General features: G+C 46.5%; 47 protein-coding genes and 1 rRNA gene (1 of these 48 running past the window's edge). 37 read left to right on the forward strand and 11 right to left on the reverse strand.

Annotated features, from left to right (window positions below; all coding sequences use genetic code 11):
• The 7 genes from rrf to OA79_RS12645 form a co-directional block, all read left to right on the forward strand.
• Positions 1 to 100: ribosomal RNA gene (gene rrf / locus OA79_RS12615) — 5S ribosomal RNA — on the forward strand; the annotation flags it as partial.
• A gap of 653 nt (positions 101 to 753) precedes the next feature.
• Positions 754 to 1,803 (forward strand): LacI family DNA-binding transcriptional regulator, encoded by a 1,050-nt coding sequence (locus OA79_RS12620; RefSeq protein WP_063333594.1) that lies wholly within the window; start codon positions 754 to 756, stop codon positions 1,801 to 1,803.
• A 111-nt stretch (positions 1,804 to 1,914) separates the two neighbouring features.
• Positions 1,915 to 3,186, forward strand: a complete 1,272-nt coding sequence (locus OA79_RS12625) for an extracellular solute-binding protein (protein ID WP_063333595.1) — start codon at positions 1,915 to 1,917, stop codon at positions 3,184 to 3,186.
• A gap of 98 nt (positions 3,187 to 3,284) precedes the next feature.
• A complete protein-coding gene (locus OA79_RS12630) occupies positions 3,285 to 4,364 on the forward strand; it encodes a carbohydrate ABC transporter permease (protein WP_063333596.1) in 1,080 nt (359 codons plus the stop codon).
• Positions 4,364 to 5,242 (forward strand): carbohydrate ABC transporter permease, encoded by an 879-nt coding sequence (locus tag OA79_RS12635; protein ID WP_063333597.1) that lies wholly within the window; start codon positions 4,364 to 4,366, stop codon positions 5,240 to 5,242. The genes OA79_RS12630 and OA79_RS12635 overlap by 1 nt, the downstream gene beginning before the upstream one ends.
• A 22-nt stretch (positions 5,243 to 5,264) precedes the next feature.
• Positions 5,265 to 6,254: a levansucrase gene (locus OA79_RS12640; RefSeq protein ID WP_063333598.1), complete on the forward strand. Its 990-nt coding sequence runs from the start codon at positions 5,265 to 5,267 to the stop codon at positions 6,252 to 6,254.
• Between the two features lie 2 nt (positions 6,255 to 6,256).
• Entirely contained in the window at positions 6,257 to 7,318 is a 1,062-nt protein-coding gene (locus OA79_RS12645; protein ID WP_063333599.1) for an ABC transporter ATP-binding protein, read from the forward strand.
• A 102-nt stretch (positions 7,319 to 7,420) separates the two neighbouring features.
• On the opposite strand, the gene OA79_RS12650 is transcribed toward OA79_RS12645, so the two are convergent.
• Positions 7,421 to 8,380 (reverse strand): class 1 fructose-bisphosphatase, encoded by a 960-nt coding sequence (locus tag OA79_RS12650; RefSeq protein WP_063333600.1) that lies wholly within the window; start codon positions 8,378 to 8,380, stop codon positions 7,421 to 7,423.
• A gap of 148 nt (positions 8,381 to 8,528) precedes the next feature.
• Between OA79_RS12650 and OA79_RS12655 the strand changes: the two genes are divergently transcribed.
• On the forward strand, positions 8,529 to 9,497 hold the full coding sequence (locus tag OA79_RS12655) for a zinc transporter ZntB (RefSeq protein WP_063333601.1): 969 nt from the start codon (positions 8,529 to 8,531) through the stop codon (positions 9,495 to 9,497).
• A 55-nt stretch (positions 9,498 to 9,552) separates the two neighbouring features.
• On the opposite strand, the gene rpiA is transcribed toward OA79_RS12655, so the two are convergent.
• The gene (gene rpiA / locus OA79_RS12660; RefSeq protein WP_063333602.1) at positions 9,553 to 10,227 is read right to left on the reverse strand and encodes a ribose-5-phosphate isomerase RpiA; all 675 of its coding nucleotides are present in this window, start codon (positions 10,225 to 10,227) and stop codon (positions 9,553 to 9,555) included.
• 280 nt (positions 10,228 to 10,507) lie between these two features.
• Here rpiA and ilvA point away from each other — a divergent pair, with 280 nt between their 5' ends.
• The 4 genes from ilvA (at position 10,508) to OA79_RS12680 (ending at position 15,939) form a co-directional block, all read left to right on the forward strand.
• Entirely contained in the window at positions 10,508 to 12,013 is a 1,506-nt protein-coding gene (gene ilvA / locus OA79_RS12665; RefSeq protein WP_063333603.1) for a threonine ammonia-lyase, biosynthetic, read from the forward strand.
• Positions 12,014 to 12,142: 129 nt separating this feature from the next.
• Positions 12,143 to 13,876: an arginine--tRNA ligase gene (argS, locus tag OA79_RS12670; RefSeq protein ID WP_063333604.1), complete on the forward strand. Its 1,734-nt coding sequence runs from the start codon at positions 12,143 to 12,145 to the stop codon at positions 13,874 to 13,876.
• A 128-nt stretch (positions 13,877 to 14,004) separates the two neighbouring features.
• A complete protein-coding gene (locus OA79_RS12675; protein ID WP_063333605.1) occupies positions 14,005 to 14,970 on the forward strand; it encodes an asparaginase domain-containing protein in 966 nt (321 codons plus the stop codon).
• Positions 14,971 to 15,078: 108 nt separating this feature from the next.
• A complete protein-coding gene (locus OA79_RS12680) occupies positions 15,079 to 15,939 on the forward strand; it encodes a DMT family transporter (RefSeq protein ID WP_063333606.1) in 861 nt (286 codons plus the stop codon).
• On the opposite strand, the gene OA79_RS12685 is transcribed toward OA79_RS12680, so the two are convergent.
• The 6 genes from OA79_RS12685 to OA79_RS12710 all read right to left on the reverse strand — a co-directional run bounded on the left by OA79_RS12685 (position 15,936) and on the right by OA79_RS12710 (position 21,992).
• Positions 15,936 to 16,559, reverse strand: a complete 624-nt coding sequence (locus OA79_RS12685; protein WP_063333607.1) for a ubiquinone biosynthesis accessory factor UbiJ — start codon at positions 16,557 to 16,559, stop codon at positions 15,936 to 15,938. The two genes, OA79_RS12680 and OA79_RS12685, sit on opposite strands and share 4 nt — an antisense overlap.
• A 30-nt stretch (positions 16,560 to 16,589) precedes the next feature.
• Positions 16,590 to 16,967, reverse strand: a complete 378-nt coding sequence (locus tag OA79_RS12690; RefSeq protein ID WP_063333608.1) for a gamma-butyrobetaine hydroxylase-like domain-containing protein — start codon at positions 16,965 to 16,967, stop codon at positions 16,590 to 16,592.
• 79 nt (positions 16,968 to 17,046) lie between these two features.
• Positions 17,047 to 18,372, reverse strand: coding sequence for an ATP-dependent protease ATPase subunit HslU (gene hslU / locus OA79_RS12695; protein WP_063333732.1), 1,326 nt, complete (start codon positions 18,370 to 18,372; stop codon positions 17,047 to 17,049).
• Positions 18,373 to 18,416: 44 nt separating this feature from the next.
• The gene (hslV, locus tag OA79_RS12700) at positions 18,417 to 18,968 is read right to left on the reverse strand and encodes an ATP-dependent protease subunit HslV (protein ID WP_063333609.1); all 552 of its coding nucleotides are present in this window, start codon (positions 18,966 to 18,968) and stop codon (positions 18,417 to 18,419) included.
• 108 nt (positions 18,969 to 19,076) lie between these two features.
• Entirely contained in the window at positions 19,077 to 19,700 is a 624-nt protein-coding gene (locus tag OA79_RS12705; protein WP_063333610.1) for an SPOR domain-containing protein, read from the reverse strand.
• Positions 19,701 to 19,760: 60 nt separating this feature from the next.
• Entirely contained in the window at positions 19,761 to 21,992 is a 2,232-nt protein-coding gene (locus tag OA79_RS12710) for a primosomal protein N' (protein ID WP_063333611.1), read from the reverse strand.
• A gap of 268 nt (positions 21,993 to 22,260) precedes the next feature.
• Here OA79_RS12710 and rpmE point away from each other — a divergent pair, with 268 nt between their 5' ends.
• The 4 genes from rpmE (at position 22,261) to OA79_RS12730 (ending at position 25,401) form a co-directional block, all read left to right on the forward strand.
• Positions 22,261 to 22,476, forward strand: coding sequence for a 50S ribosomal protein L31 (gene rpmE / locus OA79_RS12715; protein WP_063333612.1), 216 nt, complete (start codon positions 22,261 to 22,263; stop codon positions 22,474 to 22,476).
• Positions 22,477 to 22,484: 8 nt separating this feature from the next.
• Positions 22,485 to 23,267, forward strand: coding sequence for a thermonuclease family protein (locus OA79_RS12720; protein WP_063333613.1), 783 nt, complete (start codon positions 22,485 to 22,487; stop codon positions 23,265 to 23,267).
• A 177-nt stretch (positions 23,268 to 23,444) separates the two neighbouring features.
• The gene (locus tag OA79_RS12725) at positions 23,445 to 24,713 is read left to right on the forward strand and encodes a malic enzyme-like NAD(P)-binding protein (protein ID WP_063333614.1); all 1,269 of its coding nucleotides are present in this window, start codon (positions 23,445 to 23,447) and stop codon (positions 24,711 to 24,713) included.
• Between the two features lie 118 nt (positions 24,714 to 24,831).
• On the forward strand, positions 24,832 to 25,401 hold the full coding sequence (locus tag OA79_RS12730; RefSeq protein ID WP_063333615.1) for a TIGR00730 family Rossman fold protein: 570 nt from the start codon (positions 24,832 to 24,834) through the stop codon (positions 25,399 to 25,401).
• A gap of 107 nt (positions 25,402 to 25,508) precedes the next feature.
• Here OA79_RS12730 and OA79_RS12735 read toward each other — a convergent pair whose 3' ends face one another.
• Positions 25,509 to 27,968 carry a penicillin-binding protein 1A gene (locus tag OA79_RS12735; RefSeq protein WP_063333616.1) on the reverse strand — a complete coding sequence of 820 codons (2,460 nt, stop codon included), beginning with the start codon at positions 27,966 to 27,968 and terminating at the stop codon, positions 25,509 to 25,511.
• Between the two features lie 158 nt (positions 27,969 to 28,126).
• Here OA79_RS12735 and OA79_RS12740 point away from each other — a divergent pair, with 158 nt between their 5' ends.
• The 9 genes from OA79_RS12740 (at position 28,127) to OA79_RS18240 (ending at position 40,947) form a co-directional block, all read left to right on the forward strand.
• A complete protein-coding gene (locus tag OA79_RS12740) occupies positions 28,127 to 29,083 on the forward strand; it encodes a hypothetical protein (RefSeq protein ID WP_063333617.1) in 957 nt (318 codons plus the stop codon).
• Positions 29,055 to 29,789 (forward strand): hypothetical protein, encoded by a 735-nt coding sequence (locus OA79_RS12745; RefSeq protein WP_063333618.1) that lies wholly within the window; start codon positions 29,055 to 29,057, stop codon positions 29,787 to 29,789. The genes OA79_RS12740 and OA79_RS12745 overlap by 29 nt, the downstream gene beginning before the upstream one ends.
• Positions 29,758 to 30,936 (forward strand): type II and III secretion system protein, encoded by a 1,179-nt coding sequence (locus tag OA79_RS12750; protein ID WP_063333619.1) that lies wholly within the window; start codon positions 29,758 to 29,760, stop codon positions 30,934 to 30,936. Before OA79_RS12745 ends, OA79_RS12750 begins: the two co-directional genes overlap by 32 nt.
• Before the next feature lie 42 nt (positions 30,937 to 30,978).
• On the forward strand, positions 30,979 to 31,527 hold the full coding sequence (locus OA79_RS12755; RefSeq protein WP_063333620.1) for a shikimate kinase: 549 nt from the start codon (positions 30,979 to 30,981) through the stop codon (positions 31,525 to 31,527).
• Positions 31,527 to 32,633, forward strand: coding sequence for a 3-dehydroquinate synthase (gene aroB, locus OA79_RS12760; RefSeq protein WP_063333621.1), 1,107 nt, complete (start codon positions 31,527 to 31,529; stop codon positions 32,631 to 32,633). Before OA79_RS12755 ends, aroB begins: the two co-directional genes overlap by 1 nt.
• Before the next feature lie 31 nt (positions 32,634 to 32,664).
• Positions 32,665 to 34,209 carry an SPOR domain-containing protein gene (locus OA79_RS12765; RefSeq protein WP_063333622.1) on the forward strand — a complete coding sequence of 515 codons (1,545 nt, stop codon included), beginning with the start codon at positions 32,665 to 32,667 and terminating at the stop codon, positions 34,207 to 34,209.
• A gap of 426 nt (positions 34,210 to 34,635) precedes the next feature.
• The gene (gene gltB / locus OA79_RS12770; RefSeq protein WP_063333623.1) at positions 34,636 to 39,087 is read left to right on the forward strand and encodes a glutamate synthase large subunit; all 4,452 of its coding nucleotides are present in this window, start codon (positions 34,636 to 34,638) and stop codon (positions 39,085 to 39,087) included.
• Positions 39,088 to 39,200: 113 nt separating this feature from the next.
• Positions 39,201 to 40,622, forward strand: coding sequence for an FAD-dependent oxidoreductase (locus OA79_RS12775; protein WP_063333624.1), 1,422 nt, complete (start codon positions 39,201 to 39,203; stop codon positions 40,620 to 40,622).
• 151 nt (positions 40,623 to 40,773) lie between these two features.
• Complete coding sequence (locus OA79_RS18240) at positions 40,774 to 40,947, forward strand: DUF6435 family protein (protein ID WP_156486267.1); 174 nt, start codon at positions 40,774 to 40,776, stop codon at positions 40,945 to 40,947.
• A 22-nt stretch (positions 40,948 to 40,969) separates the two neighbouring features.
• Here the strand turns inward: OA79_RS18240 and OA79_RS12780 are convergent, their stop codons facing one another.
• Positions 40,970 to 42,568 carry a cation:proton antiporter family protein gene (locus OA79_RS12780; RefSeq protein ID WP_063333625.1) on the reverse strand — a complete coding sequence of 533 codons (1,599 nt, stop codon included), beginning with the start codon at positions 42,566 to 42,568 and terminating at the stop codon, positions 40,970 to 40,972.
• 285 nt (positions 42,569 to 42,853) lie between these two features.
• Here OA79_RS12780 and chvE point away from each other — a divergent pair, with 285 nt between their 5' ends.
• From chvE to OA79_RS12815, 7 genes are all read left to right on the forward strand, one after another.
• Positions 42,854 to 43,915 (forward strand): multiple monosaccharide ABC transporter substrate-binding protein, encoded by a 1,062-nt coding sequence (chvE, locus tag OA79_RS12785; RefSeq protein WP_063333626.1) that lies wholly within the window; start codon positions 42,854 to 42,856, stop codon positions 43,913 to 43,915.
• Between the two features lie 191 nt (positions 43,916 to 44,106).
• The gene (gene mmsA, locus OA79_RS12790) at positions 44,107 to 45,645 is read left to right on the forward strand and encodes a multiple monosaccharide ABC transporter ATP-binding protein (RefSeq protein ID WP_063333627.1); all 1,539 of its coding nucleotides are present in this window, start codon (positions 44,107 to 44,109) and stop codon (positions 45,643 to 45,645) included.
• Positions 45,646 to 45,659: 14 nt separating this feature from the next.
• Positions 45,660 to 46,859, forward strand: a complete 1,200-nt coding sequence (mmsB, locus tag OA79_RS12795) for a multiple monosaccharide ABC transporter permease (protein WP_063333628.1) — start codon at positions 45,660 to 45,662, stop codon at positions 46,857 to 46,859.
• Positions 46,860 to 46,869: 10 nt separating this feature from the next.
• Entirely contained in the window at positions 46,870 to 47,838 is a 969-nt protein-coding gene (araD1, locus tag OA79_RS12800; protein ID WP_082825465.1) for an AraD1 family protein, read from the forward strand.
• Complete coding sequence (locus OA79_RS12805) at positions 47,835 to 48,605, forward strand: SDR family NAD(P)-dependent oxidoreductase (protein ID WP_063333629.1); 771 nt, start codon at positions 47,835 to 47,837, stop codon at positions 48,603 to 48,605. Before araD1 ends, OA79_RS12805 begins: the two co-directional genes overlap by 4 nt.
• Positions 48,602 to 50,362 carry an L-arabinonate dehydratase gene (gene araD, locus OA79_RS12810; protein WP_063333630.1) on the forward strand — a complete coding sequence of 587 codons (1,761 nt, stop codon included), beginning with the start codon at positions 48,602 to 48,604 and terminating at the stop codon, positions 50,360 to 50,362. The genes OA79_RS12805 and araD overlap by 4 nt, the downstream gene beginning before the upstream one ends.
• 43 nt (positions 50,363 to 50,405) lie before the next feature.
• Positions 50,406 to 51,923 carry an aldehyde dehydrogenase (NADP(+)) gene (locus tag OA79_RS12815; protein ID WP_063333631.1) on the forward strand — a complete coding sequence of 506 codons (1,518 nt, stop codon included), beginning with the start codon at positions 50,406 to 50,408 and terminating at the stop codon, positions 51,921 to 51,923.
• 26 nt (positions 51,924 to 51,949) lie between these two features.
• Here OA79_RS12815 and OA79_RS12820 read toward each other — a convergent pair whose 3' ends face one another.
• Positions 51,950 to 52,894, reverse strand: a complete 945-nt coding sequence (locus tag OA79_RS12820) for a LysR family transcriptional regulator (RefSeq protein WP_063333632.1) — start codon at positions 52,892 to 52,894, stop codon at positions 51,950 to 51,952.
• 174 nt (positions 52,895 to 53,068) lie between these two features.
• On the opposite strand from OA79_RS12820, the gene OA79_RS12825 reads away from it, so the two are divergent.
• The 5 genes from OA79_RS12825 to OA79_RS12845 form a co-directional block, all read left to right on the forward strand.
• The gene (locus tag OA79_RS12825; protein WP_063333633.1) at positions 53,069 to 54,280 is read left to right on the forward strand and encodes a multidrug effflux MFS transporter; all 1,212 of its coding nucleotides are present in this window, start codon (positions 53,069 to 53,071) and stop codon (positions 54,278 to 54,280) included.
• 173 nt (positions 54,281 to 54,453) lie between these two features.
• Complete coding sequence (locus OA79_RS12830; RefSeq protein ID WP_063333634.1) at positions 54,454 to 55,779, forward strand: MATE family efflux transporter; 1,326 nt, start codon at positions 54,454 to 54,456, stop codon at positions 55,777 to 55,779.
• Between the two features lie 107 nt (positions 55,780 to 55,886).
• A complete protein-coding gene (locus OA79_RS12835; protein ID WP_063333635.1) occupies positions 55,887 to 56,714 on the forward strand; it encodes an AraC family transcriptional regulator in 828 nt (275 codons plus the stop codon).
• 66 nt (positions 56,715 to 56,780) lie between these two features.
• Positions 56,781 to 57,362 (forward strand): LysE family translocator, encoded by a 582-nt coding sequence (locus OA79_RS12840; protein WP_063333636.1) that lies wholly within the window; start codon positions 56,781 to 56,783, stop codon positions 57,360 to 57,362.
• A gap of 283 nt (positions 57,363 to 57,645) precedes the next feature.
• On the forward strand, positions 57,646 to 57,671 hold the beginning of the coding sequence (locus OA79_RS12845) for a RebB family R body protein (protein WP_063333637.1). Its footprint extends 181 nt past the window's final position; only the first 26 of its 207 coding nucleotides appear in the window; its start codon is at positions 57,646 to 57,648; the stop codon falls past the right edge of the window.

Here is a 57,671-nt window from a genome sequence, read left to right on the forward strand (position 1 = left end):
GGCGTTGAACCACCTGATCCCATCCCGAACTCAGCAGTGAAAAGCGCCATCGCCGATGGTAGTGTGGGGGATCCCATGTGAGAGTAGGTCGTCGTCAAGCTTTAAATTAAGAAGCCCTGATAGGTTACCCTGTCAGGGCTTTTTTACGTCTGAAATAAGTAAGGCAAAGCACAAATCCTCCTATGAGAAGTCGTTTCTTGTGCTTCCATTTGCTTGCGCCTGTCTCGCCAGCTCGACGCGTCAGCAGCTCTCTAAAAAGATACGGTAAAACAAGAACCTCTTGTATCAAGTGTGCAGGGGCAGACCCCTTCAAAAGTCGCACAGCGTACAACCAACCACACCACTTGATGTTTAAGCCTTGCGACGTTGTGTTTTGTCACCAAACCAAGTCTCTTGTTCCTTCCCCTTATGTCTTCAAGGGGAAGGTGAGGATGGGGTTAGTTCAGCAACCTCAAAGCATTCACATTAGCTGCAAGACTCGGTTATTTTGTTAATATCGCTTGTTTTGTCCTTTTACCCGATCAAATACTGTACTAGTATCAAACAGATAGAAAATTCGTTACCGAAATAACGTGCAATGCGAAAATTACAAACGTGCACGCTCGCCTTTTCGGGAAGAATGAAAAACCTAAACCACTTCAATGTGTTACAGCGTTTCGAGTAATATCCCATAATTTAAACTTTCAATTGAATTCTTAATCAGATATAGTTTGTGACTTAAATGACACCGATGTCATAATGAGAAAAATAACGATGACGACCATTTATGATGTAGCTTCAGCCGCTGGAGTTTCACCCAAAACCGTTTCGAGAGTATTAAACAACGACGCTGCGGTTGGTGAAAAAACCCGTTTAAAAGTAGAAGCCTCAATTGAACAATTAGGTTATGTCCCTAGTACGGCCGCACGCTCAATGCGATCTAATAAGTCGGGATTAATTGGTTTGGTAACTGGTGCTATATCGGATTTTTCTGATGTGCTAAATGCGCCTACGGGTTTGCCAGATTTGTTTATTGTTCAGGGCATTCAGAAAGTCATGCAAGCCTCAGGAAAAACGCTCTTAATTGCTGATACAGGTGGATCTCCTGAATCGGTGTCACACCTGGTTCGAACCTTCCAAGAGCATCGAGTTGAAGGCCTTATTTATGTAGCAAATCACCATAAACAGGTCGATTTACCTAGGGTCAGTCAAAACATTCATACGGTCCTAGCGAACTGCTTTGATGCAAACCAGACCACATCGGTGGTGCCAAATGACAAAATGGGCCAATACTCTCTTGTTGATAGAATTATTCGTGATGGGCATTCTAAAATTGCTTACTTAACACTTGATCCTTCTATGGTTGCGACCGATCAGCGATTGGAAGGCTATAAACAAGCCTTGCAAGACAGTGGGATAAATTACGATGCTAAGTTAGTCGTGTGTGCCGATACACTGGATCTTGTTGATAATGAAGCGTTAATTATCGATGCCATTGATCAGTTGCTCGCACTTGACTCGCCACCCACTGCGATTTGTTGCGGCAATGATAAAATGGCACTTAAGCTGTATGGCATTCTAAGAGTGAGGGGGATTCGTATTCCTGAGCAGATTTCCATTGCTGGCTACGATAATTATCTGGCGATTACGGAAGGCTTGTATCCTCCATTAACGACAGTACAGCTGCCTTATCAAGAAATAGGGCAGGAAGCGGCACGTCAGCTTTTAACGCTCATTGATCATCAGCAACAAGATCATTCTCGGATGGAAAAGACCGAGATTGATAGTCCGGTTATTTGGCGACAATCTATCTTAAAAGTGTAGTCATAAGGTGTTTGTTAAATGACGCATCAGACAGTGTGGTGCGTTTTTTTGGTGAAGAAATGACATCGGTGTCATTGGTGTTAAATTAGATCGTATTTATGGGAGAAACTAATGAAAATAACAAAAAAGCTAACATTTGGTATCTTGTCCGCAGCCGCTTTAGGTGTGTGTGCCTCTTCTGCTTACGCCAAAACAGATCTTTCACTTTGGTATCATGGCGCAGGCAATGGGGTTGAAGCGAAGATAATCAACCAAATTGTGAGTGATTTTAATAACAGTCAAGATGACTGGAATGTGAGTTTAGAATCCTTTCCTCAAGGTTCTTATAACGATTCTGTGACTGCGGCTGCATTGGCGAATAATTTACCAGACATTTTAGATGTAGACGGTCCCGTCATGCCCAATTGGGCATGGGCTGGTTATTTACAGCCGCTGATGTTGGATGAAGCAATGCTTACCGACTTTTTACCTGGTGTGAAAGGTTATTGGGATGGGCAACTGTATTCGGTTGGTTTGTGGGATGCCGCCGTGGCTATGGTGACTCGACGCTCAACCTTAGATGACATTGGTGCACGAGTCCCAACTTTAGAGGCACCTTGGTCGGCACAAGAGTTCAATGACATTCTTGCCAAACTGAAAGCGACAGGTAAATACGATTACCCACTGGATTTAGGCATGGCGTGGAAAGGTGAGTGGTTTCCCTATGCTTTTAGTCCATTTTTGCAAAGCTTTGGTGGCGATCTAGTTGATCGCTCTACTTACGCAACGGCAGAGGGAAAGCTTAATGGCGATGCTGCCATTGCTTTTGGAGAATGGTGGCAAGGTTTATTTAGCCAAGGTTATGCACCAGGCAATTCACAGGATCCGGCTGATCGTGATACGGGGCTGTTAGAGGGTAAATACGCCATGCAATGGAATGGTAATTGGGCCGCACTTAATACGCTAAATAAGTTTGGTGACGATACCTTGTTTTTACCAGCACCTGATTTTGGCAATGGATCCACCATCGGGGCAGCAAGCTGGCAATTTGGTGTATCAGCCGCGTCTAAACATCCTCAAGGCGCTTCTGCTTTTATAGAGTTTGCCCTACAAGACAAATACCTAGCCGCGTTCTCGGATGGTATTGGTGTGATTCCAGCGAAGTACTCGGCGGCGGCATTGACTGAAAACTATAAAGAAGGTGGTGCCATGGCCGTTTTCTACGAACTGTCGAAAGCGCAAGCTTTAGTTCGTCCTGTTACGCCTGGTTACATCGTTGAGGCTAAAGTGTTTGAAAAAGCGCTAGCGGATATCGCAGACGGTGCGGATGTAGCGGATACGTTGGATAGTGCTGTGGATGAAATCGATTCAGACATTCAGAAGAACCGCCGCTACGGCCATTAATACAGACTAATAAAGACAGTTAGGCCAAGACGTTTTATTTTTTGACCTAGCTGTTCTTTAGCTGAGCCTAGTTGGGGTCAGCGAGATGGGTACTTTTTATGAAAAAAAACACAATGTTAACCCAGCATAACAGTACCGGGTGGCTTTTTGCTGCGCCTGGATTTGGTTTGATGCTTCTCTTTATCGTGGTGCCGTTTATTCTGGCGATAGTTTTTTCTTTGACCAATCAGCGATTGATGTCGCCTAATGCGGCGGAATATGTCGGTCTAGAGAATTACACCAATATGTTAGATCTTGGTGTATTGGTGGTTGATCCAGTGATGGATGCTGATGGTGCGATTTTGCTTGATAAAAATGGCGACAATCAATATCCAAGGTTGAGAAAGTTTACCCGTAACAATCCAGGCTACCCAGACGTTAAAGGGATGAAAGAATGGTTTTCTTTTTCGTGGGGTGAACAAAAAGTCGCGATCATGGCGAGTGATTTGGTGTTTATGAAAGCCTTGGTGAATACCTTTACCTTTGTGGCTTTTGTGGCACCGATTCAAGGTGCTTTAGCGTTAGTTTTGGCATTACTGATAAACCAACCTTTACGTGGGATTCATATTTTTCGATCCATCTATTTCATGCCTGTGGTGGTCTCGATCGTTGTGGTGTCTCTACTTTGGCGTTTTATTTATGACGGCCAAAATGGTTTGTTAAACAGCGCACTGAGTACGCTCACCTTAGGTTATTTTGAGCCAGTGAATTGGCTTGGAAACCCCGATACCGCCCTCGGTTCTATTATGGCGATGTCTATTTGGCAGGCGGTAGGTTTCCACATGATTATTTGGTTGTCTGGTTTACAGACCATTTCGCCAACACTTTACGAAGCCGCCAAAATTGAAGGTGCCAGTCCTTGGCAGACCTTTCGCTATGTCACTTGGCCGGGCTTGCGTAATACCGCTGTGTTGGTGGTGATCGTGATCACCATGCAAGCCTTCTCGCTGTTTGCTCAAATTGATGTAATGACCAGTGGTGGGCCTTTAGACAGTACGCAAACCATTGTTTATCAAGCGGTAGAGCGAGGTTATGGCAAACAAGATATTTCTGGTGGTTCCGCTATGTCGGTCGTGCTTTTCCTCATTGTTTTGAGTATTTCATTGTTACAGCGCTATTTAACACGGGAGAAGAACTGATGTTGCGTCTTGATGCTGATAACCCAAGGTTGCGAATGACGGTGCGTTATCTCGTACTCACATTGATTGCGTTGATGTTTGTTACGCCGCTGGTTTTTATGATGATGTCATCACTGAAACCTGATCAACAACTGTTGGCTGATACCTCTTCAATGAGAGCGTTTTTACCGGTAGGTGACATCAGTTTTGACAACTATAAAGCCGCTTTTGAGCGAGCTCCGATCGGCTTGTTCATGCTGAATTCTCTGTTCGTGACAGGGATCACTGTGGCACTCGGCCTGTTTGTTTGCTCTATGGCTGGGTTCTCTTTTGTGTTCCTTAATTGGCGTGGCAAAAGTATCGCTTTTTCCATCATCCTAGCGACCTTAATTGTGCCTTTTGAAACCATCGCCATTCCAATGCTGTTAATGGTTTCTAAATTACCTTGGCTTGGTTTAGACGGTTTCAGTTGGGGATGGCTAAACAGCTATCGAGTGCAAATTGTGCCCTTTGTTGCCGATGGCCTGACTATATTTCTGTTTGCTCAATATTTTAAAGATCTACCAAAGGAGCTTATTGAAGCGGCGCGTGTGGAAGGCTGTAGTTGGTGGCAGGTGTATTGGCGAGTGGTGATGCCTTTGTCAGGCCCGATTCTTGCGACGGCAGCCATTCTCAAATTTTTGGCCATGTACAACCAATACTTATGGCCAATTATGGTGACCCAGCAAGAGCAATACCGACCGGTTTTAGTCGGCTTACAATACTTTTTTCAATTGAATACTGCATGGGGTGAGGTAATGGCGTATCTAACCATTATCACTCTGCCGGTATTAGTTTTTTATCTCGCTTTACAGCGTGCTTTTATCGCCTCTATCGCATCGACTGGTGTCAAGGGATAGGCTTTTTCTGGAGTAGTAAACAATGACAATAGCATTAGAAAAAAAATGGATCTGGGACAGCTGGTATCACAAAGAAGGCGACCTTTGGCATGGTTATTTCCTGCAAGCAAACAAGTCGTTGATCGATCCAGAGTTACGCCATATGAATGTCACGCAAGCCCATGCGACTTCTAAAGACTTGGTTCACTGGGAGCATCTAGGCACTTGTTTTGAACCTGCAGCCGCCCCTGCATGGGACGATTCCACCACCTGGACAGGCAGTGTGGTAAAAGACGATGACGGCTTGTATCACCTTTTTTACACAGGCACTTGCTTAGCAGAAAAAAGTCTTTATCAACGCGTCGGTCATGCAACCAGCAAAGACCTACATAACTGGCAACGGGTAGATGATGGCCTGTGTTTAGACATCGTTGGTGACAATGCTCAGTACTATGAAGATCAGCATCAAGTCGGCCATTGGCATGATCGAGCCATGCGTGACCCTTGGGTAATGAAAAATCCCAATGGTAAAGGCTGGTTGATGTATTTCACCGCACGAGCGCCAGGTATTGAAGAGCCTAATGGCGGCGGCGCGATTGGCTTTGCGACTTCGGATGATTTGTATCATTGGGAACTGCAAAAACCGGTGTTTGTGGGTGGTTTTGGTCAACTTGAAGTGCCACAAGTGTTTGAACTTGAAGGCCGCTGGTATTGCTTATTTTGTACTTCGTCTCTTCATTGGTCTGAGGCTTTTGTAAAAGCTCAGGCAGGCCAGCCTGTGACAGGGAATCATTACTTGATGGCAGACAGCCCATTGGGACCATGGCATTTACCGGACGCGGAATTTCTGGATGGGGAAGAGCCTTGTCATCGATACGCGGCGCGGATTTTAGACACGGATAACGGTCCTGTCATCATCGGATTTAATGATCAAGGTCCAAATGGTTTTGTGGGTGAAATATTAGATCCTGTGGCCATCAAAGTGGACGCGAACGGGGTTTTAAGCACAGACGATAATAATAAAGGACAGTAAATATGGCCGATTTACAGTTAAAATCGATTAAAAAGAGTTACGGCTCAACTCAGGTCATCAATGGCGTCGATATTGACATTAAAGATGGTGAGTTTGTTGTTTTTGTTGGCCCTTCTGGCTGCGGTAAATCGACATTATTGCGAATGATTGCTGGCTTAGAAGATATTACTGGGGGTGAGTTAACGATTGATGGTGACGTCGTTAATAACTTGCAACCAAAGGAACGTGGTATTGCCATGGTCTTCCAGTCTTATGCCATTTTTCCTCACATGACGGTACGAGAAAACGTTGGCTTTGGTTTAACGGTTTCTGGTGTACCTAAAAGTGAAAAAGTACGTCGTGTCAATGAAGCGGCGCAGGTTCTACAAATGGAGCATTTGTTAGAGCGTCGCCCTAGCCAATTGTCTGGTGGTCAAAGGCAACGCGTGGCGATTGGTCGAGCGATTGTACGTGACCCCAAAGTGTTCTTGTTTGATGAGCCTTTGTCGAATTTAGACGCGGCATTGCGAATGGACATGCGAATGGAAATCTCCAAGCTGCATAAAAAGCTTGGCGCGACGATGATTTATGTGACTCATGACCAAGTCGAAGCGATGACCTTAGCAGACAAAATTGTGGTCTTAAAAGACGGTGAAGTACAGCAAATAGGTTCGCCTATGGAATTGTTTCATAACCCTGCCAATCGATTCGTGGCTGGCTTTCTTGGTTCACCGTCGATGAATTTTGTGTCGACGGAAGTCATTTCATATGATGACACGAGCATTACGGTCGGTTCTGAGGTTCTGGATGCGGTAACGTTACCGAGAAATGGTCGCGATGTGGTTGTTGGGGACACATTAGAGTTGGGCATCCGACCTCAATATCTAGAACCACACCATGGCGATGTTAAAGGTGCGTTACATGGCAGCGTGTCTTTGTCAGAGCGTCTAGGGACAGAGACGGTATTGGATGTGGCATTGCTGGATGGTAACAAGGTCATTGCTTCAATTAGCCAAGATCAACAATTTGAGGTAGGGGATAAGATCAGCCTATATTTTGATGTCAACAGAGTGCATATTTTCTAGAGACGTCGAGCATAAGGTGGGTTTCTTGTATTAATCTACAGGCCCTCATCGTTACGATGAAGGCCTGTTTTTATGCACAGAGATTACATTTCAAATTGGATGTTAATAACTTAGGCACTTATCCACTTCATTTGCCGCGCCAAGAATCACCGCCACTCTCTGATGAATGCCTTCAGGCTGGATGTCTAAAATGCGTTGACTGTGCGTATGCGCTTTACCACCTGATTGTTCAATTAACATGGCCATTGGGTTGGCTTCATACATTAAACGCAATTTACCTGCTCGATTTGGAGACTTGCTGTCCCAAGGGTAAATAAAGATACCACCTCGGCATAGAATACGATGGACATCTCCAACCATTGCAGCAACCCAGCGCATATTGAAGTCTTTTTCGCGGGTGCCAGTGGTGCCAGCAATTAAATCACTGACATAATTTTGCATGGCAGCAGACCAAAAACGCTGATTGGATAAGTTAATGGCAAACTCTTGGGTTTCTGCTGCAACGCTGACTTGATCTTGGGTTAGAACAAAGTCATTGTTTTCTGGGTCAAGCGTGAACATCTGGACGCCATCACCTGTTGTTAGTACCAACATGCAAGAAGGTCCATACAACACATAACCTGCAGCCACTTGCTCAGAACCGGGTTTTAAGAAGCTTTGTTCGGTTGCTGGCTGACTACCAGTGTCATGGTAGATAGAGAAAATGGTGCCTACCATGGCGTTGATGTCTATGTTAGATGAGCCATCTAGTGGGTCGAAGGCGATTAGGTATTCACCCGCAGTATTCGCGGGGACAATGTCATCTTCTTCTTCTGATGCGACTGCTCGAACAGCAGGGCAGGCCAACAATGCCGTTTTAAGCATGTCGTTAGAGATGATATCGAGTTTCTTTTGCTCCTCTCCTTGCACGTTTTCGTTTCCAGCCACTCCAAGAATACCTGCAAGAGAGCCTTTGTGAAGCGCCTTGCAAATATCAATACAAGTGTTGGTCGTAACGCTTAAAACAGTTTGAAGTGATGTGGGTGTCGAGCTGGATGCCAAAACGTGTGCTAGGTTTTGCATGATCAAGCTTTTCCTTATTATTTTGAGGGTGATGAAATTATGCCACTCTCAGCAGAGAGTGTCAGCTGGGCTAGGTCGTTGAAGTGAAAATAAATAGGGACGCGGGACGTTTTCCGTTAATCTACAAGCCATTAATGGAGGGGCGGTTATGTCTAAATTTGTTGTGCATCACGTGGCGTTAGATGGTCAAGGCGGCGCAGATCATTTGTCCGAGACGGATTTGCCAAAGAAGATTCCAGAGGCAGGGTGTCGCTGGGTTCATGTAGACGCTGGGGAAGACGCGAGTCGCGACTGGTTGGCCAGTGTTGAAGGAGTTGCTGATGAGGTTGTCGAGGCGTTATTCGCTGAAGAAACACGCCCTCGGATGGTTAAAATGGGTCGTGGTACCTTAGTGATTCTTCGTGGTGTGAATTTAAACCCAGGTTCTGATCCATCGGATATGGTGTCATTACGTTTATGGGTAACACCACACTTTATCGTATCCAGTCGCCGTCGAAAATTGCTATCCGTTGAGGATGTAGTAAACAGCTTGGCACAAGGCGAAGGACCTACAGATAGCGCCGATATTTTGGCCATCTTGACCGTCACATTAACGGGACGAATGTCGAGTGTCATCGTTGATTTAGAAGAAGAGTTGTCTGATTTAGAGGAACGCATTGGCGAAGGTATCGAGCAAGGGCAAAGAGAGTTATTGGTTCAACGTCGACTCGAAACCATTCGTCTACGTCGCTTTCTGGTGCCTCAAAAAGAAGCTGTTCAAGCTTTGTCTCAAGATACGTCTAGTTGGATGACGAGTCGGCAAATCACACAGGTCCAAGAAGCCGTGAACGATATTGTTCGTTATGTTGAGGGGCTTGAGTCATTAAGGGAGCGTTGCCAGTTAATGCAGGAAGAGTTTGTCAATTTACAAGCTGAAAAAATGAATGCTCGCATGTATGTGTTGTCTATTTTGTCTGGGATCTTCTTGCCCTTGGGGTTTTTAACCGGGTTGTTCGGTATCAATATCGCGGGGATGCCTGGAACCGACAATCATCAAGCTTTCTGGTTATTTTGTGGGGTCTTACTTGTGATGGGGGTTGGACAGTTTTGGTTGATGCGAAAAAGTCGCTGGTTTTAAGAGAAAGATGAGCCACTTTAAGAATAGTGGCTTTAGATGGCTCATCTGAGGTTCTTTAGTCGTTTTTCAGTGTTTTCACACCGTCTTGTGTTGCCAGTAATAACACGTCAGCAGATCGATTAGCGAACAGTCCGTTGGTGACGACGCCAACAATCGCATTAATCTGAGCTTCAAGCTTAATGGGGTCAATAATCTTAAGATTGTAGACGTCTAGAATATGGTTGCCATTATCTGTTACAACCCCTTCTCGATAGACTGGATCGCCCCCCAGTTTTACTAGTTGGCGGGCAACGTGGCTGCGGGCCATGGGAATGACTTCAACAGGTAAAGGGAAATCTCCTAATACTTTGACTAATTTTGACTCGTCAGCAATACAAACAAACTCATCACTGCAAGCCACCACAATTTTTTCACGAGTCAAAGCGGCACCCCCACCTTTGATAAGGTGTAAATGATGATCGGATTCATCGGCGCCATCGATGTAAACACGAATTTGATCGACACCGTTTAAATCGTAAACAGGGATGCCATGATCTTTCAGACGTTGGGCTGAAGCATCAGAGCTGGCTACGGTGCCATCAAACTTGCTTTTGTGTTTGGCCAACTCATCAATGAAAAGGTTGGCCGTTGAGCCGGTGCCAACGCCGACAATCGTGTCGTCTTCTAGTAACGGTAGAATGTAGTTAACGGCCGCTTCCGCGACAGCTTGTTTTAACTCATCTTGGGTCATGAGGGGGTGCCCTTTATTATCGTTGAATGAGAAAGTAGTTAGAGCTTACTCTTTTGGTAAGCTTCCTCTGCTGGTGCCATTATTATATTCCCTTCTCTAAATGAATGTTAGCCAAAACAACTGAGATTTATGCTGGCTATTTTGCAGATTCAGAGGCTTTCGCCTTTACGTGAGTTAAGCCGAACAGGTATATTTCGGTGTTCTATTTTTAGACGCGGTGTTCCCAAAAATGTTGGGCGCCGGTCTCGTTCTGACGAATGTTATTTTCTTAGGAAACATTATGCCTCATACCATGATCAAAAAGATTCTACAGGCACGCGTATACGACGTTGCCGTAGAAACACCACTGTCTCGAGCCAATCAATTATCGACCCGATTGGACAACGAGATTATTTTGAAGCGAGAAGACCTGCAACCCGTTTTCTCGTTCAAAATTCGTGGGGCATACAACAAAATTTGTCAGCTCACCGACGCTGAGAGAGCCAAAGGGGTGATTGCCGCATCGGCAGGAAACCATGCACAAGGTTTGGCTTTAGCGGCTAAAAAACTGGGCGTGCAAGCCACCATAGTGATGCCTGCGACGACACCAGAGGTGAAGGTCAGTGCCGTGCGCAACCATGGTGCGGAAGTGGTATTGTTTGGTGATGCTTTTGATGAGGCTTCGACTAAATCAAAAGAGATCATGGCACAAACGGGACAAACTTATGTTCACCCTTTTGATGATGTCGATACCATCGCTGGACAAGGCACCATTGGTATGGAAATTTTACATCAGCATGAAGGCAATATTGATGCGATTTTCATACCGGTAGGTGGTGGTGGCTTGATTGCTGGCGTCGCGGCTTATGTAAAATATCTACGTCCTGATATCAAAATCATTGGTGTGGAACCTGAGGATGCGGCTTGTTTAAAAGTCGCTATGGAAAAAGGTGAACCGACTCGTCTTGCTCAAGTCGGTATTTTTGCTGAGGGCGTTGCGGTTGCAGAAATTGGCCATAATACCTTTGCCATTGCGAAAGACACGGTAGATGAAGTGATCACAGTCACAACGGATGAAATGTGTGCAGCGATAAAAGACATTTACGATGATACTCGTGCTATTACCGAACCGGCTGGTGCTTGTGCTTTAGCTGGGTTGAAGAAATACATTGAACGAGAAGAGGTAAAAGGTCAGACCTTGATCGCGATTAACAGTGGCGCCAATGTGAATTTTGATCGCCTTCGTCATGTGTCCGAACGGGCAGAACTGGGTGAAAAGCGTGAAGCCATCATTGCCGTTAAAATCCCTGAGTCTCCAGGTAGCTTTAAAGACTTTTGCCAAGCGTTAGTTGGCCGAAATATCACCGAGTTTAACTACCGTTATGGCGATGATCAGCAAGCGGTGATTTTTGTTGGTGTGGCATTGGGCGGAAGCCCCCATAGCCGCAAAGAACTGTTGGATGATCTAAAAGATTACGAAATCATTGATTTAACTGACGATGAAACTACCAAGGTGCATGTGCGTCATATGATTGGTGGCCATCTACGCAGTCAAAAAGGGGAGTTGCTGTACAGTTTTGAGTTCCCTGAACGTCCTGGCGCCTTGTTGAAATTCCTCAACACCTTAGGTGGTCAGTGGAATATTTCCATGTTTCATTATCGTAATCATGGTGACGCTTATGGTCGCGTGTTAGTTGGCTTACAGGCGGTTGGTGAAGAAACGGATGTGACGCATTATTTAGATGAGCTAGGTTATCCTTATCAGGATGAAAATAATAACTTGGCATGCCAGCTGTTCTTTCGCTAAACGGCAGTAAATCGGTTATTATTAGGCCATTAATTTTCTTATTTAAACCCTCCGCTTGCTAGGCAAGTGGAGGGTTTGTGATTTTGATATGCCAGCCTAACGGCATGTTAACTGTTTAAAGGTTTCCTTGTGAATATTCAAACGCTTCTAAATCAACGTATTCAAGCCGCTATGGTTGCGGCTGGTGCGCCAGAAACAGCTCCAGCACTTACCCGTCAATCCGCCAAGGTTCAGTTTGGTGATTACCAAGCCAATGGCATTATGGGGGTGGCAAAAAGCCTGAAAATGAACCCTCGTGAATTGGCACAGAAAGTCGTCGATGGTTTGGATTTATCCGACATCGCAGAAAAAGTCGAAATCGCAGGTCCTGGTTTTATTAATATCTTCTTGAAGAATGCTTGGTTAGGCAAAGAGCTTATGGCTCTGCGCCAAAGTGAACGCCTAGATGTGCCAAGTGTTGCCGAACCGGAAACCGTGGTGGTGGATTACTCATCTCCAAACCTAGCGAAAGAAATGCACGTAGGGCATTTACGTTCTACCGTTATTGGTGATGCCGTTGTCCGTACCTTAGAGTTTCTAGGCCACCGAGTGGTGCGTCAGAACCACGTGGGTGATTGGGGAACGCAATTCGGCATGCTGTTGGCTTACATGGAACGTTTACGTTCTGAAAGCGCTGAGATTAGTATGGCGTTGTCGGATCTTGAGACCTTTTATCGAGCGGCTAAAGGTTGTTTTGATGACGATGACGCCTTTGCCAATCGTGCTCGTGAATTGGTTGTGGCCTTGCAATCAGGCGATAAAGATTGCCTCGCTTTGTGGGATGAATTTATCGACATTTCCCTGACGCACTGTGAAGAAACCTACCAGATGTTGGGCGTGTCTTTAGAGCGTCAACATGTGATGCCTGAAAGTGCTTACAATGATGATTTGCAAAATGTCGTGAACGAGCTGCAAGAGCAAGGTCTATTGAAAGAAGACCAAGGCGCACAATGTGTCTTTTTAGAAGAGTTCGCCAATAAAGAAGGGGAAATCACCCCGATTATTGTGCAAAAGACCGGTGGTGGCTTTTTGTATTCCACGACAGATTTAGCCGCGGTGCGTTTCCGTCAACATACATTAGAAGCGGATCGCGTGCTGTATTTCGTCGACGCGCGTCAATCGTTGCACTTCCAACAGATCTTTACCTTGTCTCGTAAAGCCGGCTTCGTAAAACCAGAAACGCAGTTGGAACATATGCCGTTTGGTACGGTAATGGGCAGTGATGGTAAGCCGTTCAAAACACGCTCTGGTGGCGTTGCGAAACTGTCTTCATTGCTAGAAGAAGCACAAGAACGCGCTTATCAGTTAGTGTCTTCTAAGAATCCTGACATGAGTGAAGACGAGCTTCGTAATATCAGTCGAGTAGTCGGAATTGCGTCGGTTAAATACGCGGATTTATCAAAAAACCGTACCAGTGATTATGTGTTTAACTGGGACACTATGTTGAGTTTCGAAGGCAATACTGCGCCGTATTTGTTGTACGCTTACTCTCGTGTGGCCAGCATCGTGAAACGCTCTGAGATAGACATCGCATCGTTAACCGGTGAGATCCAAGTTGAAGCAAGCCAAGAACGTGCGTTGGCGATGAAGTTGTGTCAGTTTGAAGAGGCTATTCAGCAGGTTGCCAACGATGGTATGCCTCACTTCTTATGCGCGTATCTATACGAATTGGCAGGAACCTTCATGACCTTCTATGAAGCTTGTCCAATCCTAAACGCTGAAGAAGACGTTAAGAACAGTCGTCTACAGTTGGCGTTGAATACGGCCTCAACATTACAACTTGGTCTATCATTGTTGGGTATTGAAACCCTAGAAAGAATGTAATCCATACCGCTTATTCAGTGAGCGGTTGGGTAGGTTTAGAGAAAAGGCGCAGTTCGTTAGGATTCGCGCCTTTTTTCTCTCTGCATTGAAATGCATTGTGTCGATATCAGGATGAAAAGAGAAACGAGATGAAAATATACATTGCTTATACCGGTGGTACGATAGGCATGGTGCCATCATCACAAGGCTTGGTCCCTGATGCCGCCTTTGCTGATCACTTAAGTGAACATTTAAATGTCGCCGATGAGTGGCAACATGACGTCGTGATACAAAGCTATGCCGAGTTGATTGACTCTTCCAACGCCACGCCAAGAGACTGGCAGACCATTGCGTTAGACATCCAAAGCAAATGGCATGAATTTGATGCCTTCATTGTGCTTCATGGCACAGATACCATGGCGTATACCGCCGCGGCGCTGAGCTTTATGTTTGAGCAAAGTGCTAAGCCGATTATCGTCACTGGCTCGCAAGTGCCCATGTATAAAGCGCGAACCGATGCGATGAACAATGTGTTAGGGGCTATTTCTGCTTGTGAATCTATCGCTCGAGGCGTGTTTTTATTCTTTGCTGGGCGATTGATTGAGGGCGATTGTGCTCACAAAGCGCATACCAGTGACTGGCAGGCCTTCCAGTCTCCGAATCGTGCTGAACGCGGTGTACTTGGGATCGATTGGCAGTGGCGAGAAGGCCAAGTTACTGACGCACCTTGTGTGATTCGTATTCCAGAGATGGCGTCTGGAGTGGTGACCTTACTACCTGTTTTTCCGGGTGTGCAAGCGGAGCATTGGCGCGGTTTATTAAATGAATCCGTGCAAGGTGCTGTGCTGTTGAGCTATGGTGCGGGCAATGCGCCCGATAAAGACGCTGAACTTTTATCGGTATTGCAGCAAGCCAGTGAGCGAGGTGTTGTCATTGTTAATGTCAGTCAATGTGACGCGGGCAGTGTGGTTGCTGGTGCCTATGCGGCCGGGTCAGCCTTGGTGAACGCAGGTGTGATCTCAGGGCAAGCGATGACTTATGAAGCGGCTTTCGCTAAGTTGCATTTTTTGATTGGGTTGGGTTTGAACACTGCAGAGATAAAAGCCGAGTTCTAAGGAAGGTACGAACAAGTCCTCTTGCCTCAGTATGTGGATAAAAGCCTGTTATTCGTACCTTCCTTAATCTTCATTTAAGCGCAGGCAGCGATTAATAAAAGGAATTATATGGTCATTCTTTATGTGCTCTTAGTGTTAATTTGGTCCACCGGTTTCATTACCGGTAAGATGATTGTTGGCCTGATGGACCCCAATATCTATTTGGGTATTCGTTTCTTATTGGCTGCTTTGTTGTTCTTTGCGCTGGCGCTTTGGCAGCGTCGGGTGTTTCCTTCACTGCTGGAATTACCTCAACAGATCCTCGCCGGAGTCTTGATGAGCGGTTTGTACCTTGGCCTTGCCTATGTGGCCATTGCCAAAGGGTTGCCAGCAGGTGTCATGGCATTGATTGGCGCTTTACAGCCCGTGTTGGTGACCTTGTTAGCCTTCCTGTTGATTAAAGAAAAGACGTCTTTTTTAAGCATGTTCGGTATGCTGATTGGCATCATTGGCTTGTTGTTGGTGATTTCTCCCGCATTGGAGTTGGACATGAGTCACGGTGGCGTCACTCTGTTGACGCTTTGCCTTGCTGTTGGAGCCATTTTGGCTTTATCCCTCGGTGCCATCTATCAGAAAATGTCGATTGCTTCCTCTGACATCATTGTTTCCATGGGCATTCAGAACTTAGCCGCTGGTGCGGTGGCGTTTGGTTTTGTGTGGATGTTAGGTGAACACGTCTTTGTTGCTCAATGGCCATCGTATTTATTGTTATTTTGGGGTGCGGTGGTGTTGTCGGGTGGTGGTGTGTTTTTAATGGTTTGGCTGCTGAGAAAAATACATGCCTCGCAAGTCGCTATGTTGTTGCTGTTAGCACCACCTCTCGCTGCCGTAGAGAGTTATTTCTTATTCGCTGAGACCATGACAATGGTGCAAATAATCGGCTTTGTTATCACTATAGGTGGGGTTTATTTTAGCCGGCTAAAGGCTTAATGACGTTTGTTTTCACGCAGTCTGAGCTTCGCTTCAAAGCGATCTAACTGGGTGCCAAAATTTTCCAGTTGATCCACAAAGGCATCGACTTCGATCTTGCTTGGTAGCAATTGGCTATCAGATTGTAAATGTTGTACCAGTTGGATGCGTGCTTGAGTGGCCAGTTCTTTACTCCACGACCACTGAACTCGTAGTAAACGTGCCAGAGTCGCGGCGGGTAAATCGCCAATGTGATCTGCTAATAAGCCTTCCCAATCCAGTTCGAAGTTTTCCATCACTTTATGCAAGGTCATTAGGGCTTGCGCATTACCTTGAATGCGTAGATCGCCATCAAAGAAGCCATCCCCTTCGAGCAGTTTGCGGTAGGCTGAGCTTGGTCCTTGGACTAGCGTATCGAGTTTAGGATCGAGTTCGATGTCCTCTAGATGATCCGGTTTGTGCAACATCACGCCTTGTTCAAGGAGATGCACTTGTAAGATGAGTGAGAAATCTTCAACGTACAGGATGACCTGTTGCCCTGCGAGTTTGCTTAGCCTTTGCTGAGAAGGTGTATCTTGCTGAAGAGCAAGGTTAATACCGTGTTCAATCGCGCTAATGGCAGACAAGCTGAGTGAGCCCATAACAGGTTTTCCTAAATTTGAGTGTGCTGTTTAATGTTGATGAATTTGAATCACGGAAGTGTCCCGCGTCTTCCCTTCTTTTTCAAGGCGAGTTAAGTACATTTGCCACAACTGATCGTGGTTTTTGCCCAAATTATGTAAGTACTCCCAAGTATAGAGGCCAGAGTCATGACCATCGTCAAAGGTGATCTTTAACGCGTAATTCCCTGCGCCTTCAATGTTTTGTATGAATACGTCTTTTTTACCGTATTGGAGAATGGGCATTTGTGCCCCATGACCTCGAACTTCAGCGGAAGGAGAATGAACCCGTAAAAATTCGGCACTCAATTGATAGCTTTGACCATCAGAAAAGGCCAGCTCAAGTTCACGAGATTGTTTATGGTAATGAATTTTGGTTGGGGTGAGCATGCTAGATTCCACTCCGATTAGGGAAGCGAGGCAAGCATTCTGTGAATGCTTGCCTCGCTTCAATAGGACAACGTGCCAATTACAAAATGTATTGGCTAAGATCTTCGTCTTTCGCGACTTCACCTAACTGTTCATCAACATAAGCGGCTGTGATGTCAATTTGCTGATCTTCTGGCATGTCGCAAGCGGAGTAAGATACTTCTTCAAGCAAACGCTCTAACACAGTGTGCAGGCGACGAGCACCGATGTTTTCAACGGTTTCATTGACTTGGCAAGCAATCTCGGCAATGCGGGTAATGCCTTCTTCGGTAAAGTTCAGATTGATGTTCTCTGTTTTTGCTAAGGCAACGTATTGCTTAGTCAGAGAGGCGCTGGGTTCAACTAAAATGCGTTTGAAGTCTTCAACGGTCAAGGCATCTAGCTCAACGCGAATGGGTAAACGACCTTGTAGCTCAGGAATCAGATCCGATGGCTTGGTTAAATGGAACGCCCCTGAAGCAATAAACAAAATATGATCTGTTTTGATCATGCCGTATTTGGTATTAACGGTACAACCTTCTACCAAAGGCAATAAATCACGTTGTACTCCTTCGCGAGACACTTCACCGCTGGTGCGTTCTGAGCTTTTGGCGACTTTATCGATTTCATCTAAAAAGACGATACCGTTTTGCTCAACCGCTTCAACTGCACGGGCTTTTAACTCGTCTTCATTGACCAGTTTTCCAGCTTCTTCATCACGCACTTGGCGTAAGGCGTCTTTGACTTTTAACTTGCGCTTCTTGGTTTTGTTCGAGCCGAAACTTGAAAACATGTTCTGCAACTGGCTGGTCATTTCTTCCATGCCAGGCGGCGTCATGATTTCCACCCCAACAGGCGCATCGGCAACATCAATATCGATCTCTTTGTCGTCCAATTGCCCTTCACGCAGTTTTTTACGGAAGATTTGGCGAGTGTTGCTCTCATTGTTTAACTCTGGGTCACCACCTCGAGCTGGTGGCAGTAGAGCATCCAAGATTCGATCTTCGGCCGCGTCTTCCGCTTTATGACGTAACTTTTCGGTCTCTTGTTCACGCAACATCTTGATGGCCATTTCCACAAGGTCGCGGATGATGGACTCTACATCACGACCAACATAACCCACCTCAGTGAACTTAGTGGCTTCAATTTTAATGAAGGGCGCATTTGATAGTTTCGCTAGACGGCGGGCGATTTCGGTTTTACCGACCCCCGTTGGCCCAATCATTAAGATGTTTTTAGGGGTGATTTCAGCGCGCATGTCTTCCGGTAACTGCATTCGACGCCAGCGATTACGGAGTGCGATGGCGACGGCGCGTTTGGCTTTTTGTTGGCCAATAATGTGATTGTCTAGGGCGTTAACCGTCTCTCTTGGGGTCATACTGCTCATCATTTGGTCTCTTTTAATAGGGTCTGTTTGACGTCGTGAAGGAATTAAGCGGATTGATCTTCCAGCTTGCCTTCAACGACAATCTCTTCAATGGTTAGACTGTGGTTTGTGAAGACACAAATATCCGCTGCGATGTTAAGGCTTTTTTCCACAATCTCTTTGGCGGTCAGGTCCGTATTGTCGATCAACGCTCGGGCAGCGGCTTCGGCATAGTTGCCGCCAGAACCAATCGCTAAAGCGCCGTGCTGAGGCTCTACTACGTCACCGGTACCCGTAATAATGAGTGTGCTTTCTTTATTGGCGACAATGAGCATGGCTTCAAGCTTGCGTAAGGCGCGATCTGAGCGCCAGTCTTTTGCTAGATCAACGGCTGCACGAACGAGATGACCCTGGTGCTTTTCTAGTTGGCCTTCAAAACGTTCGAATAGGGTGAAGGCATCCGCCGTGCCACCGGCAAAACCAGCAATGACTTCACCATGGTATAAGCGACGTACTTTGCGTGCGTTGCCTTTCATCACGGTATTGCCAAGAGATACTTGTCCATCGCCACCTACGACGACTTGGTTGCCTTTGCGTACAGTTAGAATCGTTGTCATGCTTTACTCCAGTTTCGATTCTAACAAGGTGGGGGCAAGCGGTGAGATTTCAAGCGGTGAGCGTGCACAGAATGGCGTTGTCCATACTGTGCACTTTTATCAAGAGAATTAAGGCTCTTTCTTTACTTTGTAAGAAAAAGAGGAGATGTCCATAGAGACAAGCTTGTCCTCGGCGCGATTCATTTTCGAGCGAGAAACATAAGGGCCAAGTATCACACGATACCAAGGTCGGCCATCTTTGCCTGTGGTTTTTCGAATGCTGGCTTCCACTAGTCCCGATAAAATCAGTTTGGCGCGTAGGCGATCCGCATCGTCAGAACTTCGAAAGGAGGCGGCTTGCAACATGTAATAAAAGTCTTGCTCGCCACGAGGGGTCGATTGATAAGCATCCACATGACTGGTATCAACTTCGCTGTCTTGCAGGATTTGGTAGAACTCAAAGTTGTCTTTTTTCTCCGTGGCCTGTTCTGCGGGTTTCTTGGCCGGCTTGGCTTTTTCGACGGTTTTCGGTTGTGGCACGGGCTTTGATGGTTTCGCTGTACTTGCTTTTGCGGCTTCTGGGGCAATTTGGCTAAGTTGCATTAAACCATAAATGAAGGCCAGCAAGATGGCTGGAATGAGCAACCATAACCACCAAGCGGTTTTGCGTTTTGCTACAGGTGGCGGTGTACGACGAGTTGCGCCTTTTTTCGGGCGACTCCCTTTGCTAGCAATGTAAATGGGCTTAAACATAGTGTGTTGTTGGTTTACTCAAAAGTGGGGCGTCATGCAGGGCACATTATGCGTTGTCGTTTAATAAGTTTCCAGTGGATCGACGTCGATAGCGAAACGAATTTTATGTTGTTTGGTGGCTTGTTCTAACCATTGTGTCATCCATTCTGTGGCTTGGTGTAACGGTGCTCGGTGTGCCGATTTTATCGAAATCAAGGCTCGGTGTTGTCCGGCTTTGCGAACAATGATGGCGGCGTATGGTCCGACCATATAGACATCTGGTGACAACATGGGGGTTAGGTCGTTTTTCAGGGCATTTAAAAGTTGCATGGCTTCTTGTTCGTTGGCGGATTCTGCTCGAACAATTACTTGATGGTAAAACGGTGGTAAAGAGAGAGATTTACGTTCCGTCAGTCCATCAATCGCAAAGTGCTCGTAACCTAGGTTACATAAGCATTCAATCGCGGCATGGTCAGGATGATAGGTCTGCAATAATACGTGCCCTGGTTTTTTGGCTCTTCCAGCTCGTCCTGCTACTTGGGTGATAAGCTGCGCGGTGCGCTCCATACCACGAAAATCGGATGAAAATAATCCCGCATCTGCATCCATGATGATGACTAGGGTAACGTTTGGAAAATGGTGACCTTTGGCCAGCATCTGTGTGCCAATTAAAATGGCTTGGTCATGTTCATGGATTTTTTGGGTGAGCTTGGCCATCGCGGATTTACGTTGGGTGCTGTCTCGATCAATGCGTAAAATAGGCGTGTCTTTAAACAGCGTATTGAGCTGAGTTTCTAGCTGCTCTGTGCCTTCTCCAACGGTGAACAATTCTTCACTTTGACAGTCTGGGCATTGATGGATCAGGGCTTTTTGTGAATCACAATGATGGCAATGTAGCTTGTTGGCACGTTTGTGTACGGTGAGATTAACATCACAGTGATCGCACGTCGCAATCCAGCCACATTGATGGCACATCAGTGTTGGCGCATAACCACGACGATTTAAAAAGATTAACACTTGTTCTTTGCGCTCGAGGGCGAGCTTCATATTGCTCAGCGCCGTTTCACTAAAGCCATGAACGAGAGTTTGACCTCGTAAATCGACTCTTTCCATTTTCGGAATATGAGCGTCCCCAGCCCGTTGACGCAATTTGAGCCATGAAAATCGCTTTTGCAGGGCGTTGGTCAAACTTTCATAAGATGGTGTAGCGGACGCCAGTAAAACCGGAATGTTTAGATTTTGCGCCCGTTTCACGGCAAGGTCACGAGCATGATAACGAAATTTCTCATGTTGCTTGTAAGAGGCATCATGCTCTTCGTCGATGACCATGAGGCCAAGCTTTGGTGCGGGAACAAAGACCGCGGAGCGAGTCCCTATAATGATCTTGGCGTGGCCATTAGCGGCGAGTAGCCAAGCATCTAGGCGTTCTCGGTCATTCATATTGGAATGCATGAGGACAATGTCGGTGTTAAAACGCACTTCAAAACGTTTTAGAGTTTGAGGGGTTAAACCGATCTCAGGCACCATCACCAACACTTGTTTGTCTTCTTTGATGCATTGCTCTATTAAACGTAAAAAAACCTCTGTCTTGCCGCTGCCAGTGACGCCGTCTAATAAGGAAACGTGGAAGTGATGGCGGTGCTCAAGCAAGGAGTCGACCGCGGCGGCTTGTTCGGCATTGAGCGTCGGAGGAACTTGAGTTTGATGAGTGTGTTTTTCGCCCGCTTTGTTAAAGGCTTTTGGCTCTCGTCGTAACAGGCCTTTTTCTTCGAGACTTTTGCCTGCGGCGGACGCCAAATCCAATACCGAGGCGGCTTGTTGACTGAGACCATTTGGGTGTTGTTGAACGGCTTTTAAAAAATCTTGCTGACGTGGTGCACGGCTTAACTGCTCAACCTCAAATGCTTGACCAGCGGTGGTAGTAAACCACCAGTTTTCAGTGCGAAATTCCGCATTTTCCCCTTTGCGCAGTAAGACGGGTAAGGCATGAAAAACAACATCACCGATAGAGTGGTGATAATAACGTGCCGCCCATTCGCAAAGCGCCATGAGTTCTGGGGTAATGACTGGCTGTTTATCGTGTAATGAGGTGAGTGGTTTGACTTCCTCTGGGTTCCAGTCGCTGGTCTCACTGAGGGCGACAATGACGCCTAAACGGCTGCTTTTACCAAATGGCACTTTGACTCGCATGCCCGGCTGTAAGTCATGGCGTAAGGCAATGGCTTTTGGCACTTTATAGTCGAATAAAGTGCGCAGTGGCACTGGCAAAGCGACTTTAATATAAGGGTGCTGAGTGAGTAGAGCCTCTTGCATGCGTTTGGTTAAGCCTTGTTTAGTAAAGGAAAAAGTTTAGCCGTTGGTTTACAGGCTTAGTGTACGCTAGAGCAAGGCGTTTACGCGAGGGGCAATTTTATGTGAAAAGAGTGATAAAAGGCTTGATGAATCGTCAATTGATCCCTAAAATACGCCGTTCTTGGTACCACTGTACAATGTCTGTACAACGAATCGTGCGGTGCTTGGCGAGGCGAAAGCCCTTATATGTCGATCAAGTGGCGGCACACCAAACTTTAAGGTAGAAACAATGCAAAAAGATATTCACCCAAATTATTCTGCGATTACTGCAACTTGTACTTGTGGTAACACTTTGAAACTTAACTCTACAATCGGCAAAGACATGCACATCGATGTATGCAGTAACTGCCACCCATTCTACACTGGTCAGCAAAAAATGCTGGACACTGGTGGTCGTGTGGATCGCTTTAACAAGCGTTTCGGAGCACGTCGTACTACTAAGTAATTGGTGGCATGATTGTGAGAGTGTTAAAAAAGCGTCGAGTTTACTTGGCGCTTTTTTTATGCCTGTCATTTAGTGCGGGAGCAAGCGAACTTTGTCGGGCAACTGGGCCATTAGAGCGGGCTCAAATTAAGCGCATTGTCGATGGCGATACGATTCATTTAAGCGATGGTCGTAAGGTGCGTTTAGTTGGTATCAATACCCCAGAGTTAGATCATAAGTCGGGTAATCACCAAGCTTATGCCGAGCAAGCCACACAATTTTTAGAGTCTCATTTGGACGGTTATGTGTTTATTCAGAAGGCCAAAAGTGATCAAGACCGCTATGGCCGTAAGCTCTATTACCTGTTCGATAAAGATCGTATTTCGCTGACAAGTCAGTTACTATTTGAAGGGCTTGGTTATCGTATTGCGGTGCCGCCCAATTTAGCCTATCAGGCATGTTTTGTAGACGCTGAAAATGCCGCGCGCAAGGCAAATAAAAGGTTATGGCAACACAATTTGCAATGGCAGCCACAAGCTGGTTTTGCAATCGCTAGAGTGAATATCTCTTCCGTTACCCGCAACCGAGGAGGTTGGTGGCTAGAAACCCAGCAGGATCTAGTAATCAACTTGCCACCGTACGTCTCAGATTATTGGCCCGCTCAGACTGTGTTTGGTTTGGAGGGAAAAACCATTGAGATAAGAGGTTGGCAACACCACAGAAAAAATCGTAACAACGCTTTTAAATCGTGGGTTTTATCGGTGAGACATCCGAATGACTTGCGTGAAATCAAGGATCTCAATCCTAATTGATTGATAGAATATTCCAATGGTTTTGTGCTTTAAAGTGAGTGTTAGATCGATTATTCTGACGAACCAAAACGATAAGGTGTCATTTTTTGGTATGAAAATGCAGCGCATTAATTATCAAGAATAAGGCCCACAGAAAAGCAACTAATTCAATAACACCAAACAGACGGAAACATCATAATGGCAGAAGATATGAAGCAAGCTGCATTGGATTACCATGAGAATCCAGTTCCAGGTAAATTGAGCGTTACCATTTCAAAACCGACTGAAACGGCTCGCGACCTTTCCTTAGCTTATAGTCCAGGTGTGGCTGAGCCTTGCCGTGAAATTGCGAAAGACCCAGAAAATGCTTATCGCTACACAGGTAAAGGTAACTTAGTCGCGGTTATTTCTGATGGTTCTGCCATTCTAGGTTTAGGTAATCTTGGTCCTTTGGCAAGTAAGCCTGTTATGGAAGGTAAAGGCTTATTGTTTAAGCGTTTTGCCGGCATTAACTCAGTGGACGTGGAAGTGGAATCAGAAAGCCCACAAGCCTTTATTGATACTGTTGCTCGTATTGCGAACACTTACGGTGGCATCAACCTTGAAGATATCAAGGCGCCGGAATGTTTTGAGATTGAGCGTCAGCTTATCGAACGTTGTTCTATCCCAGTGTTTCATGATGACCAACACGGTACAGCGATTGTAACGGCAGCAGGTTTGTTAAATGCGCTTGAGCTTCAAGACAAAAACATCGCAGATGCGAAGATTGTTTGTCTAGGTGCCGGTGCGGCGGCGACAGCTTGTATGAAATTGATCATTGCCTGTGGTGCTCAGCGCGAAAACATTTTTGTGTTGGATCGTAAGGGTGTTATCCATTCTGGTCGTGATGATTTAAACCAGTTTAAAGCCATGTTCGCCATCGATACTGATAAGCGTACTTTGGACGATGCAATCGACGGTGCTGATGTCTTCATCGGTGTTTCTGGCCCTGATTTATTGTCAGCGGATCAGTTGAGCAAAATGGCTGCTAACCCAGTCGTGTTTGCATGTTCTAACCCAGATCCAGAAATCAGCCCGGAATTGGCTCGCCAAACTCGCAATGATTTGATCATGGCAACAGGGCGTTCTGATTACCCAAATCAGGTCAATAACGTATTGGGCTTCCCATTCATCTTCCGTGGTGCATTAGATGTTCGTGCAACACAGATTAATGAAGAAATGAAAGTCGCTGCGGTTCATGCTCTGAAAGACTTGGCGAAAGAAGAAGCGCCTGCGGATGTTGTTGCTGCTTATGGTGGTGCTGCATTGAGTTTCGGTAAAGAGTACATCTTGCCTAAGCCAATGGATTCTCGCTTGCTAAATGTTGTTTCTGCCGCGGTAGCGAAAGCCGCAGTCGATTCTGGTGTGGCACAACTTCCATACCCTGATTTCTACCCACTTGAGAACCTAGATCACTTCGGTGCTTAAGTTGCGTATAAGACTTTGATGGACCTTTTCATGGTCTAATCACAGCAAAAAAGGCGATACTCTTTTCTGAGTCTCGCCTTTTTTTATGGCGAATAATTCCTCTATCAGGAGTGTATTGATGAGAGTAGCAATTTACTGTGGATCGGCAGAAGGTCACTCAGAAGATTATGTGAAGCGTGTTTGGTCACTAGGTCAGTACTTGGCGAAACAGGGTGTAGATGTGGTGTACGGCGGTGGCAATGTCGGTTTAATGGCGGTGATTGCGAATGCGGTATTGGACGCTGGTGGAAAGGTGATTGGAGTAATTCCAAATCATTTAAAACAAAAAGAGATCGCTCACCTAGGTTTAACTGAACTTCACATTGTTGCTGACATGCATGAGCGTAAAGCGAAGATGATGGCATTGGCGGATGCTTTTGTGGCGTTACCTGGCGGTGTGGGTACCTTGGAAGAAATATTTGAAGCGTGGACTTGGGGGCAACTAGGGCTGCACCAGAAAGCATGTGCTTTTTATAATGTGAAGGGTTTTTACGATCCTTTATTTACCATGGTGGAGAGCATGCAGGCGGCAGGATTTGTGAAGCCCGCTTATCTTGATATGTTGATTCGAGAGTCGACACCGGAAACCTTATTAGCTGCCTTACGAAGCTATCAAGCTCCGATCGCAAAATGGTCTAAGGGCGAATGAAACCAAGGAAAATTCACCAAAAAGACCCGTTGAGACGGGCCGTTATTTATGGCATTGGTCACTCAAGTTCAGTTGATGAGTGTTCTCTAAGCACTGAATATAGGCTGTTAGAATAGATTTTCCAGAGCGCTGTTTTCTTGTTTTTCCTCTTGTACTTCACTGGTGGTGCCGTTGTTTAACGCCGGTGAATTGAGGTCACGTTTAGGTGGAACGTGGTCTTTGCGGAAAATCTCAAAAATGGCATTGTTTTGCCCCGGTAGCGCTCGCTCGCCTGTTTTAGGGTCAATACGAACGGTGACTAGACTCGAGGGTTTAGCGACGTAATCTGGTGGTGTGTCTTGTAGTGCATATCGCATGTACTCAATCCAAGGGGGTAAGGATACTGAACCACCCCATTCAGATCGCCCGCCACTGTAATGACCCAACGGCGAAGAGTTGTCGAAACCACTCCACACTGAGGTGACGATGTCGCCATTGAAGCCAGAGAACCAAGCATCACGTCCATCATTGGTGGTACCAGTTTTACCTGCAATGTCGTCACGTTTGAGAACTAAGGCACGTCGTCCAGTACCGTATTTAATGACATCACGCATCATGTCATAAATGATGTAGTTAACTTCAGGGTCTAATACTTGTGGTGCAACAGGTAAGCTATTGATGCCGTTTGCGTTATTAAAAAGACCCATTTGAGGTTCATCTTCGGAGTTTCTTTCTAATAGTGTGCAGGTTTCACAAACCGTCACTGGTGTGGCTTGGAAAAGCGTCTGACCATCGCGATCCACAACACGATCAATTAAATAAGGTTGTACTTGATAACCACCGTTCGAGAAGACCGCGTAACCCGCGGCAATTTGTAAAGGAGATAGGTTGGCACTGCCTAAAGACAAGGACAAGTTGTGTGGCAATTCATCAGGGTCAAAACCGAAACGTTTTAAAAAGTTCAGTGTCGGACGAATGCCGAGCTCGTCCAATAGTCGAACGGAGACAATGTTTTGTGAGCGATATAACGCTTGGCGTAAACGGGTTGGGCCATAAAATTTACCGCCATCATTGGTTGGGCGCCAAGCCGTTGCCAGATTGGTGTCATTGAATACCACAGGAGCATCGTTGATGATACTGGCGGCGGTATAACCACGAGCCAAAGCACTGCTGTAAATAAACGGTTTGAAGTTTGAGCCAGGTTGACGTTTCGACTGTGTGATGCGATTGAATTTGTTTTCGTAGAAATTAAAACCGCCGACCAAGGATTGGATTGCACCATTCTTGCTGTTTAATGAAATCAGCGCACTTTGTACGTCGGGCTTTTGGGCCAGTAACCAGCCTTGGTTGTCATCTGGTCGCAGACGAATGACATCGCCCGGCACTAATACGTCGGCCATGGTTTGTGGTGCAGGCCCTTGTTTATCAGCATCGAGGTAGGGTTTTGCCCATTTGACGGCGTCCCATGACAGCGTCACACGTTCACCATTGACCATGCGTACATCTGCGGTTTTCTCTTCTGTGGCAATGACCAAGGCCGCTTGCCAGTCTTTAAATCGGCTGACCTCTTCTAAGGCGGCTTGTTGTTCTTCAAGCGGCGCGTCGACTAGGTCGATACGTGTTTCAATCGAACCACGGTAGCCGTGGCGCATGTCGTAACCAATGACGCCATTATAAACGGCCTCATTTGCGGCTTTTTGACGACCAGAGTCTATGGTGGTGTATACCGTCATGCCATTATTGTAGAGATCATTGCCAAAGGTTGTGTATAGCTCAGAGCGCACCATTTCAGCAATGTAGCCAGCTTCAATATCCGGTGTGACACCATGGTTTTCAGCGGTGACAGGTGATTCTACAGCGGCTTCATAAGCTTGTTTGTTAATCATGCCAAGGGACAGCATACGCTGCAAAATCCAGTTTCTTCGGATTAAGGCGCGAGAAGGGTTAACAATGGGGTTGTATCGTGACGGGGCCTTTGGGAGACCGGCGATCATTGCAATTTGAGCGAGGTTCAGTTCGGATAAACTCTTGCCGTAATAGACTTGTGACGCCGCTTCAAAGCCGTAGGCACGTTTGCCCAGATAAATTTTATTGACGTAGAGTTCAAGAATTTCATGTTTGGTCAGTTCCCGTTCCATCTTCAAGGCAATGAAGATTTCGGTAAATTTACGGGTAAAGGTTTGTTCAAAAGACAAAAAGTAGTTACGGGCAACCTGCATGGTAATGGTACTGCCGCCACCTTGTTTTTGGCCTGTGGTGATCAGTTGCACAACGGCACGACCAAGGCCAAGAATATCAACACCGGGATGGTGGTAGAAGTTCGTGTCTTCAGCGGCCAAGATGGCGTGTTCAAGGTTGGCTGGGATGTCTGCATAGTTAATTGGGGAACGGCGCTGTTCACCAAATTCGCCAATCAATTGGTTGTCGGCGGTGTAAATGCGTAATGGGATCCGCAGCTCTATGTCTTTTAGTTCTTCCACTGTCGGAATACGATCTTTTACATTGTAATAAATCGCATAGGTGATACCAGCCGCACTAATTGCTCCTAATACACCGAGAAAAAAGAGAATTTTTAATACCTTAGCCATAGATAACCAATTGCCACTGGATGAAAAAGAACCATTATACCGAATATCTTCATAGAATTGGCGCTTAACTTTGCAGCAAAACGTGTTATCTTGAGAAAAAAGTTTGGTATGGATGCTGACCTTTGGTTCTTCATTAAAAATAACATCAAGGATGAAAAATGGCGCTCGCTTTAAATTATTCAATTGCTCTATTTTCAGGGCAGGCTTGTCAGCTTTTTCACTCTTCTGAATACCGTGAATTATTGCCGCTATTATCGTCCTCTGAGTCTTCAGCGCCATCGGCGGAAAGCATCAATGCGTGCTTACAAGGGGTTGATTTTGCCGCATTGGACTGTGCCTCAAGATTATTGATACTCATACCGGACGAATGGCTCAGTGTGACTCAGCATTGCTTGGATCATCCGGTTTCTGCTCGATTATTGCCTTTAGCTGCACTCAGTTTCGCGGTTGAATCGACTTACGCCACCCCCGACAATACCTTGTATGCATTTCAGCATAAAACGGCGTCAGCTCATGAGACACAACTCACCGTGTATGCTTGCTCAAAAAACTGGTCCGAGCCTTTATTTTCGGCGTTTCAACAGCAAGGACGACACTGCATTTTAGTCGCTTACAGTCAATTTAAAGACTTCTCATCTCGGTCTTGGTCTTATTGCACTAGCCAGCAAATCTCAGGCTATCGCCCAGAATATGAAAAGCAGCAAAGAGTGCGTCGCTGCTTATGGCTTGGCGTGATATTAAGCCTAATGATCCATGTCTTAGCAGTGGGGTTATATTGGTATCTTGAGCAGGCGGCTAAATCGGCGGACATGGCGTATCAGCAAGTGGTGGATGTGACCTCAAACTGGTCGCAAGACCAGCAGACGACGCCCTTTGTATTGACGGCTTTAAATATGGTGCAAAGCCTACCTGACCGTGTGAGGGTAGAGGCATTTTATGGACAGGATGAACAGGCAGAAATTCATTTTAGTCTGCCACAGACTATGTTGAAAAAGGTGATGGATAACTGGCGAAGCAAGCATCCTCATTGGCGTTGGAAAGTCGCACCACACTCGCTTTCAACCGTTGATCAAGAGGAGGTGGTGAATGTCTCAGTCCAAGTATTCCGCCATTAATATGTCGTTCCTACGTATGTTAAGTGGACGTTTAATATTGCTTATTTTGTGCCTGCAACTGGCGATCTGGTATCCGTTTTTATTCTCCGCGTATGACGACTGGAAACGAGAAGAGAAAAACTTAGCGAATGCTTGGCAACGCTGGCATAAGGTCCAACGGCAAGATGATCGTTTGTTGGCGATGTCATTGTCTGATTGGGCGTGGCTCGAGCAGACGGTCATTAATACGCGTAGTCGCTTGGTCACAGGTTGGCGACTCGAAGGGGTGGCGCACATGACTCAATGGCAACCTGTACTGGAAAGGGTGCAGGAAACGTTGGCCGTATCGGTAATGGGAGTGGATTGGCAGCGGCAAGTCGATGGGCGTTGGCAAGGCGTCATTGAATTGGATGTGCAATTTCCCGTGGCGAATCGAGCGTTTGAGAATTGGCTGCCAACGCCGTTTCGCCGCCCACATTTTAGTGCTCGAGATTGGCGCTTATTCTCCACAATGAAAAGTGCGGATCGACGTTCAGCTCTCGTACAATTTCGCCGCAAACAATATTGGCTTCAGGAAGGAAGCTGGGTACCCGAAGCGGGTGTTAGCGTGCTTTCTGTGTTAGCTGATCGCATTATTTTAGTCGCCAAGGATGGCTCACAATATAGACTATTGCTAACAACAAGGAGGTCAGAGGATGACAACTTGCTACAGGAGGTGGCTGATTAGCATAACAGGGCTGTGTTTCAGTAACCTGTGCTTATCATTGGATGTGTATTTTGAAAACAAGCCGTTACAGGAAGTGTTGCCTTGGTTAGCTGCTCAGCTAAATGAAAGCGTGGTGATTAGTCCTGACATTGACCGTAATCTCACCTTGTCCATTAAAGATGCCAGTTGGCAAGACGTATTAGCGGCCGTGGCTCGTCAACCTGGCATTAGTTTGCAATGGCAGTCTGAGGTAGCAGTATTGATTCCGGACCAAACCGTTGAACAAACCATGTCTGAACCATCTCTTTGTCAACGTTCATTTTGGCCTTTGAAACACGCCAAGGCGGAATCTATTAGTAAGCATTTACACACTCTTTATCCATCGGCTTCCATTGTGGTAGACCACAGAACGAATGCATTACTGGGGTATTATTGTACGCCATTGGAAGGGATAGAGGAGGTTCTGGCTTGGTTGGATTCACCATTAAAACAGATTGAAATCAGTGCTCAAATCGCTCAGGTCAGTCGATCGGCTCAGTCGCAATTTGGGGTTAACTGGCAAAGCACCTTGTCCCAAGGGGTACGCTCTTCTATTGGTGGTGCGATTGATCTTGGTGCGCTGGCACCCACGAGTGAATTTGATTTGTCGGCTAACGGCGCAAACAGCTTGTTGTCGTTAACGTTGGATATGCTGGAAAGCGAGGGCATGGCGAATGTGGTATCAAAGCCTAAAATCGTAACGTCGGCAGGCCAAGTCGCCAGAATTGAATCGGGGACAGAAATTCCGTACCAGACGGTGAGTGATGATACGGTCAGCGTATCGTTTCGACAGGCCGCACTCATGTTAGAAGTGACGCCTTATGTAAAACAAGATGACCACATTTTATTAGAATTGAGCATTCATCAGGATTCGGTTGGTGATCTGGTCAATGGGGTGCCGAGTTTGAAGACCAATCGATTAACTACCCAAGTCATGTTGAGAGATCAAGAAACACTGGTTTTAGGTGGTGTTTTTAGGGAAGAAAGCGTTACCACAGAAAGTCGAGTGCCTTTGTTGAGTTCTGTACCTTGGTTAGGTGAATTATTCAAAAGCCACTCAAAACAACAAGAAAAGGTTGAATTACTTGTATTTATTACGCCAAAACTGCTACAAATGACGGTAAACTAAGACCTATTCTTAATTGGCTTAATTTCTGTGTAACAAAATACAATGATAAATGCCCCCAATATTATTTTAGTAGGCCCAATGGGCGCTGGAAAAACAACAATAGGCCGTTTGATTTCACAATCGATGGGCAAAGAGTTTTACGACCTAGACAAAGTCATAGAAGACAATGCAGGTGCCGATATACCATGGATTTTTGAACGCGAAGGGGAAGAAGGGTTTCGTAGAAGAGAAACACAGGCGCTTTCAAACATGGTTCAATCAGATACACACAATACTGTCCTCGCGACGGGTGGCGGTATTGTCATGCGACCAGAGAATCGCGATATTTTGCAGCAAGATGGCTTGGTGGTGTACTTATATGCATCGGTATCGCAGCAGCTTTATCGAACCTCGAAAAGCTCTCATCGTCCTCTGTTGCAAACGGGTGACCCTAAAGCAACGTTGAAAAAATTATTCGAAGTGCGCGATCCTCTTTATCGAGACGTGGCGACCTTAGTGATCGAAACCGATGCTCGTCATCCCAAAGCCGTTGCCAATAAAGTATTAGACGCCATCAAGCGTTATTTAACATCGGAGGATAGCCAATCCTAATGCGTACTTTAACTGTGGATCTTGGTGATCGTAGTTACCCTATTTACATCGGCAGTGGAATTCGCCAACAAAAGGCGCTGTTTGATGAAGCCATTCATGGCAAACAAGTCATGATAGTGACTAATGAGACCGTAGCGGCTATTTATTTAGATGCTATGGTCTCCATGCTGTCTGTGGATTATCAGGTTGATACTTGTATTTTACCGGACGGAGAAGCTTATAAAACGCTGGATACTTATGGCTTGATTATGTCTTCTTTGTTGCAAGCTAGACACAATCGGACAACGACGATTATTGCTTTAGGTGGTGGGGTTGTCGGAGACATGGCTGGGTTTGCCGCCGCGACGTATCAGCGAGGAGTGCCATTTATTCAAGTGCCGACGACCTTGTTGTCTCAGGTTGATTCTTCAGTGGGCGGTAAAACGGGTGTGAATCATCCGTTGGGTAAAAACATGATTGGTGCTTTTTATCAGCCACAAGCGGTCATTATTGATATTGATTCGTTGGCGACCTTACCGCCGCGTGAACTGTCGGCGGGCATGGCGGAAGTCATTAAATATGGTTTGATCTGTGATGCGGAGTTTTTCGATTGGTTAGAGCTTGAAATGACCGACTTGATGGCGCTTGAATCGAATAAGATTACGGAAGCCATTTATCGATCTTGTTTGGCGAAAGCCAATGTTGTTGCCCAAGACGAGCGAGAAGGCGGTATTCGTGCGATTTTGAATCTGGGTCACACCTTTGGTCACGCGATTGAAGCTGAACTGGGTTACGGTAAATGGTTACACGGTGAAGCGGTTGCAGCAGGTTGTGTGTTGGCGGTGGATCTATCATGGCGCATGGGACAGTTAAGCGAACAAGATGTTAATCGTTCTGTGGCTTTGTTTGAGGCGGCCAAGTTACCCGTGTTGCCACCACAGGAAATGACCTTAGAAAGCTTTGTTGAGCGTATGGCGTTAGATAAGAAAGTGTTGGATGGCAGCTTGCGTTTGGTCTTACTCGCATCACTGGGTGAAGCCATGGTAACGTCGGATTTTCCAATAGACGCTTTTGACGCCTGTATTTTGGATGCGCTTGAAGTCGGTAAACAAGCCAGTTTGGCATAATATTCGTTGGTGATGTCTTAGAAGGAAGGATATGTCTCAGCCAGAGTTTCAGTTTGATCTCGAGGAAGCCTTGAATCAGCCCTCTAAAGGGCCGCTGAGGGATCCTTTTGGTTCGAAGGATGCGTCTGTCTACTTTGCTTCGGAAGAAGGTAATCAACAACTGGCTTTGCTGGAACATTTAAGTCGCTATAGTAATTTACTTTCTGTCGTGCAAGGTCCAGAAGGCAGTGGTAAAAGTCGTTTCTTGATGGAATTTGCTCGCCATCAAGATGAGATGACGGTGATGAGTCATGTGAAAGCCAGCATGTTAATGACCGCCGGACAATTATTACAAGCGATCTACGCTGGCTTTTCTGGTCAGTTCACCCAACCACCCAATGAAGCCACATTTGGCCCTTTGCTTAAGTTTGCTCATGAGCTAGAGGATAAAGGTCAAGCCGCATTAGTCTTGATTGATAATGCTCAAGAGCTGAATACCGATGCGGTGAGTATGTTGTTGGATATGATGTCCTTAGCGACGGAAAATCAAACTGTACCGCATATTGTGCTGTTTAGTGCTCATTCTTTAGGGCGTAATTTGGATGCTTATCAACGTTCTCGTTATGAACAATTGAGTCATTCTTTTAGTCTTGCGCCTTATTCATTAGAGCAAACCAGAGCCTACATGCTGCATCGAGTTCGTGCGGTTGGCGGTGGTATTAACCTACCATTTACGGATAAGCAGATTAAGCAAATTCATCAGGAATCAGGTGGTTATCCGGGCCGCATTAATGAAATTGCTCAGCGTTTGATGGGAAAAGGAAACAAAACTAAGGCGGGAAAAGGTTTTAGTTTGAGTATGGGCTTCCCATTGGCTCACATGGCGTTATTGTCGATTGTCATGTTGGGTATTTTAGTGGCGGTATTGTTTTCGGATAAAACGGAAGACACATCAAATGACCGCACTGCGAACGTCATTCCGTTAAGTCCAAGGCAGGGACAATCTTCTGAAGAAACCATTGCTCGTATTGATGCCATGCAACGACAGATAGGTCAACAAGGACAAGTGGTTTTGCCACCGATCCCTGAAGGCGCATCGTTACCAGCTATTAGCATGTCTAAAAGTAATGAGGTCCGTTCAGAGTCTGTCGCGCCAAGTATTGAGACGGCACCAATTCGGTTGGAAGCGCCCATTCGAGCAGAAGCGCCTATGTTGGCTGAATCACCTGACATAACCGAGCCAAAACCCGTTGCGCCGAAAACGGAAGAGACTGTGGTCAATACGCCAGACGATGTGTTCAATAAAACTCAGTGGTGGTTATCGCAAAACCCGAACCGCTATACTCTTCAGTTATTAGGGACTCACAATCAGCAAACCGTAAAAGACTTTATTCGAGATCAAGGTGGTATTGATGCCTTTGGTTACTTTAAAGCTCAGCATAATGGCCGTGATTGGTTTGTGGTTGTGTATGGTTTGTATCGAAATCGCAGTGAAGCCATTGCCGCCGCGGAAACGCTACCGAGTGATTTACGTACCTTGAATCCGTGGGCGAGAAGCGCTCGGGGCATTCAGGATGATATCCGCAAGGCACAATAAAACCGCATTATAATCTTCTCTCAGATAAGAAAAACTCATCGAAAAATGCTGTCGGATGCGTTTTTCTGTGGGTCATTCGTGAAAAAAAATCACAATTTAGTAAAAATAACTGTATTTCTCTAAAAAACGTGAATGAACAGAGGAATTTTCTGTTTGCAAAAACTCCTGCCATAGATAATTCTCTATCGCCCTCTAAATTGCCTCAAATTACCCTATAAAAAGCCCTAAAATAACAGAATGCAGGGCAGCTCGAGTTTGAGTCACTGACTTCCACGAGGTAGTATGAGCCTCCATTTCGGTGGCTTTTTGGGTAAATAGTAGTCATTATCAAAACACTTTTCTAATAATAGAATCACTTTTAACCCCGCCACCAGATAGACGATTCGACATCTTATTTTTTTATGTTTCAACTGTGGGAGTTGGTGTATGAATGCAGGCCTTTATCGTCCTGGCGAGTTCAAAGACAACTGCGGCTTCGGCTTAATTGCACATATGGAAGGCAGTACCAGTCATGAACTGCTAAAAACCGCCATTGAATCTTTGACATGTATGACGCACCGCGGCGGTATCGCTGCAGATGGGAAAACGGGCGACGGTTGTGGCCTATTGATTCAAAAGCCTGATGCGTTTTTACGTGCAGAAGCTGCGACCTTGTTTAACCATACGCTTTCGGACTTGTATGGCATTGGTATGGTCTTTTTAGATCAGGACCTAGCACTAGCAGAAGAACAGCGTGTTCGCGTGACGAAAGAACTAGAAGATCAAGGTCTTAAAGTCGTTGGTTGGCGTGAAGTGCCAACGGATCCTTCTTGCCTTGGTAGCATCGCATTAGATTGCTTGCCGCGTATTGAGCAAGTCTTCATTGATAGCAATCGTATGGATGCACGTACGTTTGCTACCCGTTTGTTTGTGGCACGTCGTCAAGCCGAAATTGCGTTGGCACAGTATGAGAATTTTTACATCTGTTCTTTGTCTGACAAGGTTTTGTCTTACAAAGGTCTGATGATGCCAGTTGACTTACCGTCTTTTTACAAAGACCTTGGTAATGAAAAACTGAAAACCGCTATTTGTGTGTTCCACCAACGTTTCTCAACCAACACGTTACCTCGTTGGCCATTGGCGCAGCCTTTCCGTATGTTGGCGCACAATGGTGAGATCAACACCATTGAAGGTAACCGTAACTGGGCATTGGCACGTGGTAGCAAATTGCGTTCACCTTTGATTCCAGAGTTACAGGACTTGCAACCTTTGGTTAACCTGACGGGTTCTGACTCTTCCTCTATGGATAACATGTTGGAAATACTCGTCACTGGTGGCATGGACATCTTCCGTGCCGCGCGTTTGATTATTCCACCTGCATGGCAAAATGTTGAAAACATGGACCCAGAGTTACGTGCTTTTTACGAGTATAACTCGATGCACATGGAACCATGGGATGGCCCGGCCGGTTTGGTAATGACTGATGGTCGTCATGCTATCTGTATGTTGGACCGTAATGGTTTGCGTCCTTCTCGTTGGGTGATCACTAAAAATGGTTTCATCACCTTGGCGTCTGAAATTGGTACTTATGACTATAAGTCAGAAGATGTGGTGGCGAAAGGCCGTGTTGGACCAGGACAGATGCTGGTGGTAGACACGCAAACCGGTAAAGTGCTGCACACAGACGATATTGATAACCGTCTTAAAGCATTGCACCCATACAAAAAATGGTTGAAGCAAGAAGCCATTCGAATTGAAACCATTTTGGTGGAGTCGTCTCAGGAATTCGAACCTTTTACTAAAGATGAGATGACGACGTATCAGAAGATGTTCCAAGTGTCTTTTGAGGAGCGTGAACAAATCTTCCGTCCGCTGGCTGAAAGTGGTCATGAAGCCGTTGGTTCGATGGGTGATGATACGCCTATGGCGGTGATGTCCAGTCAAACTCGTCCAGTGAGTGACTACTTCCGTCAGAAGTTTGCTCAGGTGACCAACCCACCAATTGATCCACTGCGTGAATCCATTGTGATGTCGTTGGAAACGTGTGTTGGTGTAGAGCGTAACCTGTTCGAAGAAACACCAAAGCATGCGAATCGTATTATCTTATCGTCGCCACTGTTGTCGCCTCGTAAATTTAGCCGTCTACTGGCGATGAACGATCACAAATTCCGTTTAGTGCGTTTGGACACGAATTACGATCCAGCTGAAGCGTCTTTAGAAGAGTCTATCAAGGCTCTGCAATTAAAAGCAGAACAAGAAGTGCGTGATGGTGCCGTGATTCTGGTGCTAACGGATCGTGATTTGGCGAAGAGTCGCTTGCCGATTCCAGCGCCAATGGCCGTCGGTGCGGTTCATCACCACTTAACCAAAGTGGGTTTGCGTTGTGATTCCAACATCATTGCTGACACAGGTTTTGCTCGCGATCCTCATCAATTTGCTGTGTTGTTAGGTTTTGGTGCGACGGCGGTTTATCCGTATCTTTCATACCGTTTGATTAACGACATGATTGATAAAGGCGAAGTGTTGGGTGACCCCATTGCTTGTCATGCGAAATACCGTAAGGGCATCAACAAAGGCCTGATGAAAATCCTATCAAAAATGGGTATTTCAACCATGGCATCTTACCGTGGTGCGCAATTATTCGAAGCGGTTGGTTTGGCAACAGAGGTTATCGATCTCTGTTTCAAAGGGGTTGCGAGTCGCATTGAAGGCGCAAGCTTCATTGATTTCCAACGCGAGCAAGCGTCAGTGGCAAATAACGCCTGGAAACTTCGTAAGCCGATTCAGCAAGGTGGTTACCTAAAATATGTACACGATGCGGAATATCATGCGTTTAATCCGGATGTGGTACGTAACCTACAAACCGCGGTAGGCAGTGGTAATTTTGCTGACTTTAGTAAGTACACCGAATTGGTAAACAGCCGCCCAGCGTCTATGTTGCGAGACTTGTTTGCGATTTCAGATAACGCGACGCCGATTGAACTGGATCAGGTTGAGCCGATTGAAAGCATATTGCCGCGTTTTGACTCAGCCGGTATGTCACTTGGTGCTTTGTCACCAGAGGCGCATGAAGCCTTAGCACAAGCAATGAATGAGCTCGGTTGTCGTTCAAACTCAGGTGAGGGTGGTGAAGATCCTGCTCGTCACGGTACAGAACGTCGCTCCAAAATCAAACAGATTGCGTCGGGTCGTTTTGGTGTAACACCAGAATACTTGGTCAATGCTGAAGTGCTGCAAATTAAGGTAGCGCAAGGTGCGAAACCGGGCGAAGGTGGTCAGCTACCTGGTGGTAAGGTAAATGGCTTGATCGCTCGCTTGCGTTATGCGGTTCCGGGTGTGACCTTGATTTCACCACCGCCGCACCATGATATTTATTCGATCGAGGATTTGGCTCAGCTGATTTTCGACTTGAAACAAGTTAACCCTGATGCTTTGGTTTCTGTGAAGCTTGTGTCTGAACCGGGTGTGGGCACGATCGCTGCTGGTGTGGCGAAAGCCTATGCAGATTTGATCACCATCTCTGGTTACGACGGTGGTACGGCTGCGTCTCCGATTACCTCGATTCGTCATGCGGGTTCACCTTGGGAGCTTGGTTTAGCGGAAGCGCAACAAGCCCTTCGTGCCAATGATTTGCGTGGCAAGATTCGTCTCCAAACGGATGGTGGTTTGAAAACCGGTTTGGACGTGGTGAAAGCCGCTATCCTTGGTGCTGAGAGTTTTGGTTTCGGTACCACGCCAATGGTGGCCATGGGTTGTAAGTTCTTGCGTATTTGTCACTTGAATAACTGTGCAACTGGTGTGGCGACTCAGGATCAGAAATTACGCGATGATCACTTCCTCGGCACAGTGGAAATGATCAAAAATTTCTTCCGCTTTATGGCCGAAGATACGCGTTTGTGGTTAGCGAAATTAGGTGTTTCAAACCTACAAGACCTAATCGGCCGTACGGATTTGTTGAGCCTGCTACCAGGTGAAACTGAAAAACAACAGAATCTAGACTTGTCTCCGATTCTGAATAACGATGCGATTCCAGCGGACAAACCACAGTACTGTGAAGTACCGTTGAACCCGCCACATGATAAAGGCCTATTGGCCCTGAAAATGTGGGATACCGTGCAAGACGTGGTAGAAGAAAAAGAAGGTGGTGAGTTTGCCTTTGATGTGACCAACTGTGACCGTTCTATCGGTGCACGTTTGTCTGGTGAAATTGCTAAACGTTATGGCAACCAAGGCATGGCAGATACACCGTTGACCTTAAAATTAACCGGTACGGCGGGGCAAAGTTTCGGTGTTTGGAACGCCGGTGGTTTGAATATGTACTTAGAAGGCGATGCTAACGATTACGTTGGTAAAGGCATGACTGGCGGTAAGTTGGTTATTCGTCCACCTCGTGGTTCGATGTTTGAATCGCAAGATTCGGCCATTATCGGTAACACCTGTTTGTACGGCGCTACAGGCGGCAAACTATTCGCCGCTGGAACCGCCGGTGAACGTTTTGCTGTCCGTAACTCTGGTACTCATACGGTTATCGAAGGGGCTGGTGATCACTGTTGTGAATACATGACGGGCGGAATGGTAACGGTACTGGGTAATACGGGATACAACTTCGGTGCCGGTATGACTGGTGGCTTTGCTTACGTATTGGACATGGACCGCACCTTTGTTGATAAGTACAACCATGAGTTGGTGGAGATTCACCGCATTGGTACGGAATTAACAGAAGAGTACCGTTCGCACCTTCGTTCTGTAATCGAAGAGTATGTTCGTGAAACTGACAGCGAGTGGGGTAAAGAAATTCTAGAGAATTTCTATGACTACATTGGCAAATTCTGGCTGGTAAAACCGAAAGCCGCGAGTTTAGGGGCGTTGTTGGCCAGTACTCGTCAACGTCCAGAATAAAACACGCTGTCATGGCACGTCATTTTTTGCACCATGTGCCATGAATGAATTTGATTTGACCCATTTGAGAGAAGTGCCGCTTGCGAGCAAGCGGCCACAGGAGATAGCAGCTTATGTCTGAGCGCTTGAACAATGCATTTCAATTCGTCGAAGTTGATCGTCAGGATCCAAAGAAGAAGCCTTTAATCACTCGTAAGGCTCAGTTCGTCGAAATTTATAAACCGTTTGAAGAGCCAAACGCAAAAGATCAGGCTCACCGTTGCCTAGAATGTGGTAACCCATATTGTGAATGGAAATGCCCTGTTCACAACTACATTCCGAATTGGCTGAAACTGGTCAGTGAAGGCAATATTTTGGAAGCTGCTGAATTAAGCCACCAAACGAACTCTTTACCAGAAGTGTGTGGTCGTGTGTGCCCACAAGATCGTCTTTGTGAAGGGGCTTGTACACTGGGTGAAGGTGGTTTTGGCGCGGTAACCATTGGTTCAGTTGAAAAATACATTACGGATACGGCGTTTGCTTTAGGTTGGCGTCCAGATATGTCAAAAGTCGTGCCGGTGAATAAGACGGTCGCGATTGTTGGGGCTGGCCCTGCCGGCTTAGCCTGTGCTGACGTGCTAGTGCGTAACGGTATCAAGCCAGTAGTATTTGATAAATACCCTGAAATCGGTGGTTTGCTGACCTTTGGTATCCCTGAATTCAAGCTTGAGAAGAGCGTCATGACGCGTCGTCGTGAAGTCTTTGAAGAAATGGGCGTGGAATTCGTATTGGGTACCTCTGTGGGTGACGATGTGCCGTTTGAACATGTGTTAGAAGAGTACGATGCGGTCTTTTTAGGCATGGGGACTTACAAGTACATGAAAGGTGGATTCCCAGGTGAAGACCTGCCTGGTGTGTACGACGCTTTGGATTATTTGGTTTCCAATGTGAATCATTGCTTAGAGCTAGAAGAAGACGAAGCGGATTACATCAACCTGAAAGGTAAGAAGGTTGTCGTTTTGGGTGGTGGTGATACCGCGATGGACTGTAACCGTACCGCGATCCGTCAAGGGGCGAAAAGCGTCACTTGTGCCTATCGTCGTGACCGTGAAAACATGCCGGGCTCTCGTAAAGAAGTGACTAACGCCAAAGAAGAAGGCGTGCAGTTCTTATTTAACCGTCAGCCAGTGGAAATCATTGGTGATGGTAAAGTAGAAGGCATCAAGGTTGTTGAAACTCAGATGGGTGAGCCGGATGAAAATGGTCGCCGCAGCGCTGAAATCATCGAAGGCAGTGAGCAGGTGATTCCTGCGGATACGGTATTGGTGGCTTTTGGTTTCCAAGCGAGTCCAGCACCATGGTTCGAAAAATTTGGCATCGAAACCGATTCACGAGGCCGAGTGCTTGCACCGAAAAAAGGTCAGTTTATGTTCCAAACGACCAACGAAAAAATCTTCGCGGGTGGTGATATGGTTCGCGGTTCTGATTTGGTCGTCACAGCGATTGATGAAGGTCGTAAAGCGGCGGAAGGCATCATGGACTACCTAGATGTGTAATATGCCAGAAACACGCTGAATTGAAGCAGAGTGTTTTTGATTGACATAAAATGCCAACTTAATTTGTTTAAGTTGGCATTTTTTATGGCTTAAAACATCTAAAATAGAGAGAGCGTCGTATCTACTAAAACGACGCACAAAGAGGATGACTATGTTTAGTTTCTTGAAAGCCGATCCAAAGAAAAAGCTCAACAAAGAGTATGGCGAATTGCTTGAAAAAGCCATGCAGGCTCAGCGTGGCGGCGACATACGCTTGTATTCTGAGTTAACGGAAAAAGCCGAAGCCGTGAAGGCTAAGATGGATGCCTTGTCCGCCTCCACCTAAACCATTCAACCAAAGTTTACTATTAGATTGTAGACATGGTGGCTTTGCTAGATTCATTTGGTCTAATTAGCCCTAAACTCTCTTCGGCAAAGCCAGTACCAGCTTCGGTATAGAAGTTGAAGACATTATCAATGCCTGCGGCAAGCAGCTCTTCGCGCTCATCTTGGTAACGAGCAATGGCCGCTATTTGTCCTTGATAATTTGCTTTGCGTAACTGGATGGCGATATTGGTGCTGTCTTCAGCAATCGGTAACGCCAGCATGATAAGCTGAATGTCGGCAGTGTCCAGTCGTTCCCATAAATCCGCATCTTCACCATCGCCATAAAATACATTTTCATTGGCTTCTTGCATACGCCGAATCCGAATCCGATCAGCATCCATGCCAGCGACGCCGCTGCCCACTAGATTTTTGAGTGATTCAAAAGCCCCGCGTCCCACTCGTCCTAAGCCGACAATGAGTATTTGTGCATCTTTGGGCTGACTAAAGACATCCACAGGCAAACATTCGGGGCTTTCAAATTGACGAATGGCATCTTTATTTTTTCGGTATAGTCGGTGGGATTGTCGGTAAATAATACTGGTGATAACAAACGAAAAAGACACAGCTAGTGCCAAAATGACCAGCCATTCTTTGTTCAGCCAGCCATTGGAAACACTCAGTGCCACGACAATCAGACCAAACTCACTATAATTCGATAAGATTAAAGCGGATAAAAATGAGGTACGACCGCGCAACTTCAATTTTGTGAGTAAGACAAAGAAGAGGGCAAATTTGGCTAAAATCACCAAGGTGATAATGAGACTGATGCCAATCATGCTCAGCGTAGGCAGCGCAGTAAATCCGATGGAAAGGAAAAAACCGATTAAAAATAGATCTTTAAAATTCATTAAAGACTTGTTCATTTCAGAGGCTTTGGCATGAGAAGCCAATAGGATGCCGAAGATTAACGCGCCTAGATCACCTTTGACGCCGACTAGGTAGAATAACTCGTAGCCACCCAAAGCAAGAAAAAGGCCGGTTAACGGCAGCATCTCTCCGTGCCCAGCTTGATCGACCAGTTTATTGATCAAAGGCCGCACCAGAATTAGGCCGAATAGACCCAATGCCCAAAGCGAAGGTATGTGCCCAGTGGCGGCAACCAGAAACACCACTGCCACTATGTCCTGCATGACTAAAATACCCAGTGCGAGCTGGCCATGGCGAGTTTTGAGTTCGCCGCTTTCTTCTAACAGTTTCATAACACACACTGTGCTAGAGAAGCTCAAAGCAAATCCAATCAAGGCAGCTGTCTGTAGGGTCAATAGGTTAAAGAATGGCAAACTCAACATGGCAAAGAGTAGACCCAGGCCACCGAACAAGACCGTCCATACACCCATATGACTTAACGTCGACGCCCAAACTTCACGCTTTAATAAGTCTTTGACGTGCAACTTAAGCCCGATGCTAAACAGCATCAGAGTAATGCCCACATTGGCGAGAGAATCCAGAATGCTACTTGGTTGAATACCCAGATAGTTGAGTAAGAAACCGGCCAATAGGAAACCAATCAAGGGCGGCAAATTGACCATTTTCACCGCAAGTCCACAGACAAAAGCGAATAAAATCCAAATAAATTCCATACATTCCTTCTAAATGAACGGCGTGCTAAGAGGGGGCTACATCATACGAAATTTGTTTACCGAGCGCAGCTTTGAATTGATTGCTTTTCGTGTATTTGTCAGAAAATACATATCAATATTGGTATGTCACCAAGCATTATTTCTATTTGAATGGTATGTCTAATTTACCTACGCTGCTGAGTAGGTTTTAAAACCTGATTGGCTAGACAAAATAATCATAATAACTCTAAAGGCCAACCGAGCTTGCTTTTTGTCGAGCTTACTTGGTCGCAACAGGAGAAGCTAATGAACTACCTAAAAAACACCCTGCTTGGATTGGCGGTTGGTGCGACGCTACTCAGCTCTGCCAGTACCTTTGCTGCGAACGGCTATGTTGGTATCGCGATGCCAACAAAATCTTCCGCACGCTGGATCACAGATGGCAACTCAATGGTTACCCTCTTCAAAGATGCGGGCTATAAAGTGGACCTACAGTACGCGGAAGATGAAATACCGAATCAACTTTCTCAAATTGAAAATATGATTGTAAAAGGCGTTGATGTTTTGGTCATTGCGGCGATTGATGGCACGACCTTATCCAATGCCTTAGAAAATGCCGATGCCGCTGGCATTAAAGTGATTTCCTATGATCGTCTGATCAAAAACAGCCCTTATGTGAGTTACTACGCGACGTTTGATAATTTCAAAGTGGGTGTGCTGCAAGCTAAGTCTTTGATCAGAGGCATGGAACAACGTGGCAGTGGCCCTTATAACGTGGAACTGTTTGGTGGTTCTCCTGACGATAACAATGCTTATTTCTTTTATAACGGGGCAATGTCTGTGCTTCAGCCAATGATAGATTCAGGCAAGGTGAACATCGTCTCAGGTCAAATGGGAATGGATAAAGTAGGTACCTTGCGTTGGGATGGCGCGACTGCGCAAGCACGCATGGACAATCTCTTGTCTGCGCATTATACCACCCAGCGTATTGATGGCATTTTATCGCCTTATGACGGTATCTCCATTGGCATTTTGTCTTCGCTCAAGGGGGTTGGTTATGGTTCTGGCGATATGCTGATGCCGATCGTGACCGGGCAAGATGCGGAAGTGCCATCGGTTAAGTCCATTATTGCAGGCGAACAATATTCAACCATTTTTAAAGACACCCGGGAACTGGCCAATGTGACGGTGGGAATGGTTCAGGCGGTGTTGAGTGATACCAAGCCTGAAATCAATGATACCGAAACTTATGATAACGGTATTAAGGTGATACCCAGTTATTTGCTGGAGCCGGTCACAGTGGATAAGTCTAACTGGCAAAACGTACTGCTGGGCAGTGGCTATTACACCAAGTCTCAAGTCGAATAAGCGACCTCGTAGATGAGGTCAGCCAATGCCTTATAGTACTGAATCAAGACGTCTGTTTTGGTCGGGCATTGGCTGATGTGTGACTTAGTACCAAGCGTTTCTATTATCCTAAATTAACAATAATAACGAGGCGGATGTGCTGCTCGCGAGAGCTCTCTTGCGAATAGCACGTCCAGCTGATGGGATGTTTTATGGAAAATATCATTTTGGAAATGCGCGGCATTACCAAGACCTTTCCTGGCGTAAAAGCCCTCGACTCGGTGAATTTGAAAGTGCGTGAAGGCGAAATACATGCCTTGGTGGGGGAGAATGGCGCGGGCAAATCGACGCTGATGAAAGTGTTGAGTGGCGTGTATCCATACGGCAGTTATGACGGCGACATTCTGTTTAACAATGAAACGGCGCGATTTTCAGGGATAACGGACAGTGAAGCAAAAGGCATTATTATCATTCACCAAGAGTTAGCTCTGGTGCCGCTGTTGTCGATTGCTGAGAATTTATTCTTAGGCAATGAGAACCTTGATAATGGCGTGATTAACTGGCCGAAAACCTATGCCCGAACGCAATCTCTACTCGAAAAAGTCGGATTTAAAGAGTCGCCCTCCACCTTGCTTGGTCAATTGGGGGTGGGCAAACAGCAATTGGTTGAGATCGCTAAGGCCTTAGCCAAGGATGTGAAATTGCTGATTTTGGACGAACCCACGTCAGCGCTGCAAGAAAACGACAGTGCCAAGCTGTTGGATCTATTGTTGGAATTCAAGGCGCAAGGCATTTCTTCCATTCTCATTACCCACAAACTCAATGAAATCAGCCGGGTTGCGGACAGCATTACGGTGATTCGTGATGGCCAGTCGGTGTCTACCCTAGATTGTCATGCACAAGCCATTAGTGAAGAGGACATTATTCGCGATATGGTCGGCCGTGATATGGCGCATCGTTATCCCACTCGCGACAACGCATCCGACGACAGTCATCCAGGCAAAATGCTGATGGAAGTAGTGGCTTGGAATGTTTGGCACCCAGATGCGCTAGATCGTCAAATTATCCATGATATTTGCTTTCATGTTCGTGCTGGTGAAGTGGTTGGTATTGCTGGGTTAATGGGGTCAGGGCGAACAGAATTAGCGATGAGTCTGTTTGGTCAGAGCTACGGCAAAAATATTCAAGGCGAAGTGAGATTGCGTGGTGACATTGCGGATTTATCGACGGTACCCAATGCCATAAAAAGCGGTTTGGCGTACGTGACAGAAGATCGCAAAGAACTCGGTCTGATTTTAGAGGAAACCATTCAAATCAACACCACTTTGGCGAATCTCAATGGTGTTTCGTCACAGGGCATCATTGATGAAAACATTGAGCGCAAAGTGTCAGAAGACTATCGCAAGGCACTGAATATTCGAACCCCTAGTGTGTTCCAAAAAGTCATGAATTTATCAGGTGGTAATCAGCAAAAAGTGGTGTTGAGTAAATGGCTGTACTCACAACCTGATGTGCTCATTTTGGATGAGCCGACTCGTGGCATTGATGTTGGCGCTAAATTTGAAATCTACAGCATCATCAATCAGCTGGCCGATGACGGCAAAGGCGTGGTGATGATTTCTTCCGAGATGCCAGAGTTACTGGGCATGTGTGATCGTATTTATGTGATGAATGAAGGCCGTTTTGTGGGTGAGTTAGAGCAAGCCGATGCCAGCCAAGAAAAAATCATGTCAATGATAGTGAAAGCGTAACAGGAGCAAGAATTATGACAACAAAAGAAACGACTTCGGCGGTGCCAGCAGCACCTTCTGTTACTCATTATTTGAAAACACATGTGCGAGATTATGGGATGTTAATTGCGCTGGTGGTGATCATGGCGATGTTTGAGTTTTTAACCGATGGCACCTTGATGCGGCCGGTGAACTTAACCAATTTATTTCTACAAAATAGTTACATCATCATTATGGCCATTGGCATGTTACTAGTGATTGTGGCGGGTCACATTGATCTGTCGGTGGGTTCGGTTGTTGGATTCATTGGCGCATTGGCGGCGGTCATGTCGGTCAATTATGATTTGCCAACCATCATTGTGGTGCCTGTTTGTCTTTTGGTCGGGCTGATCATTGGTGGTTTACAAGGGTATTGGATTGCCTATTGGAAGATTCCCGCTTTCATTGTCACTTTGGCAGGTATGTTGGTGTTTCGTGGCTTGACCCTCGCCTTATTGGAAGGGCAGTCGGTGGGCCCCTTTCCGAAGAGCTTTCAATTATTAAGCACGGGTTTTATTCCCGATGTGTTTGGCGTTGGTCGTCCTAATGTCACCGCTTTGGTGCTTGGCATTTTAGCGGCCAGTACCATTGTCTTTTTGGCGGCGCGTAGCCGTGCTCAATCTTTAAAGTATGGTATTCAAGACGAACCCTTCTCGTTTTTCCTCGTTAAAAACGCCTTAATTGCCGCGGCGATTATCTATCTGTCTTATTTGCTGAGCACGTATCGTGGATTGCCCAATGTATTGATTACCATGGCTGTGCTTATTGCTATTTATACCTTTGTCACTAACAGCACCACCATTGGACGTCGTATTTATGCACTTGGCGGTAATGTGAAAGCGGCCAAACTGTCGGGTATTAATACTGAGCGTTTGACCTTTTTGACCTTTGCCAATATGGGCATGCTGGCCGCGCTGGCCGGACTTATCTTTGCGGCGCGTCTGAATACGGCGACGCCCAAGGCGGGTTTTGCCTTTGAGCTGGATGTCATTGCGGCCGTCTTCATTGGTGGCGCCTCAATGACGGGAGGCGTGGGGAAAGTGATTGGTGCTGTGATTGGTGCCTTCATCATGGGCGTCATGAATAACGGTATGTCGATTTTGGGTATAGGCATCGATTGGCAGCAAGTCATTAAAGGTTTGGTCTTGCTCGCGGCGGTGGTCTTCGACGTCTACAACAAACAAAAAGCACGCTAAGGAGCCAATTATGTTGTTTCTATCACAAATAAAACAAGGTGGCGTCGTGTGTCGCGAAGGGCTGGAAGCACGTCTCGTGAATCAGGCTTTGAGTGTGTATGAGCTGGCGCAAGAAGCCATTCAGCATAACATCACATTGGCATCCGTGATTCAACAGCACGGATTGGGGGAGCAAGTGGATTTGGCCGTATTAGCACAGAGCAATCAGCTTGATTGTCCTGTGCGGCATCCAGATCCAGCGCACATGTATTTGACGGGCACCGGATTAACGCATTTAGGGTCGGCCGCCACTCGTAATGCCATGCATGCGAAAAGTGAAGAGCTGACGGATTCGATGAAAATTTTTCAAATGGGCATTGAAGGGGGGAAACCCGTTGAAGGTCAGGAAGGTGTTCAGCCTGAATGGTTTTATAAAGGGAATGGGGCTGGTGTGATCGCGCCAGGAGAGGAGCTAGCGTCGCCTTCTTTTGCCTTGGATGGTGGGGAAGAGCCAGAAATCGCGGGTTTTTATCTCATTGGTGAAGATGGCAAAGTACATCGACTCGGCTACACATTGGCCAATGAGTTTTCGGATCATGTGACGGAGCGTCAGAATTATCTTTACCTGGCCCATTCTAAACTACGCCCCGCAGCGTTTGGTCCTGAGTTGCTGGTCGGTGAATTGCCGATGCACATTGAAGGGCATTCTCGAATAGAGCGAGGTGAAACCACGTTATGGGAAAAGGGCTTTGTATCGGGTGAAGACAACATGTCGCACACTTTTAAGAACCTTGAACACCATCATTTTAAATATGCCATTTTCCGTCAGCCAGGGGATTTACACGTGCATATGTTTGGCACGGCCACCCTCTCTTTTGCGGATGGCATTCAAGCTCGCGAAGGGGATGTCTTTGAAATTGTTTCGCCGACTTTCGGTTTGCCACTGCGCAATACCCTCTCTAAGGCCGCGCCATTATCGACAGAAGTGAGTGCTATATGAATACGCTACCGAGTGCCATTTACCCAGATTTGAAAGACCGCTCCGTGTTTGTGTCAGGGGGGGCGACGGGCATCGGCGCGGCGATTGTGGAAGCCTATGCAAAACAAGGTGCGAAAACGGCTTTTGTGGATTTGGATGAGAACGCTGGACGTCAGCTGGCAGAGCGCTTGTTGAAAGATGGGCACAGTGTGCGCTTTGAGATGTGTGACATTACGAATATCAAAGATTATCAGAGCAAAATTCGTAACGCCGCAGACGCCTTCGGGCCCATTAGTGTTCTGCTTAATAATGCCGCCAATGACGTTCGTCACTCGTTAGCGTCGCTGACGGAAGAGCGCTTCGATGAATTGGTGGGGGTAAACATCAAGCATGCTATGTTCGCGGCTCAAACAGTCGCCCCTATGATGAAAGAGCTTGGTGGGGGCTCTATCATCAATTTCGGTTCGGTTGGTTGGATGATGGCGACCGCTGGCTATCCAACCTATGGCACAAGCAAAGCCGCGATACATGGGTTAACTCGTTCATTAGCTCGTGATCTTGGCGCCGCCGGTATTCGCGTTAATACCTTGGTCCCTGGGTGGGTGATGACGGAAAAGCAGCTGCGTTTGTGGGTCGACGATTCCGCCGAAGAAAAGATTAAGCAAAGCCAATGTTTGGCTGGCAAGGTGCTACCAGAACATGTGGCGAATATGGCGCTATTTTTGGGGGCGAATGCGGCCGCCATGTGCACGGCGCAGAATTTTATTGTTGACGGAGGTTGGGTATGACAGCGTCATCAGAAAAGACATTTACCCCTAAACCATGGCCGCGAAAATTACGTTCCACTGAATGGTTTGGCGGTACGTCTCGAGATCATATTTATCATCGCAGTTGGATGAAAAACCAAGGCTTGCCTGCTGATTTGTTTGATGGCCGTCCTGTGATTGGTATTTGTAACACTTGGTCGCAATTAACGCCTTGTAATGCGCACCTTAGAGAACTGGCCGATCGAGTGAAACACGGCATTTATGAAGCCGGCGGTTTGCCATTAGAGTTTCCCGTTTTTTCGGTTGGAGAAAGCTCTCTAAGGCCGACTGCCATGATGTACCGGAATATGGCGGCCATGGATGTTGAAGAAGCATTAAGAGCGAACCCTTTGGATGGAGTTGTCTTGCTGGCCGGCTGCGATAAAACAACGCCCGCGTTATTGATGGGCGCATGCAGTGTGGACATTCCCGCGATTGTGGTCTCTGGTGGCCCGATGCTCAATGGCTATTTCAGAGGTGAGCGGGTGGGCTCGGGCACCGCATTATGGCAGATGTCAGAGGACATCAAAGCGGGCAACATGACTCAGGAAGACTTTTTAGAAGCTGAGCAATCCATGTCTCGCTCCGCCGGTTCCTGTAATACGATGGGAACCGCCAGTACCATGGCATCGATGGCCGAAGCGTTGGGCATGGCATTATCGGGGAATGCTGCGATTCCAGCTGTAGACAGCCGTCGTCGGGTCATGGCACACCTCACTGGGCGTCGCATTGTCGATATGGTGAAAGACGATCTGAAACCGTCGGACGTGTTAACACGACAGGCATTCGAAAATGCCATTCGCATCAATGGCGCCATTGGCGGATCAACCAATGCGGTGATTCATTTATTAGCCATTGCGGGGCGTGTGGGGGTGGATCTGAATTTAGACGATTGGGACAAGTTAGGTCAGGACATTGCCACCATAGTGAATCTCATGCCATCAGGGAAATATCTTATGGAAGAGTTTTTCTACGCGGGTGGATTGCCTGTGGTGATTAAGCAGCTTGCTGACGCTGGAAAGCTTCATAAGAATGCGCTTACCGTTTCGGGTGAATCGATTTGGAACGAGGTGAAAGAGGTTCGAAACTGGAATGAGGATGTCATCTTACCGGTTGAAAAAGCGTTAACTCAAAAAGGCGGCATTGTGGTGTTAAAAGGTAACCTTGCGCCTCAGGGGGCCGTGCTTAAGCCTTCAGCGGCCTCCGCACATTTATTACAACATCGCGGACGAGCGGTGGTGTTTGAAGACATTGAGGATTATAAAGCCAAGGTCAATGACGAAGCCTTAGACATAGACGAGCACTGCGTGATGGTACTGAAAAATTGTGGCCCGAAGGGTTACCCAGGAATGGCCGAAGTGGGCAATATGGGCTTGCCACCTAAAGTCTTACGCAAAGGCATCAAAGACATGGTGAGGATTTCGGATGCGCGTATGTCGGGCACGGCGTATGGCACAGTGGTGCTGCATACTACGCCAGAGGCGGCTGCGGGTGGCCCTCTAGCCGTGGTGAAAAATGGCGATATGATCGAGTTGGATGTGGAGCGTCGTTGTTTGCGAGTGGACATCACGGATGAAGAAATGGCGACTCGGTTGGCGAACTGGAAAACACATATTGAGGCGCCGAAAAGTGGCTACATTAAATTGTTTTACGATCATGTCGAAGGGGCTGATACCGGGGCCGATTTTGATTTTTTGAAGGGGTGTCGTGGTGCGGCGGTGCCAAAAGACAGTCATTAACAAGATCTGCACACTATTTCTTGATCAATAATAAGGAGTCAGCATGTTGACTGGACAGCACTTTATCGCTGGGAAGTGGGCGAAAAGCGAAGACACGTTTTCATCTCGTCCTGCGAGTGGGCCTTCTCATTATTTTTACTCAGCTCAAGCGGCCGATGTGGATGCTGCGGTAAACGCGGCGGAAGCGGCTTTTGAAACGTACGGTTATTCTTCTCGTCAAGATAGAGCCACTTTTTTAAATACCATTGCCGATGAAATTGAGGCTCGTGGAGACAGCATTACAGAGATTGGCGTACAAGAAACGGGTTTACCAGACGCTAGGTTACAAGGTGAGCGAGGCCGAACGGTGGCGCAGCTGAGATTGTTCGCCAGCCACATCTTGTCGGGTGAGTATTTGGACCGCCGCTTTGATGGCGCGTTAGCCGATCGTGAGCCGTTCCCTCGTCCTGAATTGCACATGATGCAGCGACCGATTGGTCCTGTGGCAGTGTTTGGTGCGTCCAACTTTCCATTGGCTTTTTCGACGGCGGGCGGTGATACCGCCGCTGCATTAGCCGCAGGTTGTAGCGTGGTAGTAAAAGGTCATCCGGCGCACCCAGGAACAGGGGAGATCGTGGCACAAGCCATCGCCGCCGCCATTGAAAAATGCAATATGCCAGCGGGGGTATTTTCCTTTATTCAAGGAGAGGGCTTTGCCGCAGGGCAAGCTTTGGTCCAGCATCCTTTGATTAAAGCGGTTGGCTTTACCGGCAGTTTAGCGGGAGGTCGCGCACTCTTTGATCTGTGTGCCGCCCGTCCTGAGCCGATTCCTTTCTTTGGTGAGCTGGGGTCCGTGAACCCCATGTTTGTCATGCCTGAAGCGCTAAAAAATCGAGCGGAAGAATTGGCTCAAGGTTGGGCGAGTTCACTGACTATGGGGGCGGGGCAGTTTTGCACCAACCCCGGCATTGCGGTGATGTTAGATAGCGCTGACGCGAAAACGATGATCACCACCGCGAGTGATGCTTTGTCGAAGGTTTCTGGACAAACCATGTTAACCGACGGCATTGCCGAAGCTTACCGTTCAGGTGTTACGGCGATAGAGCAAGCGGAGGTTAAGTCGGTTTTACGTACGGCCGATACCGAAGACCGTATTGCTCGACCAAATTTGTTCACTGTGTCAGGGCAAGCTTGGCTGGACAATCCGACTTTGCATCAAGAAGTATTTGGTCCACTTGGTTTGGTCGTTTTGGCGGACAGTATTGAACAAATGATTGAATTGGCTCGTCATTTGGAAGGCCAGCTGACTTGTACACTGCATCTTGATAAAGGCGATTATGCGACGTGTCAGAGACTGATGCCTGTGTTAGAACGAAAAGCGGGGCGAGTGTTGGCGAATGGCTTCCCAACTGGCGTTGAGGTGAGTGATACCATGGTTCACGGTGGCCCATATCCTGCGTCGACAAATTTTGGAGCGACTTCCGTCGGTACCTTGTCGATTCGCCGTTTCTTGCGACCTGTGTGTTATCAGAATGTGCCTCTTGAACTCTTGCCTAGGGAATTCTCGGAGCCATCTGTTTAGTCGTATGGATGGTTTCTTGTATTGGTCTACGGATTGGCGGCCTTTTGTTCCAACTCTGCGAGTACTAGGCGTTTGAGTTGATTCGCGAGAGGCGATAACTGGCGACCTTGCATTTGTAATAAATAGTATGGGCTCATGGTGATGCTACGATCCAATTGAAGGACTTTAAGTTCTGCATTGACCTTTTGCCCAACGAGAAGGTCACAGACTTCACTGGCCATTGGCGCAATGGCATTGGAAGAGACTAGAATGGCAATCAATGCCAGTAATGACGTGCTATTGGTAATGCTTAACGGTAACTCGGCGCGCTCTTCCATAAAGGCCGCTTCTACGGCCTCTCTTATGGGGGCTCGATGCGATTGCATCACCCATTCAAAATGCGCTAAATCTCGAACGGCGATTTTTTCTACATTGGCTAACGGGTGGTCTTTGCGAACGACAAGCTGAACGGACTCACTTCTTGCGGGGAAAATTTCAAATTCATTGGCGTCATATTGTTTTGGAATTCTGGCCAGTACGAAATCATTGTGACCAGCAATTAGGTCTCGCACCAAACTATCACTGGTATCGACATTGATATCAATTTCCGCTCTGGGCGCAATGGCTCGCAATTGTTGAATAGCAGGAATGACAAATCCAACCGCGGCACCCGTCACGGCTCCTATTGCGGTTGTGCCGCCGCCGCCGTCTTTGAGTTCACTGACTTCTCTGGCGAGATCGCGTAATTCGACAATAAGGTTATGCGCTCGACGTGCAACCGCTTGGCCAACCAGTGTGGGTTCCATTCCTTTTGCATGACGAATGAATAAGCGCGTTCCAAGTGTTTGTTCGATATCACTTAACATTCTTGAAGCCGCAGGTTGGGTCATGGCCATTTCGTCGGCGGCAATGCCCAGCTGTCCATATTCTGAAATGATGGAAATTAAGCGCAGTTGATTGAGCTTTAAATGTTTGGCCAGACCTAATTCCATAGTGACCTCGTTTGTTGTTTTTATAGGTTATTTATTATCACATCCGGTACATTGCACAGTTTACTACAGGTACGGAATGAAGCGGTTTTATTTCTGTCATAAGGGGGATAGACTGTTTTCTTTTTTTTAAAGGACAAGTATGCGAGTTCTGATCCTGTCTTGCGAGATGCCTCAATGAAACGTCTTGCTGAAACGGAATTTATTGTTCTGTTTGCTCTGATGATGTCCTTGACGGCACTGACCACAGACGCCATGTTGCCAGCGTTTTCCTTTATTGCTGAAGACTTAGCCATCGACAATTACCAGCAGACCCAGTGGATTATTTCGGCGATGATTTTGGGCATGGTGTTTGGCGAGATTACTTTCGGGCCATTGTCGGATGCCATCGGTCGGAAAAAGAGTATCGGCATAGGCATTGGCATTTATCTGCTGGGAACCCTAGTGGCTTTGTGTTCTATGTCATTGGAAATGCTATTGCTTGGTCGCATGATCCAAGGCTTTGGCGTATCGGCTCCGAAAATCGCTTCACGTGCGCTGATTCGAGATTTGTATAAGGGCGCAGCCATGGCGCGCATCATGTCTTTTATCATGATGGTTTTCTTATTGGTGCCTTTGCTCGCCCCCGCAATTGGTCAGTTAGTGATGCAATTGGGCAACTGGCGTTGGATTTTTGCTATGTTGTTAATTCAATCTTTAATCGCATTGGCTTGGTTATTTTGGCGACAACCGGAAACCTTGCCAAAAGAGCGTCGCATTCCTTTGCATTGGCGCAGTCTATTGCGAGATGCGCGAGACATCGTACGTCATAAAGAGGTCATGGCCTTTACTCTGTTATTGGGCTGTATCTTTGGCAGTTTGATGCTCTATATCAGTACCGCACAATCCATCTTTCAAGACATTTATGGCGTAGGGGATGACTTTCCTTTGTATTTCGCCATGATGGCGATTGGTTCCAGTGTGATGAACTTTTTTAACGGTAAAATTGTGCTGCGCGTCGGCATGAAAGCTTGTGTGTATTTTGCCTTAACCTTAATGGTCTGCTTGTCTTTTGTGTTGTCGCTGGTGGTTTTATCCTACGATGGTGTGCCGCCTTTTGTTTATTTTATGGGCATTTGCATGGCGATGTTTTCTTGCTTTGGTATGGTGTTCGGTAATGTGAATGCCATGGCAATGGAGCCATTGGGGCGAACGGCAGGGTTGGGAGCGTCAATGATCTCGTCTTTGTCGAGCTTTGTTGCCATCCTGTTATCAGCGGCAATTGGTCAGTTTTATGAGAACACAATAACGCCTTTTGCGATGGGCTTCTTTCTTTTATCCGTAGCCAGCTCGGCACTGATGTTTATAGCAATACGTTTTTCTTCCCTGAAAAACATGTCAGCTGAGTAGGCGATTAAGGCATAAATTGCTGACGACTCAGACTATAAAAATAATGTCACACTGATTGTGCTTGTTGGCGTATTTCGTGGGTATCTCCACAATTGAATTGGCAATTCTTCCAAACTGTCACAGAAAAGGCGTTATAATATAGCGTTTATCATTATCTGAGTGTCTTTTCTCGTATGTCTGTGACTCCCGCTTCTTCTCTTGGTCGTGAACTCTTCAAAATGACTTGGCCCATGTTATTTGGCGTCTTGTCATTAATGAGTTTTCAGCTGATCGACAGTGCCTTTATTGGTCAATTAGGTGTTTTACCTTTGGCGGTACAGGGCTTTACCTTACCGATCCAAATGTTGGTGATTGGTCTGCAAGTGGGGCTGGGGATTGCTACAACGGCCATCATTTCACGGGCCTTAGGTGCGCAAAATACTCAGTATGCGAAGCAATTAGGTGGTCTGGTGCTCATGATTGGCGGTGCTGGAATGGCCGTTTTTTGTGGTCTTATCTGGTTAATACGGGCCCCGATTTTAGCTTTATTAAGTGCACCGGATAGTGTTTATGTCATGGTAGACGACTATTGGCCGCATTGGTTATTAAGTGCTTGGATAGGGGCGTTACTGTATTCCTTTTACAGTATCTGTCGTGCCAATGGTAATACCATTTTGCCAGGCGTGATGATGATAGTCACCAGTGTCCTAAACATGCTGTTGGATCCCATTTTTATCTTTACGTTAGACATGGGACTTAATGGTGCAGCGATTGCCACCAGTGTGTCATTTGGTTTAGGTGTGTTGGTGGTCGCACCTAAAGTGGCGGCCAAGCAATGGTATTCTTTTCATTGGCAAAGTGTACGACTGAGCAAGAGTTTGGCTGACATTGGTCATATCATGGGCCCAGCTATGATTAGCCAACTGTTGCCAGCGGTGTCATCTATGTTCGCCACTAAGTTGATTGCTAACTTTGGTGCGGCCGCTATTGCTTCTTGGGCATTAGGTTCACGTTTTGAGTTCTTTGCCATTGTTTCGGTATTGGCCTTGACTATGTCTATGCCGCCTATGGTTGGGCGCTTACTTGGCGCACAACGAATAGAAGACATTCGCACCGTTGTGTCGATTGCTTGTCGTTATATTCTGTTGTTTCAACTCTTTGTTGCTGTGGTGACTTTCTTATTAGCAGGGCCGCTGGCACGTATCATGACCAGCGAACAGGCGGTGTCGGATATTTTAACTTGGCATTTAATCATTGTTCCTGTCAGCCTTGGTGCTTTGGGAATTTGTATGTTGATGGTGTCTGTGTGTAATGCGCTGGGTAAGTCCTATGTGGCGTTAACCATTTCAGCTTTACGTTTGTTTGCCTTCTTCTTGCCTTGCCTATGGCTTGGTGCCGAGTTGGCGGGACTAAAAGGTCTTTTCATTGGCGTACTCATTGGTAACTTATTCGCCGGTATATGTGCGTGGAAAATGTACCAAAAGGCATTAGCAAACGTGGAAGCCAGCGCGTCCATTTAGACGGAGACGTTTTGGTCTCGATTGCGCAATATCGTCCAATCTTTTTGTCTTCAAACTGGATATTCTATTCTAATTGAAGTCGTAAAGAGGCGAGTGAGGAGGTTGTGATGTCAGTAGAAAATCATTTTCAGTTTGTGAAAAGCGCCGCCTTTGACGAGGTGATGTTGCTGGAAGCGTCAATGAATGACTTTTCCTACGGAACCCACGCCCATGAAGAGTTTTCGTTTGGTGTCACCTTGTCCGGGCGACAAGATTTTTATGCCTTGGGTGAACACCATAAGAGCTATTCTGGCAATGTGATTGTGTTCAACCCAGAGGATGCTCACGACGGTCATCCTGGTACGGACGATACGCTTCATTATAAAATGTTGTATGTCCATCCAGATCAATTAAACCCTATGCTTGAGAGTGCTGGCGTTCGCTGTGCTCAAGATTTTCGTATAGAACACACAGTACAAAACGATCTAGTGCTCCAAGGACATATCTTGCGATTGGCCAACTTGGTCGAGAACAAGGCGTCATCCGCTTTGGAGTACTCGTCAACTTTGTTTGAATTTGCTGAATATTTAGCCCACCAAAAAGGCATTCAGATTGAGCCTAAACGACGTATAAAAGACCCTGTGTTTGAGCGAGTCAGAGACTATTTGCATGCCCATGTCAGTGAAGAGGTTTCTCTCGACGCGCTAAGCCAAGTGGCGCACATGTCTAAGTATCATTTGTTGCGTTGTTTTCGTGATTATTTTGGCATGACACCACATCAATATTGGCAAAACTATCGTATCAACCGCGCCAAAGAGGCTCTTTCAATGGGCATGTCATTGACGGATGTCGCGCTGACCTTTGGCTTCACAGATGTAAGCTACTTTAATCGACGCTTTAAACCCATGTTTGGTGTCACTCCCCATCAATTTAGGCGCACCTTGTTACGAACCTAGCGACCTTTCGCACTCACTGATTCATCTGTTTTTCATCTTTATCAAATCATCTTTTGAGGTTTTTCTATGCTTGAAATAATCATCTACGCCTTTGGCGTTATGTACAGCCCAGGCCCTGCCAATACTCTTGCGCTTTTGGCGGGCGTCAATGGACAAGGCTGGCGAGCATTTGGTTACTGTGCTGGTGTTGGTCTGGCGATGTTGATTCTGTTTCTTCTGCTTGGCTATCTTGGTGGTGAAATCATTCCAGAAGGTTATCAGTCGATTATTGCGACCTTGGGTGGGCTGTATATTGCTTATCTGGGGGTGAAAATCATGCAAGCCAGTTTTCATCCGACAACCACCGAGTCGGAAGCGTCCGTGATTGGCTTTAAAACTGGCCTGATTTTACAGCTTTGCAACCCAAAAGCCTTGGTGGCGATCGTACCCATTGTGACAGTACAGTATCCGCGATATGAGATTACAGGAATGGAGATTGCGGTCTGGTCTTTGATTCTTTCAGCCATGGCCTTTGGTGCACCAGGTGTGTATCTGTTGGCGGGATCTCGACTACAACACGTCGCGATGAATCCTAAGGTGATGGCGTGGGTGAATCGTATGATGTCAGTGTTGCTTTTCTACGTTGCGTATCGGTTTGTATTTGCTTAATGGCAGCAAGCATCATCGCCAATGCTGTCACAGTATTGGCCGCTGACTTTTCCTTTTATCTTCACTTTCTCTCTAGTCTTTTCTGACGTCGATTACGTTTCACTTAACCCCCTTATTTCTATCCGATCTGGGCCTCAGTATGAAGGTTCTAGTGGTTTTTATGAGCATAAATGAATGTTTGTGTTACATGGAAAGCCCCTTTTAATCCGTTCTTTTCCCTCAGTTTTTATGTTGTGGCGAAGATAAGGTTACTAATAGACAGATTATTGAAAGGGAGTTTGAGATGCCAATAGATATTGAAAAACTATT

Origin of the sequence: Marinomonas sp. TW1, assembly GCF_001625355.1 — a bacterium.
Classification (GTDB): domain Bacteria; phylum Pseudomonadota; class Gammaproteobacteria; order Pseudomonadales; family Marinomonadaceae; genus Marinomonas.

What these genes read in the sequence shown, in the direction of transcription:
- OA79_RS12645 (WP_063333599.1), top strand. Translation starts at nt 6,257, where the DNA reads ATGGCCGATTTACAGTTAAAATCGATTAAAAAGAGTTACGGCTCAACT.
- OA79_RS12730 (WP_063333615.1), top strand. Translation starts at nt 24,832, where the DNA reads ATGAGAGTAGCAATTTACTGTGGATCGGCAGAAGGTCACTCAGAAGAT.
- OA79_RS12655 (WP_063333601.1), top strand. Translation starts at nt 8,529, where the DNA reads ATGTCTAAATTTGTTGTGCATCACGTGGCGTTAGATGGTCAAGGCGGC.
- OA79_RS12735 (WP_063333616.1), bottom strand. Translation starts at nt 27,968, where the DNA reads ATGGCTAAGGTATTAAAAATTCTCTTTTTTCTCGGTGTATTAGGAGCA.
- OA79_RS12835 (WP_063333635.1), top strand. Translation starts at nt 55,887, where the DNA reads ATGTCAGTAGAAAATCATTTTCAGTTTGTGAAAAGCGCCGCCTTTGAC.
- rpmE (WP_063333612.1), top strand. Translation starts at nt 22,261, where the DNA reads ATGCAAAAAGATATTCACCCAAATTATTCTGCGATTACTGCAACTTGT.
- gltB (WP_063333623.1), top strand. Translation starts at nt 34,636, where the DNA reads ATGAATGCAGGCCTTTATCGTCCTGGCGAGTTCAAAGACAACTGCGGC.
- rpiA (WP_063333602.1), bottom strand. Translation starts at nt 10,227, where the DNA reads ATGACCCAAGATGAGTTAAAACAAGCTGTCGCGGAAGCGGCCGTTAAC.
- OA79_RS12805 (WP_063333629.1), top strand. Translation starts at nt 47,835, where the DNA reads ATGAATACGCTACCGAGTGCCATTTACCCAGATTTGAAAGACCGCTCC.
- OA79_RS12720 (WP_063333613.1), top strand. Translation starts at nt 22,485, where the DNA reads ATGATTGTGAGAGTGTTAAAAAAGCGTCGAGTTTACTTGGCGCTTTTT.
- ilvA (WP_063333603.1), top strand. Translation starts at nt 10,508, where the DNA reads ATGCCTCATACCATGATCAAAAAGATTCTACAGGCACGCGTATACGAC.
- OA79_RS12680 (WP_063333606.1), top strand. Translation starts at nt 15,079, where the DNA reads ATGGTCATTCTTTATGTGCTCTTAGTGTTAATTTGGTCCACCGGTTTC.
- mmsB (WP_063333628.1), top strand. Translation starts at nt 45,660, where the DNA reads ATGACAACAAAAGAAACGACTTCGGCGGTGCCAGCAGCACCTTCTGTT.
- hslV (WP_063333609.1), bottom strand. Translation starts at nt 18,968, where the DNA reads ATGACAACGATTCTAACTGTACGCAAAGGCAACCAAGTCGTCGTAGGT.
- OA79_RS12750 (WP_063333619.1), top strand. Translation starts at nt 29,758, where the DNA reads ATGACAACTTGCTACAGGAGGTGGCTGATTAGCATAACAGGGCTGTGT.
- OA79_RS12625 (WP_063333595.1), top strand. Translation starts at nt 1,915, where the DNA reads ATGAAAATAACAAAAAAGCTAACATTTGGTATCTTGTCCGCAGCCGCT.
- OA79_RS12840 (WP_063333636.1), top strand. Translation starts at nt 56,781, where the DNA reads ATGCTTGAAATAATCATCTACGCCTTTGGCGTTATGTACAGCCCAGGC.
- OA79_RS12815 (WP_063333631.1), top strand. Translation starts at nt 50,406, where the DNA reads ATGTTGACTGGACAGCACTTTATCGCTGGGAAGTGGGCGAAAAGCGAA.
- OA79_RS12830 (WP_063333634.1), top strand. Translation starts at nt 54,454, where the DNA reads ATGTCTGTGACTCCCGCTTCTTCTCTTGGTCGTGAACTCTTCAAAATG.
- OA79_RS12635 (WP_063333597.1), top strand. Translation starts at nt 4,364, where the DNA reads ATGTTGCGTCTTGATGCTGATAACCCAAGGTTGCGAATGACGGTGCGT.
- aroB (WP_063333621.1), top strand. Translation starts at nt 31,527, where the DNA reads ATGCGTACTTTAACTGTGGATCTTGGTGATCGTAGTTACCCTATTTAC.
- OA79_RS12620 (WP_063333594.1), top strand. Translation starts at nt 754, where the DNA reads ATGACGACCATTTATGATGTAGCTTCAGCCGCTGGAGTTTCACCCAAA.
- OA79_RS12650 (WP_063333600.1), bottom strand. Translation starts at nt 8,380, where the DNA reads ATGCAAAACCTAGCACACGTTTTGGCATCCAGCTCGACACCCACATCA.
- araD (WP_063333630.1), top strand. Translation starts at nt 48,602, where the DNA reads ATGACAGCGTCATCAGAAAAGACATTTACCCCTAAACCATGGCCGCGA.
- OA79_RS12745 (WP_063333618.1), top strand. Translation starts at nt 29,055, where the DNA reads ATGTCTCAGTCCAAGTATTCCGCCATTAATATGTCGTTCCTACGTATG.
- hslU (WP_063333732.1), bottom strand. Translation starts at nt 18,372, where the DNA reads ATGAGCAGTATGACCCCAAGAGAGACGGTTAACGCCCTAGACAATCAC.
- OA79_RS12780 (WP_063333625.1), bottom strand. Translation starts at nt 42,568, where the DNA reads ATGGAATTTATTTGGATTTTATTCGCTTTTGTCTGTGGACTTGCGGTG.
- OA79_RS12755 (WP_063333620.1), top strand. Translation starts at nt 30,979, where the DNA reads ATGATAAATGCCCCCAATATTATTTTAGTAGGCCCAATGGGCGCTGGA.
- OA79_RS12775 (WP_063333624.1), top strand. Translation starts at nt 39,201, where the DNA reads ATGTCTGAGCGCTTGAACAATGCATTTCAATTCGTCGAAGTTGATCGT.
- OA79_RS12675 (WP_063333605.1), top strand. Translation starts at nt 14,005, where the DNA reads ATGAAAATATACATTGCTTATACCGGTGGTACGATAGGCATGGTGCCA.
- OA79_RS12685 (WP_063333607.1), bottom strand. Translation starts at nt 16,559, where the DNA reads ATGGGCTCACTCAGCTTGTCTGCCATTAGCGCGATTGAACACGGTATT.
- OA79_RS12725 (WP_063333614.1), top strand. Translation starts at nt 23,445, where the DNA reads ATGGCAGAAGATATGAAGCAAGCTGCATTGGATTACCATGAGAATCCA.
- OA79_RS12820 (WP_063333632.1), bottom strand. Translation starts at nt 52,894, where the DNA reads ATGGAATTAGGTCTGGCCAAACATTTAAAGCTCAATCAACTGCGCTTA.
- mmsA (WP_063333627.1), top strand. Translation starts at nt 44,107, where the DNA reads ATGGAAAATATCATTTTGGAAATGCGCGGCATTACCAAGACCTTTCCT.
- OA79_RS12705 (WP_063333610.1), bottom strand. Translation starts at nt 19,700, where the DNA reads ATGTTTAAGCCCATTTACATTGCTAGCAAAGGGAGTCGCCCGAAAAAA.
- OA79_RS12640 (WP_063333598.1), top strand. Translation starts at nt 5,265, where the DNA reads ATGACAATAGCATTAGAAAAAAAATGGATCTGGGACAGCTGGTATCAC.
- OA79_RS12825 (WP_063333633.1), top strand. Translation starts at nt 53,069, where the DNA reads ATGAAACGTCTTGCTGAAACGGAATTTATTGTTCTGTTTGCTCTGATG.
- chvE (WP_063333626.1), top strand. Translation starts at nt 42,854, where the DNA reads ATGAACTACCTAAAAAACACCCTGCTTGGATTGGCGGTTGGTGCGACG.
- OA79_RS18240 (WP_156486267.1), top strand. Translation starts at nt 40,774, where the DNA reads ATGTTTAGTTTCTTGAAAGCCGATCCAAAGAAAAAGCTCAACAAAGAG.
- OA79_RS12710 (WP_063333611.1), bottom strand. Translation starts at nt 21,992, where the DNA reads ATGCAAGAGGCTCTACTCACTCAGCACCCTTATATTAAAGTCGCTTTG.
- araD1 (WP_082825465.1), top strand. Translation starts at nt 46,870, where the DNA reads ATGTTGTTTCTATCACAAATAAAACAAGGTGGCGTCGTGTGTCGCGAA.
- OA79_RS12690 (WP_063333608.1), bottom strand. Translation starts at nt 16,967, where the DNA reads ATGCTCACCCCAACCAAAATTCATTACCATAAACAATCTCGTGAACTT.
- OA79_RS12630 (WP_063333596.1), top strand. Translation starts at nt 3,285, where the DNA reads ATGAAAAAAAACACAATGTTAACCCAGCATAACAGTACCGGGTGGCTT.
- OA79_RS12740 (WP_063333617.1), top strand. Translation starts at nt 28,127, where the DNA reads ATGGCGCTCGCTTTAAATTATTCAATTGCTCTATTTTCAGGGCAGGCT.
- OA79_RS12765 (WP_063333622.1), top strand. Translation starts at nt 32,665, where the DNA reads ATGTCTCAGCCAGAGTTTCAGTTTGATCTCGAGGAAGCCTTGAATCAG.